Genomic DNA, 57,671 nt, shown 5'->3' with positions numbered 1-57,671 from the left:
AATAGCGTATCGATGGCGCTTTGAATTTCTGATTTTTGGGTAATTTTTTGTCCGTCGATATCGAAGGCTTTAGCCAGCATTAAAAAATCAGGATTGTCAGATAAATTGGTTTCGCTGTATCTTTGATTGAAAAAGAGTTCTTGCCATTGTCTAACCATGCCTAAACGTTGATTATCAATTAATACAATCTTAATCGGTAATTTTTTGCGTTTAATTGTGGTCAGCTCTTGAACATTCATCATAAAAGAGCCGTCACCTGAAATGCATATCACACAATCATTTGGTCTTGCTAGTTGAGCTCCAATGGCAGCTGGTAAACCAAATCCCATTGTGCCAAGTCCACTAGAAGTAATAAAGTTTTGTGGGTGGTTAAATTGCATGTGCTGAGCTGTCCACATTTGATGTTGACCAACATCGGTAGTGACAATTGTGGTAGCTGTTTTTTGTTCAGAAAGGCTTTTGAGTAACGCTGGGGCATAGATAGGTTCGCCCGGATGATCATAGCGAGTTGGATACGCTTTTCGTAATTGGTCTATTCTTTTGTGCCAATCTTCTATCGATACGGTTTGGTGAATTAAAGGTAAGACTTGTTTGATATCGCCTTGTAACCCTAAATGCGTTTGCTTTAATTTATTAATTTCAGCCTGATCGATATCAATATGAATGACTTTAGCATGGCGAGCAAATTCATTCAGGTTTCCGGTAACACGGTCATCAAATCGTACCCCTAACGCAATTAATAGATCACACTCTTGCACGGCTAAGTTTGCTGCTTTAGAACCATGCATGCCAATTAATCCTAAATAATAGGGATTATTGATATCAGCAGCCCCTAATCCTTTTAAGGTTGAAACGCTCGGAATTTGAGTCATTTCCATAAATTGTCTTAATTCTGATATCGCGCCAGAAAGCCCAACCCCACCACCAATATAAAGCATGGGTTTTTTGGCATCTTGAATCATCGCTTTAGTTAATTTTATATCATCAGAAGAGATAACAAAGGATTCTGATTTGTTGAGATAACTTTGAGAAGTGTGGTTGGTTAAATATTGTTGGTAATCTAAGTTGGCAAGCTGGATATCTTTCGGAACGTCAATCAATATTGGTCCCGGTCTGCCTGAGTTGGCTAAGGTAAATGCCTCCTCGAATATATTGGGTAAGTCATGCGCATCATCAATTAAATAACTGTGTTTAGTACACGCCAATGACAAACCTAATACGTCAACTTCTTGAAAGGCATCAGTACCGATTAAGTTATTAGGTACTTGACCCGTTATTGCAACGATTGGAACTGAATCAATCAAAGCATCTGCAAGTCCCGTGATAATATTGGTTGCTCCCGGCCCCGATGTGGCAATACATACCCCTGTTTTGCCTGTCGCCCTTGCGTAACCTATAGCAGCCATTGCTGCTCCTTGTTCATGACGACATAACACGTGTTCAATACCGCCATCATAAAGGGCATCATACAGAGGCATAATTTGTCCACCAGGATACCCAAATACGGTGGTAACGCCTTTTTCTTTTAAGGTTTTTACTATCCACTGTGTTCCTAACATTTATTCCTCGCTCTTTTTTTCAGGTATTTGCATTGCTCATAAAAAAACCCCCGCTTTTTGGGGCGGGGGTTTTGGGTTAACTATGAAGCTTTTTTAACTCAAAGAACGCCCCCGCGCTGGAATAATGACCACGCTGACAAGAATGTTGATGAGGACGATAATAAGTGAAAAATTCATACGTTTTATTTAAATTTTTTTGTTTCTTTGAGTAAGTATTCTTAACAAAATACTCGTTTTAGAAAAAAATTCAACTGTTTTTTTGGGTTTTTTTAGAGTCTTGCTTTTGCGATTGCAAGAAGTTTTAAAATAATAAAGATTGATGTCTAAAAAGATTTGATTATGACACGAGTTTTTAATTGGCATTTTTCAAAGATTAGTGTATAAATGTTAATCATTAATCGTTTTTATCTGCTTATTTATCCTGTTTAATATCAAAAATACACGTTTAAAATAAAAAAAAGGCGAAATATGTATGAACATATTAAAGATAATAGTGTTAATAAGTTTTGGTTTTGTGTTACTTAATTGTGATAATGCTAAGACTGCGTCAAATCATTCCTCTGCTGACAGTTTAACAAAACCTAATAATGATTTACTCGCTTCTCAAAATTTAGAAATTAATGCGGTTAAAAACGAGTTACCGATTGAAATTGATGAATTGACAACGCTATTTGATGTTTTTGCTGACAATAATATTATCAATTATAAATACCGCGTAAAAAACACACCAAAACAGGCACTATTATTAACGTCGACGCTTGATACTTTACGCAGTAATTTACTTGATGATTATTGCCAAAATGTACCACAAATGAAAGAACTGAAAAATGTGTTTCCAAATGGCGCCCACTATCATTACTTCATCGATAATGAAGAGATCATTATTGTTGAACTTAATCCGGATGATTGTCAGACAAATAAATGATCGTTTATTGATAATTTATCCTTTTAATCAAACAATCATAGGTCATTAAGTTTTGCAATATTGGGATTAATTTGTAGTGTACTGGCTTAATAAACGTTTATTTGTTAAACTGAGATCGTTTATCAAATTCTATGCATTTTCTTCTTGTTGATTGATAAATTGTATTCTCGCCCCGTTATTTATGGACAGCCACAGTTAAAATTATATTTGATTCAGTTCGTCACAGATTAATGATTTTTAAAAATAATATTTAAGTTTTTTATCTCTATTCATCTTATTTATCAATATTGTTAATTGATTCGTTTCTACTTTTTTCAAGTTATACGGTTTTGTCATTATTAATTGATTTTATTTAAGTTATTTATCGTTTATGAACATGTATGTGTTTAACTTAGGAGAAAATTATGAGTAAACAAACCTGTAATCCAACGACCAAATATTATCATGAAAAATTTCCAAAACAAAAACAGAAAGCGCCCGGTTTGCAATGTGAGATGAATCCGATTCCTGACTGTGGTGAAAAAAGCTATAAAGGTCATCAACGTTTAGAAGGTCTTAAAATGTTGGTCACAGGTGGCGATTCGGGTATTGGTCGTGCAGCGGCAATCGCGTATGCCAAAGAAGGGGCAGATGTAGCGATCAATTATCATCCTGATGAGCAAAAAGATGCTGAAGATGTGGCAAAAGTTATTGAAGCTGCCGGACGTAAAGCGGTATTGATACCCGGCGATTTAAGTGATGAAGCGTTTTGTAAAAAAATGGTGGATGAAGCTCATCATAAACTTGGTGGGTTAGATAATCTAACATTGGTTGCAGGTAAACAAACTGCGGTTGCTGATATTATGGATCTGACTACAGAGCAAATTCGCAAAACGTTCGAAATTAATGTCTTTTCGCTATTTTGGGTAACTAAAGCGGCATTAGGTTATTTAAAACCAGGATCGACAATTATTACTACTTCATCTGTTCAAGCCTTCCAACCAGGCCCAACATTATTAGATTATGCTTCAACTAAATCGGCAATTATCGCTTTTACAAAAGCATTAGCTAAGCAATTAGCAAGTAAAGGTATTCGTGCTAATAGTGTTGCACCCGGTCCGGTTTGGACGCCGTTACAAGTTTGTGGCGGACAACTCAGCGATGCAATTCCTGAATTTGGTAAAGAAACACCACTTAAAAGAGCAGGGCAACCGGTTGAACTTGCAGGGGTTTATGTACATTTAGCTTCAGAAGAGTCAAGTTATACCACTGCAGAAACTTATGGTGTAACGGGTGGTGAGCATACCAACTAATCTCATGTTTATATCGTGATAAAAGAGCTGCTCAGGCTCTTTTATTACAAAAAATTTTTAAGCTAGACATCTTAAATCACGTTCTATTATGCATTGTTCATAATAGTGTTAAAACTTAACTTAGAATAAAGGCAAAAAAATGAAATTTTTTAAAGTAATCATGCTTGCATTATTAGGTGTTTTTTTAGTTAACTGTGATAATTCTAAATCGACTGTTGATGATATTAAACAGAAAGTACAGCAAACAGGTGCAGATATCAGCGATAAAACACAAGATTATTTTGAACAAGCAAAAGCAGAAAGTAACGATATATTGAATAAGTTAAAAGAGGGTAACTATAATCTTGCACAAGATGCGGTGATTAAAAATATTAAACAAACATTACCAATGAATATTGATCAGAATACTTCGCTGGTGGATGTATCCAAAGAAAACAACACGATTAATTATAAATATGATGTCAAAGGTGTGACGCCAGATGATTTAAAAGTTGAGAATACTCAAAAGACATTATTAAATAATTTACTTACCGATTATTGTAGTACAGATTTGATGAAGAAAGCATTAAGACTTGCTTTCCCTGAAGGTGCTACACATAATTACTATATCAATAATAGTAACGCATTAACACTCAATTTAAAACCAAGTGATTGTGATGGTAAATTGTAGAGTATCGATTAAGGTGAAAAGGGCTATTAATAGCCCTTTTTTTATTTTGTTTATTGCGAAAGATGTGAATCTAAATATCATTTTAAAAAATGAAGATTATCAACTCAAAATGATGTATTTATGTTAGTTAATTAAATGATGATTTTCTAATGATAGAAGATAACGATCAGGTTATTACCTAAAGTTTAATTAACACAGTGTATTGATATTGACGCTTACTATTAAAATAAGAATATATTTTATGTTGTAAAAATTTAACCATATAAATTAAAATCCTCATTCAAATTATATAGGGACTTTTTATTTTTTTATTAATTGTTTTATTTAAAATGGAAAAAACAAAATAATATTAATTTTACTTATGGGTAATAGCATGAAATATAAAAAAATATCTGCATTATTGGTATGGAGTTTGGCGCTATTTGGTTGTGATAGTGGGAGCTATAAAGAAAAAAATCAACGTATAGTTATTGATTCAATGAAAAAACAATTTCCTATTGTTTATGATGAGAATTTTACGTTAGTGGATGTTTTAAAGGACAACGATCAGTTTATATATAAATACGAAATAAAAAATATTGAAGAAGTAAAATTAACCTCACCAGAGTTTGAACAATCATCTCGCACAGAGATTCTTGAGCTTTATTGTTCTGATAACAAAGGTATTGCTCATTTTAAAGAAATATTCATGGATGGTATTCGATATGATTATTACTTGAATAATAAAAATGTTATCCATTAACGTCAAATCAACAGATTGTACAAAATAATTGTCATTGCATTGAACTATTCACTTTTGTGTACCACATGATATTTTTGCTATGTTGGGCGGTATTATTACAGGGTTAAGCCCTGTAATAATAGAAATTATTCTAACGTTTTTCCTTTTGTTTCTGGAATTAAAAACATAAATGCAGCAGCCGATAATAGATAAGCCGCAGATAATAGCGCTAGTGCGTAGCTTATTGAATAAACTGTCGCTAAATAAGCAATTAAGACTTGTGATACGCCAGCAATTCCTCGTCCAACATTAAAGATAATGTTTTCAGCACTTGAACGAGCGTCTGTCGGATAATGTTCGGCCAGTAATGCCCCATAACCCCCCATCATGCCGTTGACGAAAAAGCCAATGACTGAACCAAATAAAATCAAAACGATCATATCGGTTTGTTGAAAGTAAAACCAGATAGATAACGCTGAAACTAATAGAAAGACAATATAAGAAGGACGGCGTCCAAATTTGTCACATAGCCAACCAAAAATTAAGATACCTAATGACATACCAATTGTGGTGGATATCGTCCAAAATAGCGTATTTTTGAATGATAAACCACGTTCGGTTGCGATCATGGTTGGCATCCAAGTCATGATGCCATAAAAACCAAAGTTTTGTACGGCACAAGCAATGGTTAAACCAACCGTGGTTGCTGATGTTTTGACATTTCTAAATAGTTTACCTAATGCAATTTTATTTTTGTTTTGATCTTTTAATGATTGCCAAATTTCTGGCTCTTTCAATCCTTTACGTGTCCAGGCAACAAACAAAGCAGGAAGTACTCCGACAGCAAAAGCCCAACGCCAACCGTGTGCTTCTCCTACAAAATTTACCGTTAAGGTTGCCAGTATAATGCCTAACTGAAATCCTAACGCAACAATCGATGTCGCTCTTGAACGTTTATGCTTTGGCCATGTTTCTGACACCAACGTCATGCCAATGCCAAATTCTCCACCTAGTCCAAGACCACTTAAAAAACGGAAAACTAAAAAGCTTTCATAATTTGGTGAAATAGCACACAGCCCGGTAAATACAGAAAATATGATAATTGTCCATGAAAAGACTTTAACACGACCATATTTGTCTGCTAAGGTTCCAAAAAGAATTCCGCCCAGTACAGCACCTAATAATGTTACTGAAGTTAATGTTCCTAAATCGGTTTTGGTTAGATTAAAAGTTGCTTGAATTAGGGTAAAACAGACCCCTAAAATCATCATATCCAAACCATCTAATGCATAGCCGGCTGTAGAGGCAAAAAGCGTTCTTTTTTGATAAGCTGTGGTGGATCCAGTTTCACTTTCAGCTTGTTTAATTGGGTCTATCGCAGTTTTCATATTTACCTCTAATGATTGTGAATAGTGAGTTACTTATTTAAACTTTACCTTTTAAAATAGGTTGTAGGCTAATTCAATAAGGTCGTTTAAAAGCGGTGCAAAGTATATACTTAAAAACTTTAAAAATCCAAGCTAAAAGCCTTTACAATTGGTTATTTGCTAGAAAATAATCATTTCTTGTAAGTAACTTTATATATAAAAATATTAAAGGATGCATCAACTAGTGATAATTTTATTTTGTGTAAAGAATCGTGACAGGGTATAGATGATTTATTAAGTAAATCTTAGTTTTTAAATTTAAATGATTGATAGCTAATTTCCGCTGAGTGTTCCCCCAGCGGATAATCTTGATTAGTCTTCGATAAAATACCAATAGCCTTTATTGACTAAATCCAAAATGACCTTTAAAGTCGATTCATCTTCTAGCTGTTCATAATAAAGCTCTTCTTCTTGGCATAAAAGATCAATAACCGGCATCGGCAAATGGATTTTTTCACCATGAATATAGCCATAATCACCTACTTTTAGAATGCGTATGCTCGGAACTCGGCACAGATTATTAGTTTTTAAAAGCGAGACAAATTCATCAAATTGATATGGTGGCTCGACAGGAACAATATTTAATTCATGCATTGGAATAGTAATGTGTTTACCAAACCAATCGTTAAAGAGTTTAGGCGTTCTAACCAGTTCAATTATCTGGTTTTGTAATTTTTCTAATTCATAGGATTGTATTCGATAGGAATCTTTAGGTAATGTTAAGTTGGGATCTTGATAAAATATGCCATTGGGTAGGTTGTCGATAACATAATCGGCAAAGCCACTTAATAGTTCTTGAGACGTTTGGGTTCTAAAACCGACTGAATAACTTAGCGATTCGCCGATTGAGACACCATTATGTGGAAAGCCTATCGGTATATACAGAATATCGCCTGCTGTAATTTCTTCGTCAATGATGGGTTGATAACTTTCAACATGTAGCAATGCTTTGTGAGCACTAAATTGTTTGTAGTGTTCGTTTCGGTCGCCAACTTGCCAACGTCGGCATCCCTTGCCTTGTATGATAAATACATCATAATTGTCAATGTGAGGCCCCACGCCTGCTTTATCTGTTGCGTAAGAAATCATCAGATCTTCAAATTGCCATTGAGGCAAGCATTTAAAAGGGGCAACTAAGGTGGCTGCTTGTTCATGCCAGTGGTCAACTGCTTGTACCAGCAAACTCCAATGGTTTTCACCTAAATGGCTAAAGTCGATAAAAGGACCAAATTGGGCATCCCATTTCCCATTTTTGTTGGTAACTATTCGGCTATCAATCTCTTCTTCCATCGCTAAACCTGCAAGTTCTTCAGGCGTGATAGGATCAACAAAGTGTTTAAAAGCATCACGTAAAATAACTGGCTTTTTTTGCCAATAATTCGTTAAAAAATCATCCCAATCTATAGTTAACTTATTACTCATGTAACGCCCCTTGTAAATTAAATAATTGACAAAAGTTATTCGTTGTTTGTTGTGCTATTTCGTCTATAGAAACACCTTTCAATACTGCCAAATAGTCAGCAACTTCACGAACATAAGCTGGCTGGTTTTCTTTCCCTCGATAGGGAACAGGTGCTAAATAAGGTGAATCGGTTTCAACTAAAATACGATCCATGGGGACATATCTGGCAACTTCACGTAATGATTCAGCATTTTTGAAGGTGATAATGCCCGAAAAAGAGATATAAAAACCGATATCTAGCAATTGTTTGGCCGTATCGATATCTTCGGTAAAACAGTGTAAGACCCCAGAATAAACATGCTCTTCTTTTAAGATTCTTAAGGTATCTTGGCGTGCATTGCGTGTATGAACAATGATAGGTTTATTGAGTTTACGACCTAACCGAATATGTTCCTTGAAGTTTGCTTGTTGTTGTTCAAGATTATCTTGTTGATAGTAATAATCAAGCCCAGTTTCGCCCAGCGCAATTACATTATCTTGGCTTGCCAATGTTTCAAAGCGATCGGCGTCATAGCTTTCTTCTTCTAAATTAAGAGGATGAATACCGCATGAAAATGAGCACTGTTTAGTATAGGGTTTTAAAAAATCTCTCATCGATTCATAGCCTGAAAGCGTGGTAGCTACACTTAAGCAGTGTTTAACATCGTGACGTATTGCGTCTTGCAATACTTCATCAATCGATTTGTTGCTAAAATCTAAGCTATCTAAATGGCAGTGAGAATCAATTAAATACATATAAAGCTCTTATTAATTATCTGAATGTTGTTCAAAATCACGAACAGGTTTTATGGTTGACCAAGAACGACAAGCAGGACATAGCCAGTAAATGGAATTGACCGTAAACCCGCATTTAATACAGCGATAATTAGGGACGGTTTTGATCTGTTCGCCAACCATTTTACGTAAAAGTGAAAGACTTTCTTTTGCTCGACCTTCTTCGGCATCGGCTACGTGGTAATTCATCAATCGATAAAACCCTTTTAAATTAGGGTGTTTGAGTAATTCCCGATACATGTAGTTTTGGGCAGCATCAAGTCCGCTTTGTTTTTCGACTATATCGGCAAGCATTAATTCAGCAACATTGCCACTATCTTGATTAACGCATAATTGTAAAAATTGTTTAAACTGTTCGGGTTGATTTAATTCTAAATAACATGTTTTTAATAAAGGTAATGCCTCACCGATAAAGGCTTTATCTTGCGTTAAAATTTGTTTGAATGATTCAATGGCTTGTTCTTTCTTGTTTTGTATCATTAATACCCGACCCAGCATGAGCGAGGTACGCGCACATTTAGCATCAGCGGCAGCTGATTTTTGTAACAGGTTATAAGCTTTTTCCATATCATCAGCAGACATAGCAATAGCGGCTAACTCGCAATAAAATTGTGCAATATCTGTCTTGTATTTAATGTTACCTAATCTGACTAATTTAGAGGCTGCATTAATCGCATTGATCCATTCACTGGTTGATTGATAAATGATAATCAATTGTTGTAATGCATATTGTTGAAAATCATCTTCATCAATTAACTGTAAGAACATTTCTTCGGCACGATCATAAAAACCGGCAACCATATAATCTCGCCCTAGTTGCTGTATTGCCAATAGGCGTTGTTCGAACGTCAATGCTGAACTTTCCATTAAAGATTGATGAATGCGTATGGCTCTATCAACTTCACCACGTGAACGGAATAAGTTTCCTAAAGTTAAATGAGCCTCAAGGGTGCTGTCATCTTCTTTTAACATATCTAAAAACAAATCAACAGCTTTATCTTTTTGATTTGATAAAAGAAAGTTTAAGCCATCAACATATTCGCGCGATAGCCGGTTGGATTGGTTTAAGTATTTTTGTTTTGCATTTCTGTCACCCATATACCAACCGTAAGCGGCTGCGATAGGAAGTAACAGAAATAACAGTTCAAACATAATCGTCTATTCTTAATTAATTTTTGTTAATGTTGCTTTTTGATTTATTGCGATATCTTCATCATACTTTTTTTGTAATTTGTTTAGTTTGCGTTTAGTTGATGAGTGTTGTAATTTCGATTTTAAAAAGAAGTAACCCGTGACAAACCAACCTACCAGAAAACCACTGCCAAATAAAATTGCCAGCAGAACAGATAAGCGTAATTCTGATTTAGCAACTAAATAATTAAATGTCACCACTTGATCATTGGCTGCACCTAAAGCAATAGACAATGCAAAAATAGCAATAATCAATATAATCGATAAAATTAATTTCATAATGTTGACCTTTCTTCTTTTTAATACTTTTTATTCTTTATTGTTATCCATTTATCGGTTAAACAACCTGTTACCGATTTATCTAAAGGCATTAAATCATTTAGTAACGCAAAAACTGGGTAAATGATTACGTTACTATATGCCATTTTTTAGCATAAAAATAGCAGATTAATGCAATACCCCAACCAATGATGACGGATAATATTAAATCTATAGGAGTATGCATACCTAGTAATAATCGACTTATTTCTATTAATACCGTCCATATCACAATCAACGATATAAAGATATAATTACGCCTGAAGTTAAGTAGCACAATGGCTAAAAAAGCAAATGTTGCTGCAAATAGTGTATGACCAGAGGGAAAAGAATACCCTGTTTCATTTTGCCAGTGTTTGGATAACCAATTCGGTATTGTAGATGAATTGATTAATGATTCTTTGATAAAAGCGGCTCTTTCTGGCTTGGTTAATGAATAAAAATATTGGTCAGTTTTATTATGTTCTTTTGTTATCCATATTACATAAGGTCTTGATTCTGCTGTTTGTGATTTTATGATAGATTTTATCACTTGTCCGCTGAGGACAGCACTCACGAGAACCAACCATACTAATACAATCTTTTTTAACATTTTATCTGTTTTGCTGACTAGCAAAGCACAAAATAAAATGAAATAAAATATTGATGTTATTATTGCCCATGGGTAACTTGCTGTTTCAGTAACCCAAAAAAAATATTCTGATTTATCGTTCAATGTGTCTGGTAGCCAATGCCAATTTATGACTATAATAAACAATGGTACGACTAAAAAAATAGCCAATGCAGCTATTGTTTTTTTTATAACTAACCCCATTTAAAAACTCAACTAAGCATATTGTGCTGTCTATTTTATCATAAATGTGGTTTATTTTTAATAGATTCTCGTTTATGTTATTCATTTAATACGGAGATAATAATGCAATTAAAACATGTCGCAGAAGCGAAACTACCAACACCATGGGGTTGTTTCACTATGGTAGGTTTTGAAGAAATTGCAACTGGCAAGGATCACGTCGCATTAGTTTTTGGTGACATTTCAAAGGCAACATCTGTTTTAACCAGAGTGCATTCGGAGTGTTTAACGGGTGATGCGTTATTTAGTTTACGGTGTGATTGTGGTTTTCAATTAGAAGCAGCTTTAAAACAAATTGCAAAAGAAGGTCAAGGCATTTTAATCTATCATCGGCAAGAAGGGCGTAATATCGGTTTATTAAATAAAATTAAAGCTTATGCCCTGCAAGACCAAGGGCTTGATACGGTGGAAGCGAATGAGCAGTTAGGATTTGCTGCTGATGAGCGTGATTTTAAACTTTGTGCTGATATGCTGACACTGCTTGGTGTATCACAAATTCGTTTACTAACTAATAATCCTGAAAAGATAAGAGTGTTAGAACAAGCTGGAATTCAAGTTACAGAAAGAGTTCCTTTGGAAGTAGGCGAGAATCCAAATAACGAACACTATTTAGAAACCAAAGCTAATAAAATGGGACATTTGCTTCATCTTCATCACTGCGATCATTAAACACATTTTACATTATTGATGAGTGGTAGGATGTGGCATGAAAAATGGTCAACACTAGTTAAAGCAAAAATAATTGATATATTTAAACCTCAAAAAATTAGTGATGATTTTTTGAGGTTTTTTTAGATTTGCGTACTATTTTGTTATGCAATAGATGTCGAGTATAGAGCTGGATTAATCACTATTAATAACAGAATTAAAAAAGTATTATTCCTTATCAATTCTTAGCTCACCGCCATTTGCTAGCTGATCTTTGGATAATTCGTGCATAATAATTTGTACTGCTTCAGGCTTACAATTAAGCGTTTGAACAATCGCTTCCGTTACACGTTTCGCCATTTCTCGTTTTTGTTCAATAGTACGACCTTCTAAAAAATCGATGACAACATTTGGCATAAAAAACTCCTAGTGACCCATTGTGGCAAGTTGAGCGTCGGTTAATGCGATATCTTGATTATGACAAATACCGATACCTGAGTGAATTATATTTTCAGCAATAGCCTTGGCTTCATCCAATGAATGCATCTTGTATGTGCCACATTGGTATTCGTTTAATTCGGGTATTTGGTTTTGTGATGTTACACTGAGGACATCATGCATGGATTTGAGCCAAGCATCAACAACGAGCGATTCATCAGGTTGACCGATTAAGCTCATGTAAAATCCTGTGCGACATCCCATTGGCGAGATATCAATAATTTCAACAGTATCACTGTTTAGATGATCGCGCATAAACCCTGCAAATAGATGTTCTAAAGTATGGATCCCTTTTTCGGGTAGTAGTGCTTTATTTGGAATAGTAAAACGAAGATCAAACACAGTGATATTATCGCCTTTTGGGGTTACCATTGTTTTTGCAACGCGGACAAAAGGGGCTTTCATTTTAGTATGATCTACTTTAAAACTATCTAATAATGGCATAAATTTCTCCTTGGTGTTGAGTTGCCAGTTATAGTCTTTATAACTGGACAAGTCCAAACAATCTTATTCATTTAGCAAACTTAACATCTCTTGTTCATCAATGACTTTAATGCCAAGTTGTTGCGCTTTTTCTAATTTTGAACCGGCAGATTCACCGGCAATCACTAGATCAGTATTTTTTGATACGCTTCCCGTCACCTTGGCACCAAGTTGTTTTAATTTATCTTTGGCTTCATCACGTGTTAAAACAGATAAAGTCCCTGTTAAAACAATCGTTTTACCCGAAAAAGGTGAATTGGTTGTCATTGTTTGTGCTTGGGGATTGGTGTCTTGCCAATGAATACCAATGTCATCACTGGTTAATTGTTCTATTACGTCGCGGTTATGGGGTTCTTGGAAAAAATCAATGATACTTTCAGCAATAACCACACCAATATCATTAACTAATTGTAGTTGTTCAAGTGATGCATTTTCAATTGCCGTTAAATTACCAAATTGGTTAGCTAAATTTTCAGCCGTCACTTCACCGACATTTGGTATACCAAGCGCAAAAATAAAGCGGCTTAAAGTTGTATTTTTCGATGTATCAAGTGCTGCTAATAAATTTTTAGCCGATTTATCGCCTACTTTATCTAACGAACATAGTAATGGTACCGTGAGTCTATAAAGATCTGCGGGTGTTTTAACATAATCTTTATCTACTAACTGTTCAATTAGCCTATCACCCATTCCTTCCACATTCATGGCTCGACGGGATACAAAATGTTTAAGCGCTTCTTTTCGTTGTGCTGGACAAATAAGTCCGCCTGCACAGCGAGATACCGCTTGCCCTTCATCGCGAACAATTAGCGAACCACAAATCGGGCAGTGGGTTGGAAAGATAATCGCTTTGGTGTCGGCTGGTCTTCGATCTAATATGACCGATACAATTTTAGGAATCACATCACCTGCACGGCGTATTGAAACATAGTCACCTTCACGGACACCTAATCGGGCGATTTCATCACTGTTATGCAAAGTTGCATTACTGACAATCACACCTGCAACTGATACCGGTTCTAGTCTTGCAACAGGTGTAATTGCGCCTGTTCTACCGACTTGAAAGTCAACTTTATTTAATTGGGTGATTTCTTCTTGCGCGGGAAACTTAAACGCCGTTGCCCAACGAGGAGCACGGGCAACAAAGCCGAGTTCTTCTTGTAAAGCGATACTGTTTACTTTGATGACCACACCGTCTATGTCAAAATCCAATGACATGCGCTCTTCACCAATTTGTTTAAAGTAATCTAAAGCAGCTTGCGCACCTTTTCGCACTTGAACTTTATCACTAACAGGTAATCCCCAAGTTTTAAGTTGCATTAAACGGTCATAATGCGTATTGGGCAGATTGGCACCTTCAATAACACCTAAACCATAACAGAAAAACGATAAAGGTCTTTTAGCAGTAATTTTAGGGTCTAATTGTCTCAGAGAGCCAGCGGCTGCATTACGAGGATTTGCAAAGACTTTTTCGTTTCGTTTTTCTGCTTCAGCATTGAGTTTAGCAAAACCTTTGTGGGACATGAACACTTCACCACGAACTTCTAAGCGTCTTGGTATCTGCTCTCCTCTTAAAACCAGTGGAATGGTTTTTATTGTTTTGACGTTGGCGGTAATGTCTTCTCCTGTTGTGCCGTCTCCTCGGGTTGCAGCTTGCACAAATTGACCATCTTCATAAAGTAAACTTACCGCTAATCCATCTAATTTTAATTCACAACAATATTCTACCGGTTCATTTTCTTTTAAGTGTAAGCGATCTTTTACTCTTTTATTGAAGGCAATAAAACTTGTCTCATCAAAAACATTATCTAAAGATAACATTGGTATTTCATGTTTTATCGAGGCAAATTGAGATAGGGGAGTACCGCCAACCCGTTGAGTAGGGGAGTCAGGGGTAATCAATTCGGGATGCTGCTGTTCAATAGTTTGAAGCTGTTTTATCAATTTGTCATATTCCGCATCCGGAATTTCAGGCGCATCTAAGACATAATAACAATATTCATGATGTCTTATCTTATCACGTAAAGATTGAACTTCAGTGATGACTTTTTGTTGTGAATCATGGGTAAGGTTTTCGGGTAAATTAGATAGTGACATGTTAGTATGCTCTTAATTTAAAGTAAGATTTTTAAATGTTATTAGACACCAATCAAGTATGAATGACTTGATTAAATCAATATGTTCATCATGGTGAATATCGTTAACAATCGGATCAGAATCTTTTTATTTCCCGTCCATTTACCACCAACTAATGTTGGTGGTGTTGATAAAATTATTATTATATTTGGGTTATATTTCGTTGCACGCTTTTTTGATGCGTTCTTTGTAGCTATCGATTTTTTGTGGTGTTAGCATGTGTTGGGAATCATCTAAGACAACACCATTAACATCATCGGCTATACGTTGTGCTGTTTGTAACATGAGTTTAAAATTTTGCTGATTGTTTCCTTGTGTCGGTGCAATCATAAAAATTGAAACGCCAGGTGTGGTAAATTCGTGCATGGTCTCAGGATCCAAATAGCCTGGATTAACCATATTTGCTAAACTAAATAAAACAGGACCGTTGCCCGCAGGATCGACATGGCGATGAAAAATTCGCATATCACCGAATTGAAAACCTGATTGCATAATACTGGCAAGTAATACATCACCTTGTAATAATCGACCATTAATGCCAGTTACATTTAACACAATGATTTCTGTTTTATCTTCTTCATGGTCGATGTTTGCTTTTTCAGATTCATGATGGTCAGCTGATGATTCAGTGTTCAAAACTTCGTTTTGCTTAACAGGTTCAACTTCATGAATTTCTTCACTTATTGTGATTGTTTCTGTTTTTTCAAGTTGACTTTCTGTTTCGACTTTTTCTTCTAATGGTTCATTTTCAAAGAGATCCTGATTAAGATTAATCACTGGTTCAGGGATAGTATCTTCTTCTGGTTCGTCTATCGGTTGATGACTAAATAAATCCTCTTGTTGAGGAGGTGCTTCTTTTTCAATGATCTCAACAATTTCAACATGCGGTGTTGTTGTTTTTTTATTTTTGGGGTTAATCAGTATTACATCATCTTCTTCTATTTCATCCATATAAATGTCTGTTTGCTGTTGAGCAATAGGGTTAATATTCCTTTTTTTATCTGAATTAAACAGAGAAGAACGTTCCTTTTTATTAATCCATAATCCATGTATCAATAATGCAATAATGACCAAGGATGCAATAACAATCAGAACAATACGTAAATTATCCATAATAACCATCTCAGAATTAAATTAAATAAAGACTCAAATCACTCAATAAAAGAATCGAATGAAGTGATTACGGAGTACCACAATGTAAAATAATTACTTTTTCTTTGCAAATTAAAAAAATTCAATTGATTGTCAGTACATAAATGCCTTTGATTGTGTCATCTTATCAAGCCTAATTTTTTCGCACTAAAAATCAATAAGCATATATTACTTTATTTCTGCCAATAATCATAATTATCGGTATATATTTTTTTATTAATAATGTTAGATTTTAATTTTTAGAACTCTGTGCTATTAACCTGTAAAGATACTTACAATTTATGCATATTTTTTGTAAAATCATCGGTTACTTTTAAATAAGATTTATAATTATTAAAAATAACAATTTTGTTGATTGAGGTCAATTTTATATGAGATTTAACAAGCTATTACTCACCATTCCGGTAGCGCTGACCAGCTTATTTTTACTGTCAAGCTGCGATGATAACAAATCACAAGGCGGTAATAATCAGATACCAAAAGTTACGGTGTTTAAAGTAGAGCCATTGAATTACACTTTAAAGATTGGTTTACCCGGTCGAGTTGTCGCTTCGCAAATTGCTGAAATTAGACCTCAAGTAAGTGGCATCGTTTTAAAACGAGAATTTGAAGAAAGCTCAAATGTAAAAGCAGGGCAATCACTTTATCAAATCGATCCTGCTATTTATCAAGCTAACTATGACAGTGCTGTTGCAAGTGTAGCAAGTGCTAAAGCTAATGCTAGTATTGCCCAGTTGACTTTAAAACGTTATGCCGGTTTATTAAAAACCAAATCCATTAGTCAGCAAGATTATGATAAAGCGGCGGCAGATGCACAGCAGGCAGAAGCTAGTGTACTTGTTGCTCAAGCAGCTGAACATACCGCTAAAGTTAATTTAGATTATACTAAAGTCTATTCCCCTATTGATGGCTATATTGGTAAATCAAGTGTTACTGAAGGTGCATTAGTTTCAGCAGGTCAAGCAACAGCGTTAGCTTTAGTTCAAAAACTTGATCCTATTTATGTTGATATGACAGAAGCAGCAACGCGTTACAATAAATATAATCAAGATCAAAACGTGATTTTTGAACCAGCGAAAGGAAATAATGTTGAACTTTATTTTAATGACGGTTCGAAATATGACGTAGCAGGGAGTATCAAATTTTCTGATATGACGGTGAATGAAACGACAGGTACCGTTACCCTTAGATCTGAATTTCCAAATCAAGATGGCAAAATTTTGCCCGGTATGTTTGTCAAACCTCAATTGACTTTAGGCTATATTAAAAATGCAAAACTCGTTCCTCAACAAGGTATTACGAGTAATGGTAAAGGCCAATATACAGCAAAAATCCTTAAACCAGATAATACGATTGAATATCGTCAAGATATTCAAGTTTATACTGGTATCAATGGTTATTGGGTAGTGACGAAAGGTATTGATATTGGTGAACAAGTTATCACGACGGGTTTACTTAATTTAACGGCAGTTGAAATGGGTAAACCAATGACAGGCCAAATTGTTGGTGAGCCAGCTACTCTTACTCAAGAACAGTTAGATAATATTATCAAAAACAGCGTGAAATAAAACAGGGGTAGATTTAATTATGGCTAAGTTTTTTATTGATAGACCCGTTTTTGCATGGGTAATAGCTATCATGATGATGCTAGGCGGGGCACTATGTATAAAACTGCTAGCAGTTGAACAATACCCCGATATTGCTCCTCCTGCTGTTACTGTTTCAGCGGCTTATCCTGGTGCAGATGCACAAACTATTGAAAACACCGTTACACAGTTAATCGAACAAAATCTGACTGGGATAGATAATTTAATCTATATGAAATCAACCAGTAGTGCGCAAGGTGTTGTTCAAACTACGTTGACCTTTGCGCCGGGAACGAATCCTGATTTTGCGCAAGTGCAGGTGTTAAATAAAGTTGAAAGTATTAAGTCTCGTTTACCTGAAAGTGTTCAAAAAAATGGTGTTTCAGTTGCTAAAAACAATACTAACTTCCTAAAAGTTATTGGTTTTTACTCAACGAATCCCCAAAAGACTCAAGCAGATATTGCTGACTTTATTTATTCGACTGTGCAAGATCCGATCCGTCGTGTTCAAGGTGTAGGTGATACCACTTTATTTGGCTCAGAATATGCGATGCGTATTTGGCTTGACCCAAATAAACTCAATTATTTCAACATGTCAATTGAAGAAATTATTGCGGCAATTCAAGCACAAAACGCTCAAGTAACGGCTGGGCAATTAGGTGCATTACCTTCAACTGAAGGTCAGGAACTAAATGCAACAATAACGGCTCAATCTCGTTTAAAAACACCGGAACAATTTCAAAATATTTTAGTTCGGGTCAATACCGACGGTTCTAATATTTTACTAAAAGATGTTGCTAACGTTGAAATTGGTGCATCTGATTATAATTTTATCTCTCGCTATGACGGTAAAGCATCGGCTGGTTTAGCTATTTATCTGGCAACAGGCGCAAACCAATTAGATACCTCTGAATTGGTCGATAAGAAAATCGAAGAATTATCGGCAATCTTCCCAGAAGATATCAAATTTGCCTACCCATACGATACAACACCATTTGTTAAATTATCTATCAGTAATGTTGTGCATACTCTGATTGAAGCAATTGTGTTAGTTGTTATCGTCATGTATATATTTTTGCAAAATCTCCGCTCAACTCTCATACCAACCATTACCGTTCCGGTTGTATTGTTAGGAACGTTTGCAATCTTATATATTTGTGGATTTACCATAAATACGTTGTCGATGTTTGCTATGGTGTTAGCTATCGGGTTACTGGTCGATGATGCTATCGTCGTTATCGAAAACGTTGAGCGTATCATGCATGATGAAGGATTGTCGCCGTATGATGCAACGGTAAAATCAATGGAACAGATAACCTCTGCTTTAATTGGTATTGCCGTTGTATTATCTGCTGTATTTGTACCTATGGCATTTTATGGTGGTGCAGCAGGGGGAATTTATCGTCAATTCTCAATTACCATTGTTACCTCGATGTCATTGTCTGTGATTATGGCAATCGTTTTAACGCCTGCACTTTGTGCTCAGATTTTAAAAGCACCATCAAAAAGTAAAAACAAAAAATCAACGTTTGGGGAAAAATTACTCGCGATTCCACCATTTAGCTGGTGTGATAAAGGAACCAAACTATTCTTTGGCGCGTTTAATAAATTTTATAACAAAGGACTGCATACTTATGAGAAAGGCGTAATTAAAGTAATACGTTATCCATTAATTGCCTTTGTTTGTTATATCGTTATCATTGTTGGATTAATATTTGGATTTAACCGCTTACCAACAGGGTTTTTACCTAATGAAGATCAGGGTGTATTGATTGTCATGGTCGAATTACCACCCGGATCAACATTAGAACAAACCATGTCAGTATTGAATAAAACAACTCAGTTTTATATGGAAAAGAAAGCTGATTCTGTTAAAGAAGTCTTCACTGTTGCAGGGTTTAGTATGGTAGGTCGTGGACAAAATATGGGACTTGGATTTGTTCGGTTAAAAGATTGGGATGAGCGTAAACGCCCTGATCAAAAAGTGGATGCTTTAGTTGGCAGTGGTTGGGGCTTTGCATCTACCATTACTGAAGGTCGAGTAATTATAGCTAACTTACCGGCGGTTCCGTCGTTAGGGATGGCTAATGGTTTCTCCTATATGTTAAAAGACACTTCAGGACAAGGGCATGAAGCCTTAATGGGTGCTTTTTATCAAATCTTAGGACAAGCATCGAAAAGACCAGAACTTCAACAAGTGCGTCCGGGCAGTATGTTAGATGTTCCTCAGTATAAAATTAATGTGGATTTCGAAACAGCTCAAGCGCTTGGTGTTTCTGTCAGTAGCGTCAATACAGTATTATCTACCGCATTAGGTTCTGCTTATATCGATGACTTTGTCTATAATAACCGAGTCAAAAAAGTGTACCTTCAATCTGAAGCGGCTTATCGAATGTTGCCTGATGATTTTAGTTATTGGCATGTAAAAAATCAAAAAGGTCAAATGGTTCCTTATGATGCATTTGCGACTACTTCAAAAAGCTATGGTTCACCATCACTTGTTCGTTATGATGGTGTTGCTGCAATGGGAATTAGTGGATCTGCTGCGCCCGGCTTAAGTTCTGGTCAAGCTATGGCAATAATGGAACAGTTATCAAAAGACTTACCAAAAGGCTTTACGTTTGACTGGACAGATATTTCTTATCAAGAACGTCAAACAGGATCGCAAACAACAACACTTTATATAATCTCTATTATTGTCGTGTTCTTGGCATTAGCTGCATTGTACGAAAGTTGGAGTGTACCAATTTCAATACTATTTGTGATTCCACTTGGTATTTTAGGAACGGTGGTTGCAACAATGTTTAGAGGACTTGATAATGATATTTACTTTATTGTCGGTCTATTAACCACAATGGGACTGTCTGCGAAAAATGCGATATTAATTGTTGAATTTGCAAAAGATGCTTTAGAAAAAGAAGGTAAATCGCTGATTGATGCAACACTTGAAGCTTGTCGATTACGTTTACGCCCAATTTTAATGACATCGTTCGCCTTTATTTTAGGGGTGTTACCTTTAGCATTAAATAGTGGTGCAGGTTCAGCAAGCCAAAACGCGGTAGGTACAGGGGTAATTGGTGGTATGTTAACAGCAACATTCTTAGCGATATTCTATGTACCATTATTCTTCTTATTTATTACTAAAATGTTTACTAAACATAAAAATAAGGTCGTTTTACCACGTAATTTTTCGCACAACACTGACCAAAAATAGTGACTTGGAAAATTGAAAAGCATATCTTAGCACCAGCTAGGATGTGCTAAAAAAGTCGAAATCTTATTAATAAGATAACCAACAAAAAGCACGATGAAATCGTGCTTTTTTATTGAGTTTTTAATCTTATCATTATCAAAATATGATCTCATAGTAAATAACAAGGTAAAAAATTGATCCAATGATTGAATAGCATTGTTGGTTTACTATTGATATTAAGGTGCATTAGATATTATTTAAGTTAGCTGATTACACTATTTTGCAAGGGCAATGTCGTCTAATTAAGATTATTTAATAGATTTGACTAGATGTCGACTCATATGGGCATGAGTAATTGCGATAGCTAATGCGTCAGCGGCATCGGCTTGTGGACTGGCGGATAATTTTAACAAGAGTTTAACCATGTGTTGAACTTGCTTTTTATCGGCTGCCCCTGTGCCTACTACACTTTGTTTTACTAAACGAGCCGCATATTCAAAAACAGGTAAATCGTTGTTGACCGCAGCAACAATAGCTGAGCCTCTCGCTTGCCCTAACTTTAATGCTGAATCGGCATTACGTGCCATAAAGACTTGTTCGATAGCGAACATATCCGGTTGGAATTGTAAGATGATTTCGCTAACGCCTGCATAAATGCGTTTTAATCGAGTTGGTAAATCATCGACGGCTGTACGAATACAACCACTACCAAGATAGGTTAATTGTCGTCCTGTTTGACGAATTACACCGTAACCCGTCAAACGAGAACCAGGATCTATGCCAAGAATGATAGACATTAAAGAGCGGCAGCAACTTCGTCCGAAACTTCACCATTATGGTATACTTCTTGAACATCATCACAATCTTCAAGCATGTCGATCAACCGTAATAATTTTGGTGCAGAATCAATATCAAGATCAACTTTGGTCGCAGGAATCATTGATACTTCAGCTGATTCAGCAACTAAACCTGCTGCATCAAGTGCATCTTTTACTTCGCCAAATGATTCTGGTGTGGTAAAGACATCAATTGCACCATCATCATAAGTGACAATATCATCAGCTCCAGCTTCTAAAGCTGCATCCATTACTTTGTCTTCATCTGTACCTGTAGGATAAGAAATAACGCCTTTTTTGGTAAACAAATAGGATACAGAACCGTCAGTACCTAAATTACCCCCAGTTTTGGTGAAAGCATGACGTACTTCTGATACTGTACGATTACGGTTATCACTTAGGCATTCAACCATGACGGCAGTACCTGCAGGGCCATAACCTTCATAGATGATGGTTTCCATATCACTATCATCTTCACCACCTACACCACGCGCAATAGCACGATTCATGGTATCGCGTGTCATATTATTTGATAGTGCTTTATCCATTGCTGCACGTAAACGAGGATTTGACGCTGGATCGCCACCACCTAGTTTGGCTGCCGTTACAAGTTCTCGAATAATTTTAGTAAAAATTTTACCGCGTTTAGCATCTTGCGCCGCTTTACGATGTTTGGTATTGGCCCACTTACTATGACCTGCCATAGAATTCTCCAGATTAGATAATTTAAAAATCAGCGTATTTTAACAAACATTTGTTTAAAATTCATTATCAATATGTGTATTGATTTTTAATCCGTGTGATTTTTTATTGTTATAAAAACAAAAAAGCACCTAATAAACAGGTGCTTTTTTTGTATGAAATAAGCTTATCAATATCAGTTCGATTAGCTCATTCCATATTGTTTTAATTTTTTACGTAGTGTACCACGGTTAATACCGAGCATATTAGCCGCTCGAGTTTGATTACCACGTGTATATTGCATAACCATATCAAGGAATGGGTGTTCAACTTCAGCTAACACTAATTCATATAGATCATTAGGATCTTCACCATTAAGTTGTGATAAATAGTTTTTTAAAGCTTGCTTGACAGAATCTCGCAAAGGTTTTTGTGTTATTTGGTCTTGAGAGTTTACAGTTGTAAATTTTAGTGCTGCAGCTGTAACGCGTTGTTCTGACATAGTATTCTTAACTCTTTTTGTTGTTTCTAATTTGACTAAAAAATGCTTTTAGTGTTCTAGCTTGCTCACTGGTGGTGCTAAGTACACTAAATAAGCGCCTAAAATGATCGCTATCAGCATAATTCTTGGTATACCAATTTACATGCTTTCTGGCAATCCGTAATCCTTTGTATTCTCCGTAAAATTGATAAAGTTCTTCAAGGTGCGTAAAAACGATTTGTTCAACTTCATCAACTGTCTTTTCTTTTTGTAACTTTCCATGTGTTAAATAGAATGCAATTTCTTCAAATATCCAAGGTCGCCCTTGTGCCGCTCGGCCGATCATTATAGCATCAGCTTGCGTATATTGAAAAACATCTTTTGCCTGTTCAGGGGTGCAAATATCACCATTAGCAATGACTGGAATGGATACCTTTTTTTTCACTGCTTTAATTGATTCATATTCAGCTACACCCTTAAATAGACATTCACGGGTGCGCCCGTGAATAGTAATCGCCTTTACGCCACAATCCTGCGCAATTTGTGCGATTTCAATGCAATTTCTATGATTTTTATCCCATCCAGTCCGCATTTTTAATGTTACTGGCACATCAACGGCACCAACAACTTTTTGCAAAATCTGTTCAATTAATTGCGGGTACTGCATTAAAGCAGAACCTGCCAATTTTTTATTAACCTTTTTTGCAGGGCATCCCATGTTAATGTCAATTAACTCAGCCCCATGTTTGGCATTAAATTCTGCCGCTTTAGCCATTTCGTCAGGATCGGCACCCACTATTTGTACTGCGCGAATGCCCAAATCTTGCGTTGAGACCATTCTTAAAGCAGATTTATCTGTTTGCCAAACATCTGAATTAGCTAAAAACATCTCTGAAATAGTCAGACCAGCACCAAACTGGTAGCATAAATTTCGAAATGGTCTGTCACTAATTCCTGCCATTGGTGCGGCGATTAAATTATTTCTTAATGTGACCTTACCAATGCTTAGTAATTTAAGGTCGGCTATATTACGCATTTTTTCTCGAACTTAAAAGGGGGTAATGTCATTTTTTTACTTTTTTTTGCCAGTAATTCGACACCATTCTTCTTGCTCAGCGACGGGATCAAGATCAAAATGGGGTTGGTAAGCGGTAAAGACGCTTTGAGATTGAGAGGTTAAAATACCTGATAATCCTAGTAATCCATCTGTTTTAATCAGACTATTGATATTCGGCTCGAGCTCTTTTAATGGTCCAGCTAAAATGTTGGCAACTAAAACATCAGCTTGTAAATTATCAGGAATATCTTTAGTTAAATAAAGTTCAATGTCATGACTTACATTGTTACGTTCTGCATTATCTCGGCTAGCTTGAATAGCTTGAGGATCAATGTCAATGCCGATGACACGTTTTGCACCCAGTTTTAGCGCAGCAATGGCGAGAATTCCCGAACCACAACCGTAATCAATCACTAATTTATCTTTTAAGTCTAAGCTATCAAGCCATTTAAGACATAACGCAGTGGTAGGGTGGGTACCTGTTCCAAAAGCTAAACCTGGATCTAACATAACATTGATCGCATTAGGATCAGGGACTGGGCGCCAACTTGGACAAATCCATAAGCGTTGACCAAATTGCATAGGATGAAAATTGTCCATCCACTCGCGTTCCCAATCTTTATCCTCTAATTGTTCGAATTTATAAGAATATTGATTAAGATTTAATATTGCTTTCAATTCATCTAAATCAGTTTGAGCATCGTAAAGCCCAATTACATCTGTATTACCCCAAAGTTTTGTTTCACCGGGTAAGGGTTCATACACAGGCGTATCATAGGTATCCTGAAATGTGACAGATAACGCCCCTGATTCTTCCAAAAGCTCACTTATTGGTTCAGCAAGATCATTTGTTGTATTAATTTTGAGTTGAATCCAAGGCATAATTTTTCCTTAAGTTACCAAATATATTGGCGATGATAAAAACAACCAATCCAATAATTAATGAAGGAACAATTGGATGGAAAGAATAAATTTTAATGTTATAAGCGGCTAAAAAGGTATAACTAATGGCTCCAGCAAACATTGAACATAATGCGCCAGTTGCATTAGCTTTCTTCCAATATAAGCCAAGTACCAAAGGCCATAAAAATACCGCTTCCAGCCCACCAAAAGCAAGTAAATTTAACCAAATTATCATATCCGGTGGATTCCAAGCTGCTAAAATGAGCAGTGCGCCAAAAATAAAGGTAATGATAACGGATATTCGCGTTAAGGTTTTGTCACTGCATTTTGTTTCTGGTTTTATGCTTAGAAACAGATCTTTTATAATCACTGAAGAGACTTGTAACAGTTGTGCGTTAATGGTTGACATAATCGCAGCCAAAGGCGCAGCCAAAAAGATGCCTGCTGCGAGTGGCGACATCACTTTAATAATTAAAGTTGGGACAATTTGATCGGGAATGGTTAAATCATCAATAATTGCTCGCCCAAGTGCACCAGAAAGGTGCATGGTTAACATAATAACTGTAACAACAATTGTACCGATAATGATGCCCCGATGTACCGCTTTACTGTCTTTATAAGCCATACAACGTACTGCTGTATGCGGTAAACCAACCACACCAAAACAGACTAAAATCCAGAATGATGCCATAAATGGAAAGTCCATAAAATTGCCAGGGCCTTGTGGGGTTAATAATGCAGGATCAATTTCTTTTAAACGCTCAATAATAGCCGTTAATCCACCACCAGCATAAATAATGGCGGTTAAAAGTAAAATTGAGCCAATGATCATCACTAAACCTTGGAAAGCATCGTTTAAGATACTTGCTCGAAATCCACCAAATGCAGTATATATCACCGTACCAATACCGAAAATAAGTAGACCGACTTTATAAGGTATGCCTACTGAAGATTCTAATAATCGGGCACCACCGACAAACTGGACAGTCATTGCACCGACAAAGGCGACGACTAAAGTAATACTGGCAAACCAGACAATGGTTTTACTTTTATAATGAGCATAGAGCATATCACTTAGCGTGATAGCATTATACTTGCGCGCTAGAATGGCAAATTTTTTGCCCAAAATTCCCAGAGATAGCAAAACAGTAGGGACTTGAATCATAGACAACAATACCCAGCCTAGTCCGTATTTATAAGCAGCACCGGGACCCCCTATAAACGAACTGGCACTGATGTAAGTTGCCGCCAGTGTCATGGCGAGCAAAAATCCCCCCATTGTTCGATTACCAATAAAGTAATCAGTAAATTGATTGACTTTTTTGCGTTTAACATAAGCATAGATAGATAAGGCAAACACAAAAATAAGATAGATGACTAGCGGTAATATAATATCTAAATGCATTGTTTGATCACTTAGTTTGTTCTAATGAGATGTTTTTGAAATGAAATTTTACAACGATCCAGCATAATAAAATAAACCCGACAGGTACCATAATGCAGGATAATTCAAACCATAATGGAAGCCCCAAAAAGCCAGTTCTATCGCCAGCGCCGTAAGCACAAACAATCCAGCCAAGAAGATAAATAATTGTTAATAACAGTGAAAGCTTAGCTTCTTTATTTGCTTGCTTATATCGTGTATCCATATTGAATAATTTATCAATAATTAAATAGTGGCTTAGAGTAAAAGAAAGCATTACATTTAGCAAGTATATTGCATTTTATGCAATATGATTTTTTAAATATATCAATTTTCGCAATAATTAAATTCAGTTATAGTGTTGGACAATTCGATTATGACAAATAAATTAATGGAGATCCTAATGTCAAACTATTTTAATACTCTAAATTTACGTGAAAAATTACACCAACTTGGACAATGCCGTTTTATGGCTCGTGATGAATTTGCATCAGAAGCCGATTTTTTAAAAGGCAAAAAAATTGTAATAGTAGGATGTGGTGCGCAAGGTCTGAATCAAGGTTTAAATATGCGGGATTCAGGACTTGATATTGCCTATGCTTTACGTAAAGAAGCGATTGCAGAAAAGCGTCCTTCATGGAAAAAAGCAACTGAAAATGGATTTAAAGTAGGCAGTTATGAAGAGTTAATTCCTTCAGCTGATTTAGTGATTAATTTAACACCTGACAAACAACACTCAGCGGTAGTAAAAGCTGTACAACCATTGATGAAACAGGGAGCCGCTTTAGGTTATTCTCATGGTTTTAATATTGTTGAAGTTGGCGAAAAAATTCGTCCTGATATCACGGTTGTCATGGTTGCGCCAAAGTGTCCAGGAACAGAGGTACGTGAAGAGTATAAACGAGGTTTTGGTGTTCCGACTCTGATCGCCGTTCACCCTGAAAACGATCCTAAAGGTGAAGGTTTAGCTATCGCCAAAGCATGGGCGGCGGCTACCGGTGGACATCGTGCTGGTGTTTTACAGTCTTCATTTGTTGCTGAAGTTAAATCTGATCTTATGGGAGAACAAACGATCCTTTGCGGTATGTTGCAAACAGGGTCATTACTTTGTTTTGATAAACTTGTGGCAGACGGTGTGGATCCGGCTTATGCATGTAAATTATTACAATTTGGTTGGGAAACCATTACCGAAGCATTGAAACAAGGTGGTATTACCTTAATGATGGATCGCTTGTCGAATCCGGCTAAGTTACGCGCTAATGCATTAGCTAAAGAATTAAAAGTGATCATGACTGATCTTTATCGTAAACATATGGATGATATTATTTCGGGTGAATTTTCAGCAACCATGATGAAAGACTGGGCAAATGATGATGCTAACTTATTAAAATGGCGTAAAGAAACCGGTGAAACAGCCTTTGAAAAAGCCGCTGAATACCAAGGTAAAATTGATGAACAAGCCTACTTTGATCAGGGTGTAGTCATGGTCGCTATGGTAAAAGCTGGGGTTGAACTTGCTTTTGAAACCATGCTTGAGTCAGGTATTTTACCAGAATCAGCTTATTATGAATCCTTACATGAACTTCCTTTAATTGCCAATACGATTGCCCGTAAGCGTTTATACGAAATGAATGTGGTGATATCTGATACTGCTGAATATGGTAATTATCTTTTCGCTAATGCAGCGATCCCATTATTAAAAGAAAAATTTATGCCAATGTTACAATCGGGCGATCTTGGTAAAGCGATCCCAGAAGGTAGCGTTGATAATGCGCAATTACGTGATGTAAATGATGAAATTCGTCATCATCCAATTGAAATTATTGGCCGTAAATTAAGAAGCTATATGACTGATATGAAACGTATCAATGTTGCCAGTTAATCAATCAATTAGCCAAATTGGCTTGGTCGTAAAAAGGTGCTTAATTGCACCTTTTTTTACGGATGTATGTTAGAAAAAATGGCTGGTTTGTTAAAGTTAAATTTTAGTATTAAATTTGATGTGATCTTAAAGGATCGCAAATGGGATCAAAAGGATCTAACTTAGATCGTTTTGATCTTGATAATGGATCACTAAAATTTTTAAAAATTATATAATTAAATAAATTTTATTTTACTTTTTTATTTATTTTTTACCTAAATTATGTTATCTTTTATGTAATTTTTTAATTTTATGGAGGGATAACATATCAATGAAAATTGCTTTTCGACCAACTGATTGTTGGCGTTGGTATTTTGATAATCAATATGATAGTTTGATGCTTGAAGTATCAAACGATATGTTATTTCGTTCATGTTATTCCAGTAAAATGTTAATTCCTGATGTTTTTAGGGAATTTCCATTTTCAGTGAGTGATGCAACATCCTATTATCAATTTTATGATAGTTGTCAAATATTGGCATTAACTGACTCGCAAAAGATTGAATTATCCATTAATGCCATTGTGGCGGCTAATTTTATTAAACCTCAAATGCCAAAAAGTTGGTACTTTTGCCAACAACCTAAGCTATATCGTCCTAAATTAGCGGACATTGTTGAAGTCAGCATGCAAGAAGGTGATCAACGGGTTTTTTTATTAGTCGTTGAAGCGGGTGAAAATGCTTCACTGTGTATTATTGCTCAACCTACATTTGTGGCAATGAATAAAACATTTTATTTTTCCGAAGCAATTAAAGTGATGAATGATCGACTGGCGCCAATCCAAAAAAATGTCATGGATGAGAGTTCGTTGATAGACCTTAAGTTAGAAGCTATTTCGTAAACAATACCATTCTAATCCGACTATTGTCTTGTCAGTAAGACTTAATTTCGATTTAAACCTGCTATATTTTGATTTTGTTATTCACAACAGGTTGTGAAGCAGGCAATGTATTGACCTGTTTAATCGATGACTTAAACGGCATTTCGTTACGGTATCGCAGTTGAACGCTTTAAAACTGAATACAAATGACTTTAAAGGATAGCATTTAGCATCAACGGTTTTAAAATGAAGCCATATAACATGATTAGCGTATTGATTGGCAGGCTAACTTGTCATCATAGTGGGGTAATAATTTATTAAGTGTCAATCAACCATTTTAATCAATAATTAACGATTTATTATTGATAAATCAGGATTCTATAACCAATGCTCATTAAGGTTTTTTTATTAATTCAATTTTGATATCACCCTCAGGTACACAACTACAAGCTAAAATATGGTGGTTGTGTTTTATTGCAGATTGAGTGAGAGGCGCTACTTTTCCTGCTTTCAATATCACTGCACATTTACCACAGATTCCAACTCTGCATGAATAAGGGATAGTAATATTATGTTGTTCCAGTTGTTCTAGAAAAGTTTGTTGCTGATTTCCTTTGAATGTGTTGCCCTCAAAAGTAATATTACATTGTTCATGGTTTAATTGATTATCTTTAGGAAAAAATTCAATATATTTTTTTGCTGGTTGTCGTTCTAATATCTCGACAGGATCATCAATTGATATCGAGCCGAAATTACGCGCAATCATATTCATACCAAAATCTATTTCCCCTTGCTCATCGGTACGAAAATAGCGGAGCGTATTGAGGGGTTCATTATTTGCTAACGGCTTTGCTGTATCAATATTAAAAGTGGTAAGTACACAGCGACTACACGGTTTAACGATATCAAAGATTACATTGCCGATTTTGATGGTTTTCCAGCCATCTTCGGCAAAAGGAAGGGCACCTTGTATGATGATATTGCTTCGAAACTGCTGAATATCAAGCTTTTCCGAACATCTTTGTTGTAAGTAATTGAACGAAGCTTTATTTAATAATAGATAAGGATAGCCATCTGCAAAGCTCACCGCAGTTTGAGGATATCGTTTAGTCCGTCTGGTTAAGTTGGTACCGATCCAACGTAATTGCACATCCTTTTGTAAAATATGGCTAAAAAATTGATTAATTCTGATAGGTGCAATGTGAGAGGTAAAATGATTACCCCAAACTTCAGTTGGTTCATTACTTTCAGTAAATTCATCAAATTTAATTGTGATGGATTCATTATAAGGCGTTGAAACAAGAATATTGTTATCAACAATGGATGTTTTTAGTTTTAAAAGCTCAGGAAATTGCCTTGCGGTGATAAATGTTCCGTCAGGTTCACTAATCATCAATACACGATCATATTCGAATCCCCCTTCAATGACATTTGACATATTTAGGGGAATACCTGCAAGCGATTTAATCGGATAGATAAATAATTGACTGACAGTGATCATAATAAATTCAATGATGAGTAATCGTGATCTTAATTGTAAACTGAATTCACCCTAATATATAGACACTAGATATTATACCTATAAATAATTGAATCATTACATAGGAAGATTTTGTAAAACTTTTGCGTATCTTTCTATATACTCTTTAAACATTTCGGCTTTGGTATAAAGTATAAAAACGAAATGCCCATTAGTTACTAATGTATAAGGTTCTTTCATCGATTCACATTCGTCAATGGTATGATTACAAATAAGTGGTTTCTGCAATAGTTTCTTATATTTTTCAGCTTCAGTTTTAGAATCAAATGGTAAAATGATAACAGAAAAATCAGGGTAGTAATGACCGTTAATCGGTGTATTACTTTTAAATTTAAAACTTTTTAGACCCGATCCATTAACTGAATAAAATTGCTTAGAATTCTTATCATAGAAGCCAATTGGACCGAATTCATCGTCTGACTGCATATTAAATCCATCTTTATTCATTATAGTAAAGAGAGAATTTAGTTTAGCAAATTCAATATGATCAAATTTTAACGTTAATTCATTATTTGATGATAATGTTTTTGTATCATTAGGTTTAAAAAAATAATAAGAAACGACCATCATTAACATTAATAAAAAAAGTACGCTTTGAGAAACCAACCTTCTTTTTCTTTTCATAATATTCCTTTATTTTTTAACGATTAAATTATCAATATATAACATTATATTATTTGAGTATAGCTAATTTTTAGAATACAAAAATAAGCTTTTCCATTCGGTGTCATTACTGATATTTCATCATCAACTTTATGACCAATTAACGCTCTGGCAACAGGACTATTAATGGAAATCCAATTTTTTTTAGGATCAAATTCATCGGCTCCCACAATACGGTAAATTTGCGCGTGACCGGATTCATCTTCCAGTTTTACCCAAGCACCAAAAAATACTTTTCCTTCTTGCCTTGGATCGGGATCGACAATGGTTAATATTTCTAAGCGCTTTGTCAAAAATCGTACTCGTCTGTCAATTTCACGCAATCGTCGTTTTCCATAAATATATTCTGCATTTTCACTACGATCGCCAAGGGCTGCCGCATCAGAAACCGCTTGAGTAACACGAGGTCTTTCTTCTTTCCATAAATATTTCAATTCACGATCGAGTGCCAAGTAGCCCTCTCTTGTTATATAATTAGCTTTTTGCATAATAAGTTTACATTCCGTTAATCGACGAGATATACAGAGATATCATGATAAATAATCAAATAAGCCATATTATAGCGGGTGAATTGACAGTTAAACCAGAACAAGTTTTAGCTGCTATTCAATTATTAGATGAAGGAAGCACTGTTCCTTTTATTGCGCGTTATCGTAAAGAAGTGACCGGTGGGTTAGATGATACCCAACTACGTACTTTAGATAGTCGGTTAGGTTATTTGCGAGAACTTGAAGATCGTAAACAAACGATATTAAAGTCAATTGAGGAACAAGGAAAACTCACCCCAGAACTGAGTCAAAAAATTATCCAAACACTCAGTAAAACTGAACTTGAAGATCTCTATCTACCCTATAAACCTAAACGCCGTACACGGGGACAGATTGCTATTGAAGCAGGACTTGAACCATTGGCCGATGCGTTATGGGATAATCCATCACTTGATCCTGATAGCGAAGCGGAAAAATTCTTTAATTCTGAAAAAGGAATTGACGATACTAAATCTGCATTGGATGGGGCACGATACATCCTAATGGAACGATTTGCCGAAGATGCGACATTGCTAGCTAAAGTACGCCATTATCTATGGAATAATGCGCATTTAGTTTCACAAGTGGTTGCAGGTAAAGAAGAAGAAGGGGCAAAATTCCGTGATTATTTTGCGCAAAGCGAACTGATTTCAAAAGTGCCTTCTCATCGTGCTTTAGCGATGTTCAGAGGACGAAATGAAGGCTTTTTACAACTTTCCCTTAACGCCGATCCGCAATTTGAAGAAACGCCTAAAGAGAGCTATTGCGAACAAATTATTACTGAGCATTTAGGCATTCATTTTAACGATCAACCCGCAGATAAATGGCGAAAAGCTGTCATTAATTGGACATGGCGAATTAAAATTTTAATGCACATGGAAACCGAACTGATGACCACTTTACGTGAGCAGGCGGAGGAAGAGGCGATCAATGTGTTTGCCGCTAACTTGCATGATATGTTAATGGCTGCGCCGGCAGGGATGAAAGTTACCATGGGAATGGATCCAGGATTACGAACAGGCGTAAAAATTGCTGTTGTTGACGCAACGGGTAAATTAGTCGCAACTGAAACAATTTATCCGCATACCGGGCAAGCGGATAAAGCTGCAATGATTGTTGCGGCGCTATGCATTAAATACCAAGTTGAATTAGTGGCGATTGGTAATGGCACGGCATCGCGTGAAACCGAACGTTTTTATCTCGATGTACAAAAAAAATATCCTGAAGTCAAAGGTCAAAAAGTCATTGTAAGTGAAGCAGGTGCATCGGTCTATTCTGCATCCGAGCTAGCCGCTCAAGAGTTTCCTGATTTGGATGTATCAATACGTGGTGCAGTATCGATTGCTCGTCGTCTGCAAGATCCCCTAGCTGAACTTGTAAAAATTGATCCGAAATCAATTGGTGTCGGTCAGTATCAACATGATGTTAGCCAAACTCAGCTCGCAAAAAAATTGGATGCTGTTGTAGAAGATGGGGTCAATGCGGTTGGGGTAAATTTAAATACAGCATCGATGATGTTATTAGCTCGCATAGCGGGACTCAATAAAGTTATTGCACAAAATATTGTTAATTGGCGTAATGAAAATGGACAATTTTCTAACCGTAAGCAGTTACTAAAAGTTTCACGCCTAGGGCCTAAAGCCTATGAACAATGTGCTGGTTTTTTGCGTATTATGGATGGCGATAATCCACTTGATGCATCAGCCGTTCACCCTGAAGCTTATCCGGTTGTGGAACGTATTTTAGATAAAAACCATAAATCGTTAAAAGAGATTTTAGGTGATTCGAAATATTTAAACTCACTCAAAGCAGTTGATTATGTTGATGACCATTTTGGTGTGCCTACGGTGACTGATATTATCAAAGAACTTGATAAACCCGGACGCGATCCACGGCCAGAATTTAAAACAGCTCAATTTGCCGATAATATCGAAACCATGGAAGATTTGAAAGTAGGCATGGTTATGGAAGGTGCCGTAACTAACGTGACTAATTTTGGTGCGTTTGTCGATATTGGTGTTCATCAAGATGGGTTAGTTCATATATCAGCCTTATCTGATAAGTTTGTTGAAGATCCTCGAAGCATAGTTAAAGCTGGTGATATTGTCAAAGTTAAAGTGATGGAAGTTGATATTGCTCGTAAACGTATTGCTTTATCAATGCGACTTGATGATCCAACAATGCCAAACTCTGAAGGTGGCAAACCGAAAAAGAATAAATCAACCAGCACGGCTAAAAATACACAGTCAACGCCGGTTACCAATAGCGCAATGGGCAATGCTTTTGCCGCTGCTTTTAAAAAGGGAAAATAGCGGCGTTAATATGTGTTCTATAAAACGAAAAGGAGGCTAACGCCTTCTTTTTGTTTAATGTTTATTTCATAACATTTTAATAAAACTCTAATAATAAATACAATGGTTGAAAATAAAATCAGTTAGGTTAACTTATTTAGCTTGTGAATTTTCCATCCAATATTCATCTGAAAGCCATTAAATAATGATAAATCAATATTTAGCTATTCCATATTACTCATATTATTATATACTATATAAAATTGATTCAATTATTTGTCATCTTGTACAATTAATTATTTTAATTAATCAGCAAGTTAGTATAGTTAAACTGTTTTAACCTGATCTTTTTATTTAGCATTTCTTATTTTAATATTCTTAAATAAAGTAATTAACGGTATTCGAATATTGCACTTTTTTATAACGAAATGATCCGTTGTTGCCAAGTTATCAACAAAATTTGCCTTTAAATGGATACAATTTAACAACTTCTAATGGTTATGATTGCTTGTAATTTTTTTATAAATTGAAAATGTAACCGGTAACATTTTTATCAAATTTTGATAAATTTGTCGTTCACTAAAACTTCAAATCAATAACTTTGTTTCAACTTATAGACAAGCTTATGGGTAGAGGAATTAGCATGAATAGTGATATGTTTGTTTCCAAAAAACTTTATCTGATGCAATTAATATTGAATATTGCCGTTGTTGCTTTTTTTGGGCTTTTTTGTCACATCGCTTTAGCTGGATTATCAGTTTCTGCTATTACAGCGCAATATATTCACGGTAATCCACCTGAAATTCTAGAAACCGCTGACACAAAAGTTTTAAACGGAATTCAAGTCAAATTAAATATTGATGGTCTTGATCCAGCGATAATTACGCCGGGTAATAGCGATAAGATTTCTGTTGCTTACAATACGTCTCCTAGTCTTTATTCATTTGATGTCGATACTTCAAGCTTGAATGATAGTGATATCAATGATGTGGATGGAGATAAATTGGCTACTAACGGTAGTTTTATCATTCAATCGATTAATGCTGAATGGCGAGACCAGAACAATAATATTATTCCTTCTAACTCTACTTCATTTTTGGGTAGTGATGTGTGTAACTCATCTACTGCTAATGCAAAATCATCGGTAAAAGTGACGATTCAATTTATTGCTAAAACTCAGTACGGTGAGCCTGATACTTCAGAACCAAGAGAAGTATCAAAAACATTTGAAGTAAGTGCTGATGACGGTATCTGTTTTATCAGACCCGGTATACTGGCTTTGATTACTCATAATGGTTGGGATGAAGGTGGGAACTATGCGCCTTATGGTGCTGATACAATAGATGTTAATCCTTCTTATAACAGCGATCAATTTACTATTCATCAAGGCTTTAAGGCCACTGCAAAAGATCAAAATGGTAATTATTTCCCAACTTATGCTTTTCCGGAAGCTCGTTTCAGAATTGTACCAGTCAATCCAATATCTGATTATAGTTATACCTTGGTCAAAAATCCAAATAATTCATTAGTTAATACTGCACGTGATTCAAACGCTGATTCTAAAAGTGAATTTAAATTTACTAACAATGTACCTGGTCAAGGTGATAAATTTGTCATATTAGTGACCAATAATAGAACGCTAGCACAGTTTTATTATACTTTTTCTATAAAACATTGGTTATATTTCTTAAATAACCTTCCGAGTAATTGGCAAAATTCAAATAGATTATGTCAAAACAATAATGATAGATTGCCAACACGAGCTGAGATTACAAACTCGTCTTTAGCTTACACGCCAACCACTAATGATAACTATTATGTAAAAGATAATGGGTACAAAAGAGCAATTGGTGAAGGATTAACGCCAGAATGGGGTAAAGTCTACTTCTATGCACCTTTAGATATTATTGGTCGAGATATGTTAGATGGTTTGTCAAATTTGAAAAATTTCATCTATTATGATTTCTATTTCACCAGTGAACAATCATCAGTGAAAGATATATATGGAAATAATCGATACTACAGTGTAGGGATTGTAGAAGGTAACGTTATTGTTGAACCAGATATAGCATATACCTTATGTGTTAAATATTAGAAAATATATAAAATTATCTGCTTTTTCAAAAAGCGCAGTTAAAGTGATAAGATAATATCTTTAAATTTAATTTTGGGTTTCCACTAAATGAGCAGATTTAAAAACCTGCTCATTTTTATTGTAAAAATTTTACAATAATAAAGATGTTGGTCGATATATCAATCTTTTTAATTAGCTCATCATCTTCCTGATATTTTGGCTATTTTCACATTAATCAAAACTATTTAATTATCATGATAAGTAAACAGTGGGCAAAATAATATTTTTCAGCCCAAATTGTTTTAACTCAGTAGCAAAATTTTCGACATGTTGTTTTGATGCTGGTTCCCATGTTTTGGCTATTCCTTGTACACCATGGTGGTGAAATGCATTGATTCTCACTCTGATACTCGGATCCAACGCCAATAAAAAGTGCGCGATTTGTTCTGCCTTATTTTGAAGATCCGTATGAGTTGGGATGATCAAGAATCTGACTTCATGTAATTTTTGGATCTTTGAAAGATATTCTATTGTTTTTATGACTCGATGATTATCTCTGCCGGTTAACTTTTTGTGAACTTGGGTATCCCAAGCTTTAAGATCAATCATCGCACCATCCATGACATTCACTACTTTTTGCCAACCCGTTTGAGATAAATAACCATTGCTATCAATAAAACAGGTTAAATGTTTTAAGTCATCGGCATGTTTAATGGCATGAAACAGTTTTTCAATAAAAGGTAATTGAATGGTCGCTTCCCCGCCACTAAGCGTAATACCATTTAAAAAGGGAAGGTATTTGCGAATGATGTTTAGTATATCTTCAACACTATATCGGTAAGTCATTGGTGTTGAGTGATATTGGCAAGTTTGAAGGCAAGTATCACATTGCTGGCAAGTTGATGTCTGCCAAATAACTTGATGATGACTAAACGTTAACGCCTGATGTGGACATGTGGCGACACAGTCACCACAATCCTGACATAGTGAAATGGTATAAGGATTGTGGCAATTTAAGCATTTAAAATTACAACCTTGTAAAAATATAACTAATCGGTTTCCCGGCCCGTCAACGCAAGAAAAGGGTAAAAGTTTATTAACGATTGCCCATGACTTGTTCATGACTGATCACCCGTGGTGTACGGCATAAATAGCTATTATTAACGGTATCTTGTGCGGCTTCACTACCTAAAAATGTGGTATTAATCCGTGAACCTTCTTCTTTATATTTTTTGATATCTGATAATCTCACCATGTAGCCCGTTACTCGTACCAGATCATTACCACTAATATTGGCGGTAAACTCTCGGAAGCCAAATTGAAATGCCGCTTTACAAATTTGCAGTAAAGCGGAAGGATTATTTTTAATGGTTTCATCAATCGTTAAAATATCACTAATGCCTGATGTATAATAATGGTGATGTTTAAACAGTGCCATAATATGGGTAACAGGATCCGGCTCGTGACCATAAGGAATTCGTAAGCCCGGTGTAGTGCCTCTATCCGTACTGATACCTGATTGAGCATGTAACATAGCTTTACCTTGCCAAGCATGGTTAATTTTATGATGATTAATAAAGTCGGCTAATTGTTTAGAAATGGTGGTAGCCAGTTCATTAGCATCTTCATCGACACCATAGCGACCCGCTAAGTTCGATTTTTCTTGTAGTATATTAATCGCTTCAGCCATAGCATAAATACCAAACATGGGTGCAAATCGGTTGGCATCAATTAATCCTTCTTTTACTAAAAAACTATTTTGAAAGAAGTTTGACTTTTCGTACAAAAAGGCTGAACGGGCTTTGATTAAATTTAATTGTAGTTGGCAGTAATAGGGTAGCGTATTTTGCAGAAAATCATCAATATGTTGGCTGCGTTTTGCCACTTCTTTTAAGTTGATTCTTGATAGGGTACTGCCACCACCAGCGATAGGTAAGGAGTTATAACAGCTGACAACGCCATAGCCTTTTTCATCAAAATCTTTTTGAATCATCTGATTATTGGCAATGTGAGGTTTAGCCGTTTCGCAAATATTGCCTATTGCAACGGATAGTAACGCTTCAGGTGTGATGTTTTCATCATAGATAAAGGTTAAATTTGGTGCAACTTGTTTGAGTTCTTTGTCCACACGTAAAATCAGACGACAAATAACATTATCGGTTGGTCCAATGTTGGCATGCATAAAAGCATCAGGTAAATTACGATCTAACATTATCCAAAAATGTCTTAATCGTTGATAAAGTTCATCTTCAGTGAGCTCCCCAACATAGGGTAACAATATTTGATCTAAACAACCCAGATAAACAGGCATGCCGGTAACGGATGGTACATGATGATAAACAATAGTCAGCATATTTAAGGCATCATCAAACGTTTTGGCGGGATCAAGTTCTAACCACTCAGAGCCTTGTTTAAGAAATTTAGCATAATCAGGTAGTACATATCGAGGCTTATAAGGCGCATGACCCTCAAACATATCACAAATAACATTTTCGTCTAACGCTTTTCGGGTTTCATTATCAAGCTCAACATAAGGCAGATTATTTTCTGCCGCTAATGCCAATAAGTTGGCTTTCTGTTTGGGTGATAAATTAGGATCGGTGACGATTTGATAACAACTGCTTTGGAACTCTGTCATGTGCATATTAACCTCGATACTAAAAAGCAAATTTATTTAATTTAAATGGTGAACCTAATGATTATTTTTCGATAATCATGCGTATTGGTTCATAATCAGCAGCATTAATTGGCGAATGTGTTTCAAAATACTGTTTTACAACATCCGCATCACGATAACCAGTATCCACATAAGTAGGTAATGTGTTGATTATCGGATAGCCGTCTCCGCCCATCGCTAAAAAATCCAATGTCACCAGACGATACTTCTTTTGTAAGTCAATGGGTTGTTGATTGATTTTGACATTTTCAATATTTTCACCTGAGCGCGTTAAGGTAATATTTCTTAGATGAGTAAAGCCACCCGATCCTTGCTTTTTGCTCAATGCAACGTTAAGGTAGTCAATCAATTCACGTCCGGTTAACTCGACATAAACCACACTATTGCCAAAAGGTTCAACTTTAAGAATATCTCGATAAGCAATATCGCCTTCAATCAATGAATCTCGAATCATCCCTCCCGATAAGATACCCAAGTCTGCACCTGTCTTTTCAATAAAAGCACTGAGTAATAATTGTCCTAAATTACTTTGCTGATATCGGACAATATGGCGATCGCCTTCAAGTCGACCGACCAATTCGCCGCTTTTAATTGACAGTTTTTTTCTGCCTTGTTCTTGATAAGGTTGCAATATCTGCAATAGCTGTGGGTCTTGAGGGATCTCAGTGGTGTAAAACTCAAGGCGTTTAGTGTCGTTGCCATGATCCACTTCTTTTTTAAGGTTAATAGGAATTAATTGATAATTTTTAAGTGTCAATTTTCCATTTAGAAATTCAAAATCTGCTCTACCTACGTATTTTCCCCATTCGTGAGCCTGTACTATCCAAGTCCCATTTTGTTGATCTGGTGCGCAGGGTGTACCGGGAACATATTCAGTAACTCGTTTATTTGCACTTGCCATACAAACCGGATTTTGAGAATGTCCACCTACAATCATATTTAATTCGCCCGATTTTAAGCCTCGGGCTAATTCTACATCACCCGGCGCCATTGAACCGTGTTCACCATTTTCGTAGTGTCCCATATGGGTCACGGCGATAATCATATCTGGGTGTTCGTTTTGTTGAATTTGAGCAATCACTTTTTGTGCTTCAGGTAATGTTTGGCGAAACTCAACACCTTGCGTATTCATGGGTGAAGCGAGATAAATGGTATCATCAGTGGTAAGACCAAAAACGGCAACTCGGATACCATTTAAGTCAAACATTTTATAGGCATCAAAGACACGATTATCCGTGCCTTTGAAGTAAGTATTAGCAGACAAAAAAGGAAAATGTGCCAATTGTTGCTGTTCACGAATGATAGATAATGGATGATCAAATTCATGATTACCAACAGCCATAGCATCATAGCCTATTTCGTTCATGCCAATAAAATCCGGTTTAGCTTGAAGTACATCAGATTCGGGCACACCTGTATTAATATCACCACCTGACAAAAGTAATAATGTTCCACCTTTGGCGGTAACTTCTTTTCTGATGTCATCTACCACCGTTTTTTGAGCGGCAAGCCCATATTCACCAATTTCATTTTGCCAAAAACGACCATGATGATCGTTCGTATGTAAAATGGTGAATTGATAGGGTTGATTCTCTTTCCAAGAATGGGCTATTGGCTGTTTCGTGATAGCATCTGCTATTGCATTGACCGAAAATAGTCCCAAAGCAAGGGCTAGTGATAGTTTTTTAGTTATATTTAAATAATACATGGTGTCTCCTAATTCCTTATAGACAATCACTACTCCGTAATGACCTTATAAATTAATGTTGGCACGTGCGCATTATCACTAATAGTGATATTGTCATACAGTTTTTGTTTGATCGCATCAAGTTTGTCAGTGCTAGCGTGGATGGTAAGTAAAGCTTCGCCTTGTTCCACTTTATCGCCGACTTTTTTATGTAACACAATACCTACCGCAGGATCGATGATATCGTCCTTCGTTGCACGTCCTGCACCTAATTGCATCGCTGCGATTCCGATTTGATCGGCAACAATACGAGAAACATAACCCGATTTAAGTGCTGGTAAGGCGATTTGGTAAGGGGCACTTGCTAATTTTTCAGGGTGATCAACCACTGAGCTATCACCACCTTGCGCTTCAATTAAGGTTTTGAATTTTTCAGTCGCTTTGCCATTGTTTATTGCCTCTTGAAGTTTTACTCGTGCTTCATCAAGCGTTTTCGCTTTATTCGCTAACACTACCATTTGGCTGCCCAATGTCAGTACTAATTCAGTTAAATCTGAAGGACCTTGACCTTTTAAGGTATCAATGGCTTCTTTTACTTCTAGCGCATTACCAATTGCAAATCCAAGCGGTTGTGACATATCCGAAATTATCGCCATGGTTCTTCGTCCAATTTGATTGCCGATCTTAACCATTTCATAAGCTAATTTTTCTGAATCTGCCATCTCTCGCATCAATGCGCCATCACCAGTTTTCACATCTAAAACAATTGCATCGGCACCTGCAGCTAACTTTTTGCTCATAATCGAACTAGCAATAAGTGGAATTGAATTGACCGTACCGGTAACATCACGAAGGGAATAAAGTTTTTTATCAGCAGGCGTTAAATTACCCGATTGTCCAATAACTGACACACCTTTTTGATTGACTTGATCAATAAATTCTTGCTTATCTAATTCCATTTTAAATCCAGGGATTGACTCAAATTTGTCATTGGTACCCCCTGTGTAACCAAGTCCTCGTCCGGACATTTTAGCAACCGGTACACCAACGGCTGCCACTAATGGGGCAAGCACAAGGGTAGTGGTATCGCCAACGCCACCTGTTGAATGTTTATCAACTTTGATACCTTGAATTGAAGAGAGATCGACAGTATCACCCGAATGCATCATCGCTGTGGTTAAATCAGCACACTCTTTTGACGTCATGCCTTGATAGTAGATAGCCATTAATAGAGCACTCACTTGATAATCAGGGATTGTGCCATTAGTATAATTGGTAATAAAAAATTGGATTTCTTCAGTTGTTAGTGGATGTCCATCACGTTTTTTTTCAATAATATCTACAAATCTCATTAATCTTCTCTCTTAATGTCAATATATTAGGTTAATATTACCTTGGTCTGTTTATTTGATGTTAAACGACGTTTAAATCAGTCAACATTTTTGCGCATAAATTGTATAATTTAATACGACATGACATTGTCATTTTTACTCATTTTTAGTGATAATTTTTTATTATAAGAATGTTTCTAGTCTAAATCACTGGGTGAAAATGACCAAGGTAATAGCTCACCAACGGTTGTTTCTTGTATTTTTCCTTGCATATTTGTCAAAATTACGGGCATATCTTTAGCGCAAAATTCACTTATTACTTGGCGACAGGCTCCACAGGGTGAAATAGGTTCGTGGGTATCGCCAATGACAACTAATTTTTTAAATTTGCGTTTGCCTTCTGAAACGGCTTTGAAAATAGCGGTTCGTTCGGCACAGTTAGCCAATCCGTACGATGCATTTTCAACATTGCAACCTAAAATGACCTCGTCATCTTCAGTAATGAGTACCGCACCAACTTGAAATTTAGAATAAGGTACGTAAGCGTTAGAACGTGCGGTTTTGGCCAGTTCGATTAGTTTTTCAATTTTCATCATGATAATCCTGTTAATTATACCTTGTTCTATTGATGTTTAGATTGCACATTCATCGGTGATTGTAAATCCAGACGATAAATCCCAAATCCTAGATTATCTTTTTCCACATAGCTTGCTGGATATAACGAATGTTTTTCGATAACTGCTTTGGCTTCTTCAGTTGGCGATGATTCAAAACGAATATCTAATTTGGTATTACTGGTTATCGGGGCAATTTGCCAGTTATTATCGACTGCCACCTTTACCTCCCCATTTTTATGGGTGGTGTTAGTGATATAAGCCGATAAAATCACTCTTAAATCATCGGGTGAATTAAATTTAACATTTTTGCTTCCCGTTCCCGGAAACGCACCGGTATAAGCACGATAATTATTTGTTGCTATCAAGAAGGTTTGATTAGGATCAATTGGTTTTTGTTGATAGGTTAAATTTTTAATTCGTTCAGACTGCGCATTGATTAGTTGGCAATTGCCATCGTAGCGAGCAGGCTGAGTAATATCAATTTGGTAATTTACGCCATCAATCGTATCGAAATTATACGTTCTGAAATGATCCCAATCTATTAAGTACTGCGGTGTCGTGACTTTCGTATCAATCTGATTATATACCCCTGCCGAACATTCAAGCCACTCTTTGACCTCTTTGCCGGTCACTTGGACGACTGATAACAGGTTAGGGTATAAGTAGATATCCGCTGCATTTCTAAATGTAAGATCGCCTTTTTTTACATCAACAAAAGCAGTTGGATCGTTTTTTCTACCACCAGCCTTGAACGGGGCAATAGCCGATAAAACTGGTAAACCATCAAGATCTGGGTCACCTTGAATAAATTGTTTTACATATGCTATTTGCGCATCACTTATAATTTGTAATGCCGTAGTATCTTGAACTAAAGCCAAATAACTGGTGATATCACTATCAATTTTCCCAATCGGTTTTCCGACAAATTCACGTGTACCTTGGTGATCTTCTTTTAGTACGTGAGTAATATGTTGATCGGCATCAACCAGTGCTTTTTTGGTTTTCATGTCATAAATTGGGCGAGCTTGAGATTTACCTGAAGTCACTTGCCAATTTGAATTGTCACCATTTAGGACTAAATCAACAACGCCCAAATGGCTTCCCCATTGTCCGGGCATAACGGCAGGAACATGATTTATATTGCCGGTTTCAATATTAGTATTCGGTAATGATTTAAAATTGTCGCTTGGAAACACGCCATGTGAATGACCAAACATAATCGCATTAATACCCTCTACTTGACTTAAATAGTATACCGAGTTTTCGGCTAATGCTTTATAAGGTTCAGCAGAAACACCCGAATGCGGAATGGCGATAATGATATTAGCTCCTTCTTTTTTCATTTGCGGAACTAACTGTTTGGCTGTTTCTGTGATGTCTTTAACTTCGACTTTTCCATCCAAATTTAATTTATCCCATTGCATAATTTGAGGTGGAACAAATCCTATATAACCAATTTTAATAGTGTGTTGATTACCTTCTCGATCAATAACCGGCGTGTCGACAATAATATATTGTTTAAAAAAGGGCTGCCCGGTCGTTGCATCATAGACATTGGCATTAATATAAGGAAATTTAGCACCGGCAAGGCTTTTTTGCAGGAAGTCTAAACCAAAGTTAAACTCGTGATTACCTATGTTACCAACGGTATAATTTAACGTGTTCATGGCTTTATAGACAGGGTGGGTCTCACCATTTTTAAGCCCTTTATTGACAGTATAATCTGCCATAGGACTTCCTTGAATTAGATCGCCATTATCAACCAGTACACTGTTTTTGACTTCATTGCGAGCTTGATGAATTAAATTGGCGGTTTTAGCGAATCCAAAGGTATCGACAGATTGATCTTTAAAATAGTCAAAATTCATCATATTGCCATGCAGATCGGTTGTTTCGATAATTCTTAAATCTACTGTTGCTGCATGAAGCGTGCCAGAAATCAATAGGGTTAAAAGGGGTAAAGTGAGTTTATTTTTTATCATATGAATCTCCTATTTATTTCCGGTAATGCTATTTTTCATCCGTTTTAATAATAAATGTTGGTAATGAATAAATCGTTTAATAATGGCTGGGTGATAATTATTTTCATTGATTGCTGTTTGTAATGATAGCTGATCATCGGTGGTGAAACAGGATAGTACATAATCCGTCAACCGTGCTTTTTGCAAATCTTCAACAAACGCCGCATCAATTCCACACAGTGTAATATCGAGCAATTCTAAACGAGTAAAGTGAAAGATAGATTGGGCTAAACAATATTCTTTTTCGATGTCAGTACCAAAAATGCCTGCGTCATCGGTATTTAAGGTAATTCGTACACCCTGATCATAAAGCTGTCTTACTGGGTGATGATGGATATCCCCATGTAACTCATTGACTAAAATGCGGTTACTGGTTAACGCAACTTCTAATGTTATGTTGCGTCGAACTAATTCGTTGATTAATTCCTGATCTTCAATCGCTCGAATGCCATGCCCAATCCTATCTGCACCATGTTTAAGGGCTTGAATAATGCTTGCTGCGGGTTCTATTTCGCCAGCATGATAAGATTTTTTTAAATTGAGTTTTTGGGCTAATTGGTGTGAGGTTTGAAAATCATCGAAGTGACCGGCTTTTTCATTACCGGCAATATTAAAACCGGTAATAAATGGGTGAGGGTTTTTTTCAATAAATAATAGGGTATCATGTACTGTTTTCGCCCCTAAATGCCTAACACCAATCACATGATATCTTACGGTAATATTAAATTCTTTTTGTACGTCAGTTATGGCGGCATCCATTTGCTGTAAGGTTTGATGAAATCGCTCTTCATCCCAGATTATTTCACCCTGTTCTTCTGTTGCGCAAATGTGATAAGGAGAAAGAAAGAGTTCGCAATAGATTAGCCCCTGTTTGGCATTTCGATAAAGAAAATCATAAGTAATAAGGTAATAATCTTCGGGGGTTTTTACAAAATTTGAGACAGTATCATAGGTTTGAATAAACTGAACAAAATCAGTTTCATCATAACGATATCGCCCATTTTTATATTCGTTAGCATCATATTCACCCGATTGATAGCATAACGAAGATGGGAAGGTAATATGATTTTTATCAGCTAACTTTTTAGCCATAAAAGGGGTAATACTACCTTCAACATGTTCATGTAATATCACTTTAGGAAGCAATGGTTTATTCATTTGATAAGTTATCTTTTTAATATGCTTTCTCGGCTCCCACTATTAGGTCGCTTAACACAAATAGTGATAGATTAATGGCATTTTAGCTTTGCTAATTGCGTTGTTATCTATTTTACCTTGATCAGGTATCTTATTTCCATACTTTTTGTGTGACCAATTTTTATTTTGTGAGATAGGTATCGTTTTAATTTAAACAGTATCACCCTGATTAATCACATCATCTCGAGGTTAAAAAGGGTAATTTTAAACGCTAGCTTAATCAATATGCTTGTTTTTGATTCAAACAGAAGGACAATGATCATTATCCTTCTGTGATTGAATGAAACTTCTCAACAACGATTAATTAACGGCCTCGGCTGTTTTTTGTTCATTGGTGTCATTTTTAAATATGACCATAAATATGACAGCCAGCACCAGCGCATAGCCAGCAAAAATGAGCCATACGGTATGCCAATCTGTGATCTGTTTTTCATCAATGATTTGCGTATAGTGTTCGGCGACAATTCCGCTAATCACCGAACCTAAATAAGCACCAATACCATTAGTCATTATCATAAATAGACCTTGAGCACTGTTACGTATACTTGGCGATACCGATTTTTCGACATACATGGAGCCAGAAATATTATAGAAATCAAATGCACAACCATAAACTATCATCGAAAGTAACAGTAATACAAAGCCAATTGGTGATGGGTCGCCATAGGCAAAAAGACCAAAACGCGCAACCCAAGCTAGAATACTAATCAACATTACATATTTGATGCCTAATCTTTTCATAAAGAAAGGTACAAATAAGATAAATATGACTTCCGATATTTGTGAAATCGACAATAAGACTGACGGGTATTTCACAACTAAACTCGTTTCATAGATCGGAATGTTTCTAAAGTCTCGTAGGAATTGGTCACCAAAAGTATTGGTAATTTGTAAAATTCCACCTAATAAGACCGCAAACAGGAAGAATATTGCCATTCTTGGTTGCTTAAATAAGACAAGTGCATCTAATCCTAACGAACTGATAAGTGATTTTTCTTTGATTGCATTTTTTGATGTCGGAATCAAAGGGAGTGTTAACGACACCAGACATAATACGACTGAACCGGCTGCCGCTGTGTATAGTTGCATGTTACTAAGATCAAATTTTAAAAAGCTAACTAACCACATGGCAACAATAAAGCCAATTGTGCCAAATATTCGAATGCCGGGAAATTCAGCGATGACATCAAGCCCTTTAGATTCGATACATGAATAAGCTATTGAGTTTGATATCGCAATGGTAGGCATGAAAGCTAAACAATGAATAAGCATGACAATCATCATCATAGAGGGTGAAGTAATTAATGCAGCAATGCATAATGTAATTGCACCAATTAAATGACAAAGCATGTATAAGCGATTAGCAGGGATCCATCTATCTGCAACTACACCTAATAAACCTGGCATAAATAGCGATGCTAACCCCATTGAACCATACACTAATCCAATATCTGTTCTTGAAAAGGATAAAACATCATTCATGTAAGAACCGAAGGTGATTAACCAACATCCCCAAATAAAAAATTGCATAAAAAATATAACTTTTAGTTGTAACTTAGTATTCATTTCAATTCCTTATTCAATGCGATCTTTTTCATAACTTCTTACCTAAAATATAATCAATAAATTGATTGCAACTTCAACCTGTTGTACAGCGATATTGCGTGAAACCGAAAAAATTTTTTTTGACTGAACACTTTTGATGATGTAGTTCAGTCATTAACAATTTTGAGTAATTAAAAAAAATGGCAGTCATTCTGCCATTTTAGTTTTGGTTTAATAAAACCGATTCTAACGCAACGGTGATCATTTCTTTAAAACCAAGTTGACGCTGTTCAGCTGTCATGGCTTCGCCTTTACGTATATGATCAGATACCGTACAAATAGCTAATGCTTTGGCACCATATTCCGCGGCAACCCCATAAATTCCTGCTGCTTCCATTTCAACCCCTAAAATATTGTATTTTTCCATTACATCAAACAGTTCGGGTTCAACACTATAAAAAAGATCAGCTGAAAAGAGGTTACCCACTTTTACATTAACACCTAATTTTTTGGCTGCACTTACAGCGTGGCAAGTAAGATCAAAATCGGCAATAGCTGCAAAATCATGATCCTTAAAACGAATACGATTAACTTTAGAATCTGTGCAAGCACCCATACCAATAATCACATCGCCAATGTTTACATTTGGGCTAATCGCACCACATGAACCGACACGAATGATATTTTTTACACCATAAAATTTTATTAATTCTGTTGTATAGATAGAACAAGATGGTATGCCCATTCCATGCCCCATAACAGAAACTTTTTGACCTTTATAATAGCCAGTAAAACCTAACATCGCTCTTACATTGGTCACTTCTTGTGCATTTTCTAAAAAGGTTTCTGCAATAAATTTTGCTCGTAATGGATCGCCTGGCATTAAGACAGTTTCTGCAAAAGCATTTTCAATTGCGTTAATGTGTGGGGTAGACATTAATTTCTCCTGAAAGTTTTTGAAAAATATATTTCTGTTACCTATTTTTTGATAAAAGATTGCCCATATTCCATTGGTGATAAATCAAAATAATCGGCAACACTCTGACCGATATCAGCAAAGGTTTTACGATGCCCTAGGGAACCAACAGGAACACTATCACCGTAAACGATGACTGGAATATGTTCACGAGTATGATCTGTGCCAGCCCAAGTTGGATCGCATCCATGATCAGCACTGATAATCAGTAGATCACCCGGTTCGATAAGATCTAACATTTCGGGTAAGCGAGAATCAAAATATTCTAGCGCAGCAGCGTAACCGGCAACATCACGTCGATGACCATAAGACGAGTCAAAATCAACAAAGTTAGTAAATACAATCGTATTATCTTTGGCTTGTTTTATCTCTTCAATTGATGCATTGAAAAGGGCTTCAATACCGGTTGCTTTAACTTTTTTTGTAATACCAACATGTGCATAAATATCGGCTATTTTACCGATTGATACGACAGTGCCTTGTTTTTCATCAACCAGTTTTTTTATCATGGTTGGGGCAGGTGGTTCAACGGCTAAATCGTGGCGGTTACCGGTACGGACAAATTCCCCCGCTTTTTTACCGATAAATGGTCTGGCAATCACACGCCCAATGTTATAATTGCCTTTATTCAGTTCATCACGCGCGATTTCGCAGATTTCATATAATCTATCTAAGCCGAATGTTTCTTCATGACACGCTATCTGAAAAACTGAGTCGGCTGAAGTATAAAATATCGGTTTGCCACTTGTCATATGTTCTTCACCCAGCTCATCTAGAATAATAGTTCCTGATGAATGGCAGTTACCTAAATAACCAGATAGGTTGGCGCGCTTTACAATTTTATCTAATAATTCTTGAGGAAAACTATTGGTGGTGTTGGAAAAGTAGCCCCAATCAAAAAGTACAGGAACGCCAGCTATTTCCCAATGTCCTGATGGTGTATCTTTACCCGAAGAAATTTCACTAGCATAGCCATAAGAACCGATTATTTCACCTTCTGTGTGCATTCCTTGGGGATAATAACCGGTCGATTCGTAGGCTGCTTCGATTAAGCCGAGCTTAGCTAAATTAGGTAATTTTAATGGACCTTGGCGTCCTTTATCGGCTTGACCTAATGCACAGGCTTCGGCAATATGACCTAATGTATTCGATCCTTCATCTCCATATTTTTTTGCATCTTCGGCTCCACCAATTCCAAAGGAATCGAGGATCATAATAAAAACTCTTTTCATAATTTCCTCTAAATCTCAAATATCACTAAGCTTGGCAACCATGTTATGAAATAACGATTGCTAATATTGTGATCTAGCACACATTTGCTTACTTTATTAAAGTCAATTGTGTAACAAAAAAATTTTTTAACGATTAAAACTATTTTTTGAGCCCTTTATAATAAAAGGTTTTCAGGTTAGTTATAATACATGATAAAAAAAAACAGAAAAGATTTAAGCATCGTTTTAGCTGATTATTTGATTAATATTAACGGATTTTGTAAAAAATATTATGACATATTCGCTAATAGAGCGATTAAATAATGTTTTGTTAAGCAATTTGCAGAAAATTATTATTGAAGAAATTAAATGATAAATTTAATTATGATGAATCAAATCTCAAAGGTGTTGTGTTAAAATGAACTATTTAATATCTCAATTATTTAACAAGATGTTAACTAATTCACATCATATTAGCATAGCCCATTTAAGGAATGACGTTATATAAAATCCTGAAAGCTAACTTTAGACATTAACACAAAATAAATACCAATTTAATTAATACACGTTAGTTTGCCCATTTAGGATGAAGTTAATTATAAAAAATAAAGGTAGTGAATAATGAATCAAAAAATCCCGAATACTTTTGGTCTTGAAGTTTTTGCTAAACATGTCATCACGGTATCGAGCGTATTGGAACTACAAAATGTTTGGAATGATAATGTTAATCAACCGATTATGATTATAGGTGAGGGGAGTAATACCCTTTTTACTTGTGATTTTGAAGGCACAATTATCGTTAACCGCATTAAAGGTATTACCATAACTGAAACGGAAAACGAATGGTTGTTAAAAATAGGCGCAGGAGAAAACTGGCATGATGTCGTAACAAAAACGATCACACAAAATATTGCCGGTCTTGAAAATTTAGCGCTTATACCGGGCTGTATCGGCTCTGCACCAATTCAAAATATCGGTGCTTATGGTGTTGAATTTCAAAAAGTTGCTGACTATGTTGAATTGCTGGAACTTGCAACCGGTAATATTATCACCGTGACTGACGGGCAATATGGATACCGTGAAAGCATTTTTAAACAACACTATTCTCAAGGATATGCGGTAATTTATGTCGGTATAAAATTAGCTAAACAGTGGCAGCCAGTACTCACTTATGGTGAATTAAAAAACTTTGATGCTAAAACTGTCACGCCTAAAATGATTTTTGATAAAGTGTGTGAAATTCGTCGCAGTAAATTACCCGATCCTAACTTACTTGGTAATGGTGGCAGTTTTTTTAAAAATCCAGTGGTGGATAAAGTTATTGCCGACAAACTACTTGAAATCTACCCGGCAATGCCAATATACCCACAATCAAACAATCAAGTTAAATTAGCCGCTGGTTGGTTAATCGATCAGTGTGGCTTAAAAGGTTATCAGATTGGTGGTGCTGCTGTTCATCAACAACAAGCATTGGTTTTAGTTAATATCAATAAGGCAACGGCACAAGATGTAGTTGATTTAGCACGTCACGTTAGAAACGCCGTTTTAAATAAATTTTCAATACGTCTATCACCTGAAATCCGCTTTATCGGTGCAACAGGCGAAATTGATGTAGACAATTTTTTATAATCATTTTGAACTATGAAACACTCTTATTCATTTCCGATTTTATTAACAAGTTTACTCTTTGTTACGATCGCTTTATCAGCATTAAATACCCAAGTACCACTGTGGTTAGAAAAAGACCAGTTTTCGTTAGGGCAAATTGGTCTGGTAGGGTCAAGTTATTTTGCTGGTAACTTGCTTGGTACAATCATGGCAAACTGGTTAATTAGTCATTTTAATGCTCGTTATACTTATACCTATAGTTGTTTACTTTTCGCTATTGCCACCATTAGCTTAAGTTTTTCAATGGATTTTTATAGTTGGGCAATATGGCGTTTTATGATTGGTATGGCTTGTGCGGTGACATGGGTTGTGATTGAAAGTTGCATTTTAGTCACCGGAACAGTACGTACACGAGGAAAAATGCTAGCGGTTTATTTAACAACTTACTATATTGGTACGGTGTTAGGGCAAGCGTTGTTAAGATATTTTCCGCAAGAAGTACTCTATTTTGGACTGGTTATTACACTATTAATGGCATTGGCTATTTTATTTATTTTGCTTACTCACTATAAATTACCAAAAAGAAAGAAAAGCGGTTTAAATATTGTTCCAATGATTTTACATAAGCCTTCTCGGATAGGGCTTATCGGTTGTATGATTGCGGGCATGTTAATTGGTTCTTTATATTCATTATTACCTGTCTACTATTCACATTTAGGGTATAGCGATAGCCAAGTCGCTAATTGGATGATTTTACTTATTTTGTCTGGCGTTATTGCGCAACTTCCTGCTAATTGGTGTGCAGATAAATATGGCCGTCGAGTGGTGTTACTGATTGAATCTTTAATCATGTTAGTTGCTTGCTTATTATTGGTATTTAACTTATTTGATGTGTTTGCCATTATTTTATTAGGCACAACCATCTACACGATTTATCCAATATCCATGGCATGGGCTTGTTCTTGTGTACGAAAACAAGATATTGTATCAATGAATCAAGCAATGTTATTAACCAATACGTTAGGAAGTCTTATTGCGCCGGCGATCATTGCTTATGTCATGGATATAACCAATAACTCTTATTTATTCATCAGTTTTGCTATAATTTCACTTTATTTTATTATTTTATTAGTCTACAAGCGAGGAGCGAATGCGCAGTTATCAAAATCCCCTTAAATTAATTGAAATTCTAGCCGACGGAAATTTTCATTCCGGCGAAGAGCTAGCGTCTGATTTTGGTATTACGCGTGCCGGAATAAACAAATATATTAAAGTGCTCCGTGAATGGGGAATTGAATTATCCTCGATACAAGGTAAAGGCTATAGTTTAAAAATACCGATGGACTTATTTAATAAATCCAAGATAGATCAGTATTACCAAGCTGATAGTCGTGTTGAAATTTTACCAATTATCGACTCAACTAACCAATACATGCTGGATAAAATACCCGATTTAAAATCGGGAGATTGCTGTATAGCCGAATTTCAGTCAAAAGCACGAGGAAGACGGGGGCGTCAATGGTTTTCACCTTTTGGTACCAATCTCTATTTTTCAATGTATTGGCGATTAGAGCAAGGCATTGCAGCAGCAATGGGACTAAGTCTAGTTGTGGGTATTGTTGTTACGCAGGCTTTACGTGAATTATCGGGTCAAGATATTAAAGTAAAATGGCCTAATGATCTCTATCTAAATGACCAAAAATTAGCAGGTATCTTGGTCGAATTAGCCGGTAAAACTGGGGATTGTGCTCATGTTGTGATTGGTATCGGGGTTAATTTAAACATGACCAATCCCGACCCAAATATTGTCAATCAAAAATGGGCTAATTTAGGGAACATCAATCGTAATTTATTGGTTGCCAAAATTGCAAAAACATTACGGGAAAATTTAGAAAAATTTGAAAAAAATGGATTAGCATTTTTTATTGATGATTGGAATCATCTCGATAATTTTATCCATCGTCCTGTTAAATTACTCATTGGTGATGATGTGATTCGAGGTGTAGCAAAAGGTATAAATGATCAAGGTGCTTTACTGCTTGAACAAAATGGCAAAATCCAAGCATATATTGGTGGTGAAATCTCATTACGAAGTGATGAGTAACAAATTGTTCCCTGTATACACAGGGACAATAAATTCTTATAAAATTCAATAAATATCATGTTTATCAACTTTCCACTTTTTGGTAAAAATTCTGCAAAGTGAGTTAATGGCTGTACCCTGTTAGTTAACAAGTAGAATGTGACAAATTCCAAAAAGGAAAATATTTCACTGCAATTCATTAAAATCCATTCCCAAAAGCGAGAAATGACCTTGTAACTAGAAATGGGTCGGTGCACGAATAAATTACAAGAAGAATAGGCGCATCCAACTCCTTGTTAAATTCAATTAACTAACTGATTAATATAAATTAATGTATTTAAAATATCTAAAACCCAACTGAATAAAAAAACAACAAAAAAGTTGGTAGAATTTTAAACTTTGCTATTTTAATTAATAAACAATAGGTTATAATTAGGGTGTTCCCTGTATACACAGGGATAAACCGAACAATTGCCCGTTCTCATCATGAGCGCCATTGTGTTCCCTGTATACACAGGGATAAACCGGAGGTTCATTTTTTTGAGGGTAGAATATACAGGTGTTCCCTGTATACACAGGGATAAACCGATGGTTGAGTTTCTAATGCCTATCAGATACGAGTGTTCCCTGTATACACAGGGATAAACCGAACTTGATGGCTAGTCGATCCCTTGCGGGGCTGTGTTCCCTGTATACACAGGGATAAACCGGAGAATCGGAACGAGGCAATAGGTTGCGATGTGTGTTCCCTGTATACACAGGGATAAACCGGGGCTCACCACCGATGCAACAACGTGGGCAAAAGTGTTCCCTGTATACACAGGGATAAACCGGCTACTCATCTGGTTTGTATAATAATAAACTAGTGTTCCCTGTATACACAGGGATAAACCGGATGTTCCATACTTGCGACTTCATCTCTAATTGTGTTCCCTGTATACACAGGGATAAACCTGACGTTCTCATATTCTTTTTTCATTCTAACGTGTGTTCCCTGTATACACAGGGATAAACCGCTGTGGATAGTGGCAGCAAAAACGCCGAAATAGTGTTCCCTGTATACACAGGGATAAACCGGCGATGCAGGTCGGCGTTGATGCGGACGGAGGGTGTTCCCTGTATACACAGGGATAAACCGCGCTAATCTTATTAGTTGTTATTCTGCCGAAAGTGTTCCCTATATACATAGGGATAAACCGCCAACGTTTCTCTGAGCCAACGTCAGGAGTTGGTGTTCCCTATATACATAGGGATAAACCGGAATCTTCTGTTATTTCACCAAATAGTGAAGTGTGTTCCCTATATACATAGGGATAAACCGTGCTTAGGGGACATCGAGGCTTTTATTGAGTTGTGTTCCCTATATACATAGGGATAAACCAGAGGCAAATAGTTATGACGGTACAGATAACAGCGTGTTCCCTATATACATAGGGATAAACCGTTGCCCGGACCTCTACTATTTTGTAGAGCCTTGTGTTCCCTATATACATAGGGATAAACCGACGATAGATTACCAGACAATCTGAGTTTTAAAGTGTTCCCTATATACATAGGGATAAACCGCGATTACAGGTAATTAAAAATGTTATTCGAGTGTGTTCCCTATACACATAGGGATAAACCATTTGCTCGGTATTTTTAGGTTTTGATTTTTGCGTGTTCCCTATACACATAGGGATAAACCGGTAGCAATCCTCTTTCAAATTCAATATGAGCAGTGACCGGAAGGGCTACTAAATAAACGTTGATTTAAAAGCATGAATTTCATACCATTATCCAAAAATCAAGGAGATAGTATGAAAAAAATTGTATTGTTTGGGATAATTGGTTTTATGTTGGTAGGGTGTTCATCGTCACCGGTGTCTAATGATGAAGCGGTAAACGTTCCTCAAAAGCGAATATACAACCAAAACATTTTTGAAAAAAAAGAAGATTCAGGAACAGTTATTATAAAAAGAGATAAAGGCTTTGTAAGTAGCGCATGTTCCGATTCTCTTTATGTTGATGGTGTTAAAATTGCTGATTTAAACCCATCTGAAAAAATCACAATTTATCCTCGGATTGGGAAGAGAGTTTTTAGCATGATAGCTAATAACATTTGTGGTGGTGGTCTGGTTGAGGTTGAAGGGGATGTTGAGAAAAACCAAGTTTTAACATATAGGATTGCTCATTCTTTAAATGGTGGATATGGTATTTATAGAACAGCGTTTTAAATGGACTAATCAACCATAGGAAAATGGTATAAAAAGTTATTCAAAAGGAGAAAGTAAATAAAACCCTTTAAGAGGGTTTTATTTAAAAATCTAGTAGCTCAGGCTTAATTTGTAGGGCCTCAGCAATTTTAATTCGCGTTGATTTCCTTAACTTTTGGATTTTTTAATATTGAGAATACGCCGATTGGCTGATGCCAATCCTATTCGCAACATCAACTTGGGATAAATTCAAATACTTACGCCATGCTTGAGCTGGTGAATAGTTATTATCAAAAACCATGTTTACCACCTCACTTGGTACGCCTGCTTCAGTGTCAATCTGCTTGGATTTTGATAACTCTAAATATTGAGTATACGGCATAACCACAAATTGAGGTTGCCCGAGTTCATTATTAATAAATTGTATATTAGTACGTGCGTTCATCGAGCTTTTTCTCCTCTTCAACAGAAACAATAAGGATAACACCATCAAAATTAAAAAAACTCGATAATTTCCTACTCGCAATCTGTATTGATATTTATGATTAGTCAGCGCCTTTACATTAGCACAATTAGGCATATCAGCTAATGCTTCAGCTCTTGTCCCTGTAAAAAGCGAGTTACCTGTTGCTTTAGGGATTCAAAAAAACATTTCCCAAAAAATATCAATTTACTCATCATTGACAAAATATATGTCAAAACTACATTCCAAATTAAGTTCACACATTATTTTCATTTGTTCTGGCCATAATACAGGTCCACCATGACCAGCCAATGATCGCCATACACAATCAATACCCATAGTCACGTTTTTATTTGTCTGTAATTTCTCTAACGCCTCTTTACAGGGTACTATTTTATTTAGTAACCAATCTAAATGTTTTCTTAAGTCTCTAGATATAACATCATCTTTTGATGATAAAAACCAACCAGAAGTTTTAATCTCTTTAATTCTTCCGATACGATTAATACTCTTAGTTCCAATAATATTTTTTTGTGTTGGTTCAATTTTCAAAAGTTCAGTTATCTTATCGGGGTGAATATCATTGGAATATATTAACAATGTTGCATAACATTCATCACAACTTGGATATTCTGGAGATATGGGAGTTCGCCTAGAATTTATTGAAATCATTTTAAATATTTTCCAATATTACCTATAACATTGCCAATAGAATTAATATAATCACCATTATCTAAAATTCTTCCATGATGATCATTTCGTATATTATTATCTTTTTTAAGTGATTCAAGGGCTCTACCCCATTCACGTTTATTAATATTTTCACCAAAATATTTATTCAGAGCATTTGCTGTACTTTGAGTTAAAGTATTACTACCACTTTGTAAAACCTTAGGAACTCTACCTGAAGCACCAACACTAGGCGGAACTGGTAGTAGTAATCCTTCTGCATCAATTCAATTTCCATTTAGCAATTGGTATAGAACAATTAAAAATTCCCATTTATCTTCTTATTTTCATATTGTTGGATATATACATCTATAGGGTATGCTGTTCCCAACTCATATATTTTTCCACTATCTTTATCTATTATAAATGGACAATTACCGATTAATTGTGTTGAAAAATCACCAGTTTCTAAAAACTCTCTGGATTGGAAACAAAAAAGCCATCCTTCAGAAAATCTGTCAATTACAGTGATTTCTACAGGAATATCGTATTCAGCTAAATAATTTTTAGCTTTATTTAACGCTTCAATAAAAGTAATCATCAATTAGTCCTTAAAAATTTGAAAGATTTGAATTTGCTCATATCCGCAGCTTTACCTGTTTGACCATCTAAGAAACGTATTTTCCCATTTTGATTTACAACATTAAAAACATGCCCTGGTTGCCCTGGTCCATAGGAACCGAATACAATACCCCTTGCACCAGTTCCAGCATTTGACATTTGCTCAATAATATTATTAGGACCACTGACATTTTGAAATTTTGTCCCATATTGTTTTTCTAATACGGATATTGAGACTCCATTTTTTGAATTAATGGGTAAAGCGGATGCGGGATTACCACCCAATGTTGCATCAGTTGCTATAGCACAATTAACACAATTATGAGTTCTACCTTCAGTAGGGTAACCAGGATTTACATCACGTATAGAACCTGCCGTATCATTAAGAATAGAACTCGTCTCCACCTTTTCAGCAACATTATTCCAATTAACCTCATCTAATTCAACCGTTACCGTTTCAATTTTATGATGTACTTTCGCTCTGACTTCAGTGCCAGTTATTTTGATGCGGGCGTATTTTAATAAGCGTAATGAACGGGTTAAGGGTTCGGCTAAGCCGCCGGCTATTATTCCTTCTAAACTGTTTTTTAATCGTCCTTCTGCAAAACTATCGTCTGGTTTGGCTTGTAAATATTCGGTTATTGGGTTAGCCAGTTCGGGAAATT

The 57,671-nt window shown here is 35.9% G+C and carries 50 protein-coding genes and 1 CRISPR repeat array (1 of these 51 running past the window's edge); of the genes, 15 read left to right on the top strand and 35 right to left on the bottom strand.

Going from position 1 to position 57,671, the window contains the following annotated elements; translation table 11 throughout:
* A protein-coding gene (gene ilvG / locus J3U36_RS00250; protein WP_267379345.1) for an acetolactate synthase 2 catalytic subunit crosses the window boundary here: on the bottom strand, window positions 1-1,559 show its 5' portion. The gene continues 118 nt to the left of window position 1, outside the view; only the first 1,559 of its 1,677 coding nucleotides appear in the window; the start codon lies at window positions 1,557-1,559; its stop codon lies beyond the left edge, outside the window.
* A 472-nt stretch (window positions 1,560-2,031) separates the two neighbouring features.
* On the opposite strand from ilvG, the gene J3U36_RS00245 reads away from it, so the two are divergent.
* From J3U36_RS00245 to J3U36_RS00230, 4 genes are all read left to right on the top strand, one after another.
* On the top strand, window positions 2,032-2,484 hold the full coding sequence (locus tag J3U36_RS00245; protein WP_267379347.1) for a hypothetical protein: 453 nt from the start codon (window positions 2,032-2,034) through the stop codon (window positions 2,482-2,484).
* Between the two features lie 404 nt (window positions 2,485-2,888).
* The gene (locus J3U36_RS00240; protein ID WP_267351044.1) at window positions 2,889-3,776 is read left to right on the top strand and encodes an SDR family oxidoreductase; all 888 of its coding nucleotides are present in this window, start codon (window positions 2,889-2,891) and stop codon (window positions 3,774-3,776) included.
* Between the two features lie 139 nt (window positions 3,777-3,915).
* Window positions 3,916-4,446, top strand: coding sequence for a hypothetical protein (locus J3U36_RS00235; protein ID WP_267379351.1), 531 nt, complete (start codon window positions 3,916-3,918; stop codon window positions 4,444-4,446).
* 373 nt (window positions 4,447-4,819) lie between these two features.
* Window positions 4,820-5,188, top strand: coding sequence for a hypothetical protein (locus tag J3U36_RS00230; protein WP_267379354.1), 369 nt, complete (start codon window positions 4,820-4,822; stop codon window positions 5,186-5,188).
* Window positions 5,189-5,313: 125 nt separating this feature from the next.
* Here J3U36_RS00230 and J3U36_RS00225 read toward each other — a convergent pair whose 3' ends face one another.
* The 6 genes from J3U36_RS00225 to J3U36_RS00200 all read right to left on the bottom strand — a co-directional run bounded on the left by J3U36_RS00225 (window position 5,314) and on the right by J3U36_RS00200 (window position 11,153).
* Window positions 5,314-6,555 carry an MFS transporter gene (locus J3U36_RS00225; protein WP_267379357.1) on the bottom strand — a complete coding sequence of 414 codons (1,242 nt, stop codon included), beginning with the start codon at window positions 6,553-6,555 and terminating at the stop codon, window positions 5,314-5,316.
* A gap of 351 nt (window positions 6,556-6,906) precedes the next feature.
* Entirely contained in the window at window positions 6,907-8,016 is a 1,110-nt protein-coding gene (locus J3U36_RS00220) for a cupin domain-containing protein (protein ID WP_267351050.1), read from the bottom strand.
* Window positions 8,009-8,791 carry a YchF/TatD family DNA exonuclease gene (locus J3U36_RS00215; RefSeq protein ID WP_267379360.1) on the bottom strand — a complete coding sequence of 261 codons (783 nt, stop codon included), beginning with the start codon at window positions 8,789-8,791 and terminating at the stop codon, window positions 8,009-8,011. The genes J3U36_RS00220 and J3U36_RS00215 overlap by 8 nt, the downstream gene beginning before the upstream one ends.
* A 12-nt stretch (window positions 8,792-8,803) precedes the next feature.
* Window positions 8,804-9,982, bottom strand: a complete 1,179-nt coding sequence (lapB, locus tag J3U36_RS00210) for a lipopolysaccharide assembly protein LapB (protein WP_267379363.1) — start codon at window positions 9,980-9,982, stop codon at window positions 8,804-8,806.
* A 12-nt stretch (window positions 9,983-9,994) separates the two neighbouring features.
* Window positions 9,995-10,300 (bottom strand): LapA family protein, encoded by a 306-nt coding sequence (locus J3U36_RS00205; RefSeq protein ID WP_267351055.1) that lies wholly within the window; start codon window positions 10,298-10,300, stop codon window positions 9,995-9,997.
* 127 nt (window positions 10,301-10,427) lie between these two features.
* Complete coding sequence (locus J3U36_RS00200) at window positions 10,428-11,153, bottom strand: phosphatase PAP2 family protein (protein ID WP_267379366.1); 726 nt, start codon at window positions 11,151-11,153, stop codon at window positions 10,428-10,430.
* Between the two features lie 102 nt (window positions 11,154-11,255).
* Between J3U36_RS00200 and ribA the strand changes: the two genes are divergently transcribed.
* On the top strand, window positions 11,256-11,861 hold the full coding sequence (ribA, locus tag J3U36_RS00195; RefSeq protein ID WP_267379368.1) for a GTP cyclohydrolase II: 606 nt from the start codon (window positions 11,256-11,258) through the stop codon (window positions 11,859-11,861).
* Window positions 11,862-12,068: 207 nt separating this feature from the next.
* Here ribA and J3U36_RS00190 read toward each other — a convergent pair whose 3' ends face one another.
* The 4 genes from J3U36_RS00190 to zipA all read right to left on the bottom strand — a co-directional run bounded on the left by J3U36_RS00190 (window position 12,069) and on the right by zipA (window position 16,070).
* Window positions 12,069-12,257 carry a 2-hydroxymuconate tautomerase gene (locus J3U36_RS00190; RefSeq protein WP_267351059.1) on the bottom strand — a complete coding sequence of 63 codons (189 nt, stop codon included), beginning with the start codon at window positions 12,255-12,257 and terminating at the stop codon, window positions 12,069-12,071.
* Between the two features lie 9 nt (window positions 12,258-12,266).
* A complete protein-coding gene (luxS, locus tag J3U36_RS00185; protein WP_267379371.1) occupies window positions 12,267-12,782 on the bottom strand; it encodes an S-ribosylhomocysteine lyase in 516 nt (171 codons plus the stop codon).
* Between the two features lie 63 nt (window positions 12,783-12,845).
* The gene (ligA, locus tag J3U36_RS00180; protein ID WP_267379374.1) at window positions 12,846-14,918 is read right to left on the bottom strand and encodes an NAD-dependent DNA ligase LigA; all 2,073 of its coding nucleotides are present in this window, start codon (window positions 14,916-14,918) and stop codon (window positions 12,846-12,848) included.
* 192 nt (window positions 14,919-15,110) lie between these two features.
* Entirely contained in the window at window positions 15,111-16,070 is a 960-nt protein-coding gene (gene zipA / locus J3U36_RS00175; protein WP_267351064.1) for a cell division protein ZipA, read from the bottom strand.
* A gap of 410 nt (window positions 16,071-16,480) precedes the next feature.
* On the opposite strand from zipA, the gene J3U36_RS00170 reads away from it, so the two are divergent.
* Window positions 16,481-17,677 (top strand): efflux RND transporter periplasmic adaptor subunit, encoded by a 1,197-nt coding sequence (locus tag J3U36_RS00170; RefSeq protein ID WP_267351066.1) that lies wholly within the window; start codon window positions 16,481-16,483, stop codon window positions 17,675-17,677.
* A 19-nt stretch (window positions 17,678-17,696) separates the two neighbouring features.
* On the top strand, window positions 17,697-20,909 hold the full coding sequence (locus tag J3U36_RS00165; protein WP_267379377.1) for an efflux RND transporter permease subunit: 3,213 nt from the start codon (window positions 17,697-17,699) through the stop codon (window positions 20,907-20,909).
* 287 nt (window positions 20,910-21,196) lie between these two features.
* Here J3U36_RS00165 and ruvC read toward each other — a convergent pair whose 3' ends face one another.
* The 7 genes from ruvC to J3U36_RS00130 all read right to left on the bottom strand — a co-directional run bounded on the left by ruvC (window position 21,197) and on the right by J3U36_RS00130 (window position 26,495).
* Complete coding sequence (gene ruvC / locus J3U36_RS00160; protein WP_267351070.1) at window positions 21,197-21,685, bottom strand: crossover junction endodeoxyribonuclease RuvC; 489 nt, start codon at window positions 21,683-21,685, stop codon at window positions 21,197-21,199.
* The gene (locus J3U36_RS00155; RefSeq protein WP_267379380.1) at window positions 21,685-22,428 is read right to left on the bottom strand and encodes a YebC/PmpR family DNA-binding transcriptional regulator; all 744 of its coding nucleotides are present in this window, start codon (window positions 22,426-22,428) and stop codon (window positions 21,685-21,687) included. Before J3U36_RS00155 ends, ruvC begins: the two co-directional genes overlap by 1 nt.
* Window positions 22,429-22,610: 182 nt before the next feature.
* Complete coding sequence (fis, locus tag J3U36_RS00150; protein WP_025315996.1) at window positions 22,611-22,907, bottom strand: DNA-binding transcriptional regulator Fis; 297 nt, start codon at window positions 22,905-22,907, stop codon at window positions 22,611-22,613.
* Between the two features lie 7 nt (window positions 22,908-22,914).
* On the bottom strand, window positions 22,915-23,922 hold the full coding sequence (dusB, locus tag J3U36_RS00145) for a tRNA dihydrouridine synthase DusB (protein ID WP_267351076.1): 1,008 nt from the start codon (window positions 23,920-23,922) through the stop codon (window positions 22,915-22,917).
* 36 nt (window positions 23,923-23,958) lie between these two features.
* Window positions 23,959-24,825, bottom strand: coding sequence for a 50S ribosomal protein L11 methyltransferase (prmA, locus tag J3U36_RS00140; protein WP_267379383.1), 867 nt, complete (start codon window positions 24,823-24,825; stop codon window positions 23,959-23,961).
* Window positions 24,800-26,251 (bottom strand): sodium/pantothenate symporter, encoded by a 1,452-nt coding sequence (panF, locus tag J3U36_RS00135; RefSeq protein ID WP_267379386.1) that lies wholly within the window; start codon window positions 26,249-26,251, stop codon window positions 24,800-24,802. The genes prmA and panF overlap by 26 nt, the downstream gene beginning before the upstream one ends.
* A gap of 7 nt (window positions 26,252-26,258) precedes the next feature.
* A complete protein-coding gene (locus J3U36_RS00130; RefSeq protein ID WP_267379389.1) occupies window positions 26,259-26,495 on the bottom strand; it encodes a YhdT family protein in 237 nt (78 codons plus the stop codon).
* A 177-nt stretch (window positions 26,496-26,672) separates the two neighbouring features.
* On the opposite strand from J3U36_RS00130, the gene ilvC reads away from it, so the two are divergent.
* Window positions 26,673-28,151 carry a ketol-acid reductoisomerase gene (gene ilvC / locus J3U36_RS00125; protein ID WP_267379392.1) on the top strand — a complete coding sequence of 493 codons (1,479 nt, stop codon included), beginning with the start codon at window positions 26,673-26,675 and terminating at the stop codon, window positions 28,149-28,151.
* 310 nt (window positions 28,152-28,461) lie between these two features.
* Window positions 28,462-29,031 (top strand): cell division protein ZapC, encoded by a 570-nt coding sequence (locus J3U36_RS00120; RefSeq protein ID WP_267351085.1) that lies wholly within the window; start codon window positions 28,462-28,464, stop codon window positions 29,029-29,031.
* A gap of 373 nt (window positions 29,032-29,404) precedes the next feature.
* On the opposite strand, the gene J3U36_RS00115 is transcribed toward J3U36_RS00120, so the two are convergent.
* The 3 genes from J3U36_RS00115 to greB form a co-directional block, all read right to left on the bottom strand.
* A complete protein-coding gene (locus J3U36_RS00115; protein ID WP_267379394.1) occupies window positions 29,405-30,511 on the bottom strand; it encodes a YcbX family protein in 1,107 nt (368 codons plus the stop codon).
* A 96-nt stretch (window positions 30,512-30,607) separates the two neighbouring features.
* On the bottom strand, window positions 30,608-31,174 hold the full coding sequence (locus tag J3U36_RS00110) for a hypothetical protein (protein ID WP_267379396.1): 567 nt from the start codon (window positions 31,172-31,174) through the stop codon (window positions 30,608-30,610).
* Between the two features lie 44 nt (window positions 31,175-31,218).
* Window positions 31,219-31,701, bottom strand: coding sequence for a transcription elongation factor GreB (gene greB / locus J3U36_RS00105; RefSeq protein ID WP_220215358.1), 483 nt, complete (start codon window positions 31,699-31,701; stop codon window positions 31,219-31,221).
* Between the two features lie 44 nt (window positions 31,702-31,745).
* On the opposite strand from greB, the gene J3U36_RS00100 reads away from it, so the two are divergent.
* Both J3U36_RS00100 and J3U36_RS00095 read left to right on the top strand, forming a co-directional pair.
* Window positions 31,746-34,052 (top strand): Tex family protein, encoded by a 2,307-nt coding sequence (locus J3U36_RS00100; protein WP_267379400.1) that lies wholly within the window; start codon window positions 31,746-31,748, stop codon window positions 34,050-34,052.
* 622 nt (window positions 34,053-34,674) lie between these two features.
* Window positions 34,675-36,126 carry a hypothetical protein gene (locus J3U36_RS00095; protein ID WP_267379402.1) on the top strand — a complete coding sequence of 484 codons (1,452 nt, stop codon included), beginning with the start codon at window positions 34,675-34,677 and terminating at the stop codon, window positions 36,124-36,126.
* A gap of 231 nt (window positions 36,127-36,357) precedes the next feature.
* Here the strand turns inward: J3U36_RS00095 and J3U36_RS00090 are convergent, their stop codons facing one another.
* From J3U36_RS00090 to J3U36_RS00045, 10 genes are all read right to left on the bottom strand, one after another.
* Window positions 36,358-37,227 (bottom strand): YjjW family glycine radical enzyme activase, encoded by an 870-nt coding sequence (locus tag J3U36_RS00090; protein WP_267379404.1) that lies wholly within the window; start codon window positions 37,225-37,227, stop codon window positions 36,358-36,360.
* A complete protein-coding gene (locus tag J3U36_RS00085; protein WP_416379829.1) occupies window positions 37,202-38,749 on the bottom strand; it encodes a YjjI family glycine radical enzyme in 1,548 nt (515 codons plus the stop codon). The genes J3U36_RS00090 and J3U36_RS00085 overlap by 26 nt, the downstream gene beginning before the upstream one ends.
* 55 nt (window positions 38,750-38,804) lie before the next feature.
* Entirely contained in the window at window positions 38,805-40,490 is a 1,686-nt protein-coding gene (ushA, locus tag J3U36_RS00080; protein WP_267379408.1) for a bifunctional UDP-sugar hydrolase/5'-nucleotidase UshA, read from the bottom strand.
* Window positions 40,491-40,519: 29 nt separating this feature from the next.
* A complete protein-coding gene (locus J3U36_RS00075) occupies window positions 40,520-41,821 on the bottom strand; it encodes a pyrimidine-nucleoside phosphorylase (RefSeq protein ID WP_267379410.1) in 1,302 nt (433 codons plus the stop codon).
* Window positions 41,822-41,997: 176 nt separating this feature from the next.
* Complete coding sequence (locus J3U36_RS00070; protein WP_267351102.1) at window positions 41,998-42,393, bottom strand: cytidine deaminase; 396 nt, start codon at window positions 42,391-42,393, stop codon at window positions 41,998-42,000.
* A gap of 29 nt (window positions 42,394-42,422) precedes the next feature.
* The gene (locus tag J3U36_RS00065) at window positions 42,423-44,399 is read right to left on the bottom strand and encodes a bifunctional 2',3'-cyclic-nucleotide 2'-phosphodiesterase/3'-nucleotidase (RefSeq protein ID WP_267379413.1); all 1,977 of its coding nucleotides are present in this window, start codon (window positions 44,397-44,399) and stop codon (window positions 42,423-42,425) included.
* A 9-nt stretch (window positions 44,400-44,408) separates the two neighbouring features.
* Window positions 44,409-45,596, bottom strand: a complete 1,188-nt coding sequence (gene add, locus J3U36_RS00060) for an adenosine deaminase (protein ID WP_267351105.1) — start codon at window positions 45,594-45,596, stop codon at window positions 44,409-44,411.
* Window positions 45,597-45,935: 339 nt separating this feature from the next.
* The gene (locus J3U36_RS00055) at window positions 45,936-47,201 is read right to left on the bottom strand and encodes a nucleoside permease (RefSeq protein WP_267379415.1); all 1,266 of its coding nucleotides are present in this window, start codon (window positions 47,199-47,201) and stop codon (window positions 45,936-45,938) included.
* Window positions 47,202-47,400: 199 nt separating this feature from the next.
* Window positions 47,401-48,117, bottom strand: a complete 717-nt coding sequence (deoD, locus tag J3U36_RS00050) for a purine-nucleoside phosphorylase (protein ID WP_267379417.1) — start codon at window positions 48,115-48,117, stop codon at window positions 47,401-47,403.
* Between the two features lie 41 nt (window positions 48,118-48,158).
* Complete coding sequence (locus J3U36_RS00045) at window positions 48,159-49,388, bottom strand: phosphopentomutase (RefSeq protein ID WP_267379419.1); 1,230 nt, start codon at window positions 49,386-49,388, stop codon at window positions 48,159-48,161.
* Between the two features lie 597 nt (window positions 49,389-49,985).
* Between J3U36_RS00045 and murB the strand changes: the two genes are divergently transcribed.
* The 4 genes from murB to J3U36_RS00025 all read left to right on the top strand — a co-directional run bounded on the left by murB (window position 49,986) and on the right by J3U36_RS00025 (window position 55,274).
* Entirely contained in the window at window positions 49,986-50,996 is a 1,011-nt protein-coding gene (gene murB, locus J3U36_RS00040) for a UDP-N-acetylmuramate dehydrogenase (RefSeq protein WP_416379831.1), read from the top strand.
* 12 nt (window positions 50,997-51,008) lie between these two features.
* Window positions 51,009-52,151 (top strand): MFS transporter, encoded by a 1,143-nt coding sequence (locus tag J3U36_RS00035; protein ID WP_267379423.1) that lies wholly within the window; start codon window positions 51,009-51,011, stop codon window positions 52,149-52,151.
* Complete coding sequence (birA, locus tag J3U36_RS00030; protein WP_267351116.1) at window positions 52,126-53,079, top strand: bifunctional biotin--[acetyl-CoA-carboxylase] ligase/biotin operon repressor BirA; 954 nt, start codon at window positions 52,126-52,128, stop codon at window positions 53,077-53,079. Before J3U36_RS00035 ends, birA begins: the two co-directional genes overlap by 26 nt.
* A gap of 416 nt (window positions 53,080-53,495) precedes the next feature.
* Window positions 53,496-54,746: direct repeats of the CRISPR family, unit length 29 nt; unit sequence GTGTTCCCTGTATACACAGGGATAAACCG.
* Between the two features lie 111 nt (window positions 54,747-54,857).
* Window positions 54,858-55,274 (top strand): hypothetical protein, encoded by a 417-nt coding sequence (locus J3U36_RS00025; protein WP_065557897.1) that lies wholly within the window; start codon window positions 54,858-54,860, stop codon window positions 55,272-55,274.
* 163 nt (window positions 55,275-55,437) lie between these two features.
* Here the strand turns inward: J3U36_RS00025 and J3U36_RS00020 are convergent, their stop codons facing one another.
* From J3U36_RS00020 to J3U36_RS00005, 4 genes are all read right to left on the bottom strand, one after another.
* The gene (locus J3U36_RS00020; RefSeq protein WP_267379425.1) at window positions 55,438-55,698 is read right to left on the bottom strand and encodes a helix-turn-helix domain-containing protein; all 261 of its coding nucleotides are present in this window, start codon (window positions 55,696-55,698) and stop codon (window positions 55,438-55,440) included.
* Between the two features lie 225 nt (window positions 55,699-55,923).
* Window positions 55,924-56,388, bottom strand: coding sequence for a DUF4279 domain-containing protein (locus tag J3U36_RS00015; protein WP_267379427.1), 465 nt, complete (start codon window positions 56,386-56,388; stop codon window positions 55,924-55,926).
* Between the two features lie 316 nt (window positions 56,389-56,704).
* Window positions 56,705-56,986: a YrhB domain-containing protein gene (locus tag J3U36_RS00010; RefSeq protein WP_187756470.1), complete on the bottom strand. Its 282-nt coding sequence runs from the start codon at window positions 56,984-56,986 to the stop codon at window positions 56,705-56,707.
* Window positions 56,986-57,671: toxin glutamine deamidase domain-containing protein (locus J3U36_RS00005; protein ID WP_267385822.1), on the bottom strand; the 686-nt coding region annotated here is incomplete at its 5' end. The genes J3U36_RS00005 and J3U36_RS00010, both read right to left, overlap by 1 nt.

Source organism: Gilliamella sp. B3817 (assembly GCF_026536705.1).
GTDB classification, from domain to species: Bacteria; Pseudomonadota; Gammaproteobacteria; order Enterobacterales; family Orbaceae; genus Gilliamella; species Gilliamella apicola_I.
Note: the sequence above shows the minus strand (reverse complement) of the source record. Positions and strands in the feature narration are given on the sequence as shown.

Excerpts from the sequence above, each read along its gene's own strand:
- J3U36_RS00245 (WP_267379347.1), top strand. The coding sequence starts at position 2,032 with ATGAACATATTAAAGATAATAGTGTTAATAAGTTTTGGTTTTGTGTTA.
- J3U36_RS00240 (WP_267351044.1), top strand. The coding sequence starts at position 2,889 with ATGAGTAAACAAACCTGTAATCCAACGACCAAATATTATCATGAAAAA.
- J3U36_RS00235 (WP_267379351.1), top strand. The coding sequence starts at position 3,916 with ATGAAATTTTTTAAAGTAATCATGCTTGCATTATTAGGTGTTTTTTTA.
- J3U36_RS00230 (WP_267379354.1), top strand. The coding sequence starts at position 4,820 with ATGAAATATAAAAAAATATCTGCATTATTGGTATGGAGTTTGGCGCTA.
- J3U36_RS00225 (WP_267379357.1), bottom strand. The coding sequence starts at position 6,555 with ATGAAAACTGCGATAGACCCAATTAAACAAGCTGAAAGTGAAACTGGA.
- J3U36_RS00220 (WP_267351050.1), bottom strand. The coding sequence starts at position 8,016 with ATGAGTAATAAGTTAACTATAGATTGGGATGATTTTTTAACGAATTAT.
- J3U36_RS00215 (WP_267379360.1), bottom strand. The coding sequence starts at position 8,791 with ATGTATTTAATTGATTCTCACTGCCATTTAGATAGCTTAGATTTTAGC.
- lapB (WP_267379363.1), bottom strand. The coding sequence starts at position 9,982 with ATGTTTGAACTGTTATTTCTGTTACTTCCTATCGCAGCCGCTTACGGT.
- J3U36_RS00205 (WP_267351055.1), bottom strand. The coding sequence starts at position 10,300 with ATGAAATTAATTTTATCGATTATATTGATTATTGCTATTTTTGCATTG.
- J3U36_RS00200 (WP_267379366.1), bottom strand. The coding sequence starts at position 11,153 with ATGGGGTTAGTTATAAAAAAAACAATAGCTGCATTGGCTATTTTTTTA.
- ribA (WP_267379368.1), top strand. The coding sequence starts at position 11,256 with ATGCAATTAAAACATGTCGCAGAAGCGAAACTACCAACACCATGGGGT.
- J3U36_RS00190 (WP_267351059.1), bottom strand. The coding sequence starts at position 12,257 with ATGCCAAATGTTGTCATCGATTTTTTAGAAGGTCGTACTATTGAACAA.
- luxS (WP_267379371.1), bottom strand. The coding sequence starts at position 12,782 with ATGCCATTATTAGATAGTTTTAAAGTAGATCATACTAAAATGAAAGCC.
- ligA (WP_267379374.1), bottom strand. The coding sequence starts at position 14,918 with ATGTCACTATCTAATTTACCCGAAAACCTTACCCATGATTCACAACAA.
- zipA (WP_267351064.1), bottom strand. The coding sequence starts at position 16,070 with ATGGATAATTTACGTATTGTTCTGATTGTTATTGCATCCTTGGTCATT.
- J3U36_RS00170 (WP_267351066.1), top strand. The coding sequence starts at position 16,481 with ATGAGATTTAACAAGCTATTACTCACCATTCCGGTAGCGCTGACCAGC.
- J3U36_RS00165 (WP_267379377.1), top strand. The coding sequence starts at position 17,697 with ATGGCTAAGTTTTTTATTGATAGACCCGTTTTTGCATGGGTAATAGCT.
- ruvC (WP_267351070.1), bottom strand. The coding sequence starts at position 21,685 with ATGTCTATCATTCTTGGCATAGATCCTGGTTCTCGTTTGACGGGTTAC.
- J3U36_RS00155 (WP_267379380.1), bottom strand. The coding sequence starts at position 22,428 with ATGGCAGGTCATAGTAAGTGGGCCAATACCAAACATCGTAAAGCGGCG.
- fis (WP_025315996.1), bottom strand. The coding sequence starts at position 22,907 with ATGTCAGAACAACGCGTTACAGCTGCAGCACTAAAATTTACAACTGTA.
- dusB (WP_267351076.1), bottom strand. The coding sequence starts at position 23,922 with ATGCGTAATATAGCCGACCTTAAATTACTAAGCATTGGTAAGGTCACA.
- prmA (WP_267379383.1), bottom strand. The coding sequence starts at position 24,825 with ATGCCTTGGATTCAACTCAAAATTAATACAACAAATGATCTTGCTGAA.
- panF (WP_267379386.1), bottom strand. The coding sequence starts at position 26,251 with ATGCATTTAGATATTATATTACCGCTAGTCATCTATCTTATTTTTGTG.
- J3U36_RS00130 (WP_267379389.1), bottom strand. The coding sequence starts at position 26,495 with ATGGATACACGATATAAGCAAGCAAATAAAGAAGCTAAGCTTTCACTG.
- ilvC (WP_267379392.1), top strand. The coding sequence starts at position 26,673 with ATGTCAAACTATTTTAATACTCTAAATTTACGTGAAAAATTACACCAA.
- J3U36_RS00120 (WP_267351085.1), top strand. The coding sequence starts at position 28,462 with ATGAAAATTGCTTTTCGACCAACTGATTGTTGGCGTTGGTATTTTGAT.
- J3U36_RS00115 (WP_267379394.1), bottom strand. The coding sequence starts at position 30,511 with ATGATCACTGTCAGTCAATTATTTATCTATCCGATTAAATCGCTTGCA.
- J3U36_RS00110 (WP_267379396.1), bottom strand. The coding sequence starts at position 31,174 with ATGAAAAGAAAAAGAAGGTTGGTTTCTCAAAGCGTACTTTTTTTATTA.
- greB (WP_220215358.1), bottom strand. The coding sequence starts at position 31,701 with ATGCAAAAAGCTAATTATATAACAAGAGAGGGCTACTTGGCACTCGAT.
- J3U36_RS00100 (WP_267379400.1), top strand. The coding sequence starts at position 31,746 with ATGATAAATAATCAAATAAGCCATATTATAGCGGGTGAATTGACAGTT.
- J3U36_RS00095 (WP_267379402.1), top strand. The coding sequence starts at position 34,675 with ATGAATAGTGATATGTTTGTTTCCAAAAAACTTTATCTGATGCAATTA.
- J3U36_RS00090 (WP_267379404.1), bottom strand. The coding sequence starts at position 37,227 with ATGAACAAGTCATGGGCAATCGTTAATAAACTTTTACCCTTTTCTTGC.
- J3U36_RS00085 (WP_416379829.1), bottom strand. The coding sequence starts at position 38,749 with ATGCACATGACAGAGTTCCAAAGCAGTTGTTATCAAATCGTCACCGAT.
- ushA (WP_267379408.1), bottom strand. The coding sequence starts at position 40,490 with ATGTATTATTTAAATATAACTAAAAAACTATCACTAGCCCTTGCTTTG.
- J3U36_RS00075 (WP_267379410.1), bottom strand. The coding sequence starts at position 41,821 with ATGAGATTTGTAGATATTATTGAAAAAAAACGTGATGGACATCCACTA.
- J3U36_RS00070 (WP_267351102.1), bottom strand. The coding sequence starts at position 42,393 with ATGAAAATTGAAAAACTAATCGAACTGGCCAAAACCGCACGTTCTAAC.
- J3U36_RS00065 (WP_267379413.1), bottom strand. The coding sequence starts at position 44,399 with ATGATAAAAAATAAACTCACTTTACCCCTTTTAACCCTATTGATTTCT.
- add (WP_267351105.1), bottom strand. The coding sequence starts at position 45,596 with ATGAATAAACCATTGCTTCCTAAAGTGATATTACATGAACATGTTGAA.
- J3U36_RS00055 (WP_267379415.1), bottom strand. The coding sequence starts at position 47,201 with ATGAATACTAAGTTACAACTAAAAGTTATATTTTTTATGCAATTTTTT.
- deoD (WP_267379417.1), bottom strand. The coding sequence starts at position 48,117 with ATGTCTACCCCACACATTAACGCAATTGAAAATGCTTTTGCAGAAACT.
- J3U36_RS00045 (WP_267379419.1), bottom strand. The coding sequence starts at position 49,388 with ATGAAAAGAGTTTTTATTATGATCCTCGATTCCTTTGGAATTGGTGGA.
- J3U36_RS00035 (WP_267379423.1), top strand. The coding sequence starts at position 51,009 with ATGAAACACTCTTATTCATTTCCGATTTTATTAACAAGTTTACTCTTT.
- birA (WP_267351116.1), top strand. The coding sequence starts at position 52,126 with ATGCGCAGTTATCAAAATCCCCTTAAATTAATTGAAATTCTAGCCGAC.
- J3U36_RS00025 (WP_065557897.1), top strand. The coding sequence starts at position 54,858 with ATGAAAAAAATTGTATTGTTTGGGATAATTGGTTTTATGTTGGTAGGG.
- J3U36_RS00020 (WP_267379425.1), bottom strand. The coding sequence starts at position 55,698 with ATGAACGCACGTACTAATATACAATTTATTAATAATGAACTCGGGCAA.
- J3U36_RS00015 (WP_267379427.1), bottom strand. The coding sequence starts at position 56,388 with ATGATTTCAATAAATTCTAGGCGAACTCCCATATCTCCAGAATATCCA.
- J3U36_RS00010 (WP_187756470.1), bottom strand. The coding sequence starts at position 56,986 with ATGATTACTTTTATTGAAGCGTTAAATAAAGCTAAAAATTATTTAGCT.